The following is a 57,671-nucleotide window of genomic DNA, read 5'->3' as shown; positions in this document are numbered from 1 at the left end:
GAGACCGATTGACTCACCGACATTGATCAGCTGATCTTCATCCGCTTTGCTGTAATTAATTCCTGTGAATTGATAATCGACGATCACCCGTCTGCCTTGCTGTTTGATCTTTTTGATGGTGATGCCGACATGATGATGTTTCGTTTTATAACTGACGGGCAGTTTTGTTTTCAGAGGCACGATTTCTCCCGGCTCTGATTCTGTTTTTATATCGCCCGTTATGAAAAGTGTTTTCGCTTTCGGGTCTATCGGTTTGCTGAATTGAGTTTGGCCGCGTATTCTTTTCCCGCCGCCGGGAAGATTCTTTCTGCCGCCAAGTTCAATATTCGACGCCGTCATTTCATAATGGTTTCCAGCATCATCCGTTGCCTCGTAAATCGAGATGGCATCATTTTTGGCTGCATCATAGAAGTCGATAGAATACAGGAGAGCCGATCCCGTCGTTCCGTTTTCCGCCCTGATATCGAAAAAGCGGTATAATCCGTGATTTACATTCACGGCTTTCGTTCCTTCCAGAGAAACGGACTTTTGTTTTTTAATAGGTAGTGTAAAGCGCCAGTTTCCGGGGATATCCTTGATTTGTGTAATGACAAGCGGAAGCTTATCACCGTCTTTCAGCTTTGAGCCGTCCGTGAACAGGCGAAGCTGTCCCGCGTACTGCCCGTCTTTCATTTTTTTCATATCACTGTTGTCATAATCCTCTGCTAACATATTCCATGGATCTTTATAATCAACTTGAAAAGAGATGCTCTCCTCATCTGATTTCAAATTGTCAACGGTAAAATTGTAAACGAGCTGTCCGCTGTCGTAATACACACTTTTCACTGTCACCGTGATTCCGCGTGATTCCGCTTTCTCATTCAGTTTTGTCACCAAATTGCTTTTAAACAGCGCAGAACCTGCCTTATCCTGAAACAGACTGTAAATTTGTCCGGCAACAGGAATGTTTCCCATAGCCGTATTAACGGAGGGCATGAATAAGCCTGAGGACAGATACAGAATAAACAAAGCAGCAGCAACCGCGAGTCCGTTTATCAGTTTTCTTCCCCATCTCCGTCTGACGGCGCCTTCTTTTCCGGCACGGACAGCGGCGCTGTGTATCACATTTTTCAATTCAGCTTTCGGCACGTCAATGTCCTGATACAATTGCTTCATTTGATGCTTTTCCATATATGTTTATCCTCCTTTTCCAGCTCCTGCTTCAATGCTTTTCTCGCCCTGTGCAGATGCGTTTTTACAGTGCCTTCCGCCATACCGGTCTGTTCAGCGATCATAGCAATCGAGAAATCTTGAAAATAATAAAGCTGAATGGTCAGCTGTATATGTTCGTCAAGCGTTTCCAGGGCATTCCGAAGATCTATGTATTCTTCAATGTTCTTATTCTCCGCGCGCGTATCATGCTGCGGCTCAAACGGGATGACGTCTCCGTGCTTTTTCCTCATCGCAAAAATTGTATGAAGCAAAATCCGGATCAGCCACGTTTTAAAATATTTCGGCTCCTTCAGTTGCGCGATATGAAGAAAAGCCTTGTAAGCCGTTTCCTGAACAGCGTCCAGTGTATCTTCCTTGTGATGCAAATAGAGATAAGCTGTTTTATATAAAGTCTCCTGATGAGCTGTGATCAGTTTTTCAAAGGCTGCGGCATCACCTTTTTTCGCCTTTTTGATCAATCGTTCTTCCTTCACCTTATCCACCTCCTATGCTGTTAGATATGAATCAAGGCAAAACGGTTTCAAAAAGATGAAAAAAAAACGCCTCAAAGTCTAATTTCGGATAACAACGATCCGTTTTCAAACTTGAAGGTGTTTTTTATTTGTCTCATCTTATGGGGTCAGTCCCTTAGATTAATACCTTCTTTGTTCGCCGTTCATTCTGTATTCCTCTCCCCAAAAATATAAACACTCTTGTTTCCCATTCTGATGGGGCGCTGCTGAAAAGAAAAAAGCCTTTAAACCTTTGAGGTTCAAAGACTTTGCCATTAATTCTTCATTGTGTTAAAACATTTAACTCCTATGAGATTCTGTTACATCAACTTTTGAATGTCCGCTCTTATCAAGATGTTTTTTTGCCAAAAATAAAACCGGAATTCCCGAGGCTGTCGTTATAAAAATGATCAAAAACATATAGAAGGACCCGTTTACACCAAAAAAGGAAAGAAGAATCCCTCCCAGCCAAGGACCGATTACATTTCCTAAACGGTTAAAGCCTGCTGCTCCAAAGTATGTCCCTTTGAAGCCTGGTTTTGCAATTTCATCCACCAGCATATCAACCATCGAAAAAATCAAAACTTCCCCTATTGTGAAAAACACGACGATAGAGCCCCATATGAATGGGTTGGACGATAGCGAAAAAAATAATAAACTGAAACTAATTAAAGCATTTCCCAGAATGATTGAATGAATCGGCGGGAACTTTTTCATGATATTCACAATAGGGTATTGAACGATTAAGACGACAATTGCATTCAAAGCTAAAAGCCATGAAAATATGGTCACCCCGTCCTCTATTTTGGCGGCAAAATATTGGGGCAATGTTGTAGAAAAGTGCGCATATCCGGATATTGATAATATCACTCCAAGTAATGTGATAAGAAAAACCTTGTCTTTCCTTGTCACATTAAAGGCCGTAGCAATAGTCGTTTTATTTTCTTTTCGATTGTTCTCGTCTAATTTAAATTTTCGGAATGAAAATAAGAGAGATAGACCATAAAGAAAATATGTAAAACCTGCGAACAGAAATGGGAGAGCCGTCTTGGCAGCTCCCAATCTAAGGCCTAAAAGAGGACCGAAAACTACGCCGATATTAATCGCAGTATACCGCAAATTAAACATCTTCAAACGATTTTCTTCTTTGCTTATATCGGATAATAATGCTCTTGACGCCGGTTCAAAGATAGATTGACACAGCCCGTTAAGCGCATTGATGACAAAAAATGCGAGTACACTATCTGCAAACATAAAACTTACAAAAACAAGCGCCCAACAAAATACAGACGTTATCATCACAATTTTCCTGCCAAAAAGATCAGACAAATACCCTCCGTAAAAGCTCATTACAATCCCAGCCAGCGAACTTACTGAAACAATGATGCCGGTTAAAGCAGGAGAAACACCTTTTACTTGTGTTAGGTAAATAGAAAGGAAGGGAATGCTCATCGAGACTGACATTCTGCTAAACAAGGTGCCTAAAATGATATTCCAGCCCACAGGGTGAATTCTTAATCGTATGCCTTTCAAAAAACCACCTGCCTAAACATTAGATGCAGATATAAAGAGGCTCGTTTAAGCTTTCAGCGCTCTGTTATACCTTAACTGCCAGCTGAGTTGTAAAATTATTAATTCTTTTCAAAGCCTCTGTGATAAGATCCTTTGGGATGGCAAAATTCAAACGAATGTTGTTCGGCTCTCCGAATGCTGTGCCGGGAACAGCTGACACGTGCTGTTTTTCCAACAGAAGATGACAAAATGTCTCCGCATCAATTATTTGTTGATCTTCAAACATTGTTCCGAAAAATTGTGAAACATTCGGAAACGCATAAAAGGCTCCATTTGGTTTGGCGCATTGAATGCCCTCAATTTGATTTAAACCATCGACTAATATATCGCGTCTTTTTTTGTATTCTTCGACCATCGACTTGTCAAAACCGTTTAAAGCAGAAATACCGGCATATTGAGAAATAGTTGACGGGCTGCCTGTAGCATGGCTTTGAAAGCTGGCAATGGCTTCGGCTATATCCGATGGGGCTGCGATATAGCCGAGCCTCCATCCAGTCATTGCAAAGACTTTGGAAAATCCATTCGTTATGATGGTCCGATTCAGCAATTCGGGAAAAATGAGCGGCAGACTGATATGCTTGCCCTCATACACAAACTGATCATAAATTTCGTCGGAAATGATAAAAATTTCAGAATAATCTTTCAACACATTTCCTAAAGCTTTCAGTTCATTTTCTGAATAAACGGACCCTGTCGGATTATTGGGAGATGTGATAACAACAGCTTTTGTCTTAGGGGTAATTACTTCTGCAAGCTTCTCGGGTGTGATTTTAAAATTTGTAGTTTCATCACAGCTTACAATAACAGGAACCGCCCCCGACAGTTTGATTTGTTCCGGATAAGATACCCAGTAAGGTGAAGGGAGGATAACTTCGTCGTCTTGATCACAAATTGCTTGAAAAACATTATATAGCGGCTGTTTTCCCCCGGCAGATGCAATTATTTGGTTTGGTTTATATTCTAAACCTCGTTCGTTAAGCAGATATCGCACAATGGATTCTCTTAATTCAATCAGCCCTGCTGCCGGCGTATACCCGGTTTTCCCCTTCACTATTGCCTGAATTCCTGCATATGAGGCTGTTAATGGCGGATGAAGATCCGGTTCTCCGACACTCATATTTATAATGTCTTTTCCTTCTTTTACCATTATCTTCGTTTTGGCATTTAATGACATAGTGGCCGAAGGTTTTATATTCATGACTCTATCGGATAATCTTTTATTCAATTCAAACGCCTCCAATGTCTTTATGGGCCATTCTTAAAATAGCACGATACAAAAACCTCAGTTAGCCGGCTGTCTATGGATCAAACGCTCCAGTTGCTTCATCCCCGGAACGTCTTGAATGTCAAATATCTCATTAACGCTCACGATGTCATTTTCAATCTGCAAAGACGATTTATTATTTATAATGCTTTCGAATGTATCATTTATAGCCTTAACAGAAGCGCGCAACGCCTGATTCGCATAGATGGAAACCTTCACTCCCAATTTCTCAAGCTGTTCCATTGAGAGCGTCGGATATTTAGTCGGAACCACAACCAACGGCGCATCCACGTCCCAATTGTTAACAAACTCAATAATTTCATCAGGCGATTGTTCTTTTGAATGAATTAAAATTGCATCTGCTCCAGCATGAACATAAGCTTTTGCTCTTGTATAGGCTTCTTCTTGACCCAATTTAGCAATTAAAGCTTCGACACGGGCAATCAATACAAAATCGTCATTTTGCTGAGCCATCTTTGCGGCTCTAATTTTCGCGCAAAATTCTTCAGTACTGACAAGAATCTGTTGTCTGTCGTCAAATGAGTTTAATTTTGGATATACTTTATCTTCAATACAAACTCCGGCAATACCAGCAGCTTCGTATTTTTTGATCATGCGGGTGACATTGTGAATGTTCCCGTAGCCGGAATCACAGTCAGCGATGACCGGCAAATTGCATGATTCATTCATAATGACGGCGGCTTCAAGAAATTCAGTCATCGTTAATATACTGGCATCAGGTACAGTTTGCACAGCCGAGATTCCCAAACCGCTTGCCCATACGGCATTAAATCCGTTTTTCTCTGCTAATTTGGCGCTTAAACCGTCATGAGCTCCCGCAACTTTCACCAAACCTTTACTGTCTAAAGCATCTCTAAAAATTGATGATTTTCTGTTTTTCACCATCATTCTCCCCTTCACCTAATGATTATTTTTATTTTGTCAATCGCATCATGTAATGCGTGATTGACTTCTCGCTCATTTTTCCCCTTTACAATCATCCATCCTGCTCTATCGTAGCTGTTTTTGATCGGTCTGATTCTATCACCGACACTGCAATTTACATGAAAATCTACTACATTCCCCATCATTTTGAGATCGCTGATCCCTTTGATTGCGCGTACAACCCCTTGGTTCGTTTCTAAAAAACGAACGGCGCATACTTCGCTTTGAGCATGTTTCCTTTCCGGTTGATATGGGATGCCCGCCAGTTCCGCAAAAATAGGTGTATGCATATCACATTTCATGGCGATTTCTGTAATGGTCACTATGTTGTCTCCGCCATAGCGGGTGTGTACCTCGCCAACCACAAATCCTTTATTTGTGTGATACCCTTCAATATGCAAGGGGCCAAATACGATCCCCATGGCATGAACAACTTCCTTGACCAGATTCTTATACAAATCCTGATGTTTTTCTTTATGTTTATACGGCGATATATGCCCGGATTCTACAAAAGTCCCGGGGTATAGCAACTTTTCGGTCACACCAAATATGTCGACCTTGCCTTGGCAGACAACGGCTTCTATTGAAATTTCCTGCCCTTCTATAAATTCTTCGGCTAATACTGACTTCTCCTCGTCATGTTTTGAACACTCTTTAAAGCACGCCTCAATGTCCTCTTTTTTCTCAACTTTTATGACGCCTATACTGCCTTGCTGAGATCTCGGCTTTAAAATGATAGGATGTTGAGATGTATTCCAAAAATCGTATACGTCTTCCACGCTCCTGCACAATCCAAAATCGGGAGAGTTTAGTCCTGCCTTTTTTAAAAGCCGGCGCGTTGTATATTTATCAAGGCATGCTTGCACCACAGACGGAGGATTTCCTTTTAAATGAAATGCCTGCTGAAGTTTGGATACATTGAATAAGCCGGCTTCTTTGAAAGTAAATATGGCATCTAAAGGCTCTTTGTCATGGATTTCTTTAGCGACTGAGAATAGATTCTCATGATTGGTATAATCTAATGCGATTTTTTGGTCAGCTTCCTTTATTAAATGCTCATATTTTTTTAATGAAGCTTCTGTATCTCCTAATAAGACGTCAAAACCAAGTTGTTTTGCCCTCGTAACGGCCTTCTCAATATGCGTTTCAGGAATCCCGATCAGGAACAGTCTTTTCCTCTCCATTGATGAAACACCTCACTTCAGATAAAGCATTTTCAGCATATTCGATCGCTTTTTCTGTATCTTCAGCTTCTGTGATGACATAAGCAATCCGGGAATCATGAAACTTTTCAGGCGGCAGGCCAACATGATCGCCCGGCTGCTTTTCTAAAACAAATTCAACGACCCCGGGCATTTCTTTGATCGATTCGACACCTTCCCACTTTTCTATCACACCAGCACGGTCTGCAATTAAAAACCTGACGCAGGCAGCTCTTCTTTTCGAAGCTTCAAAGCTTATTGTTTCTCCTAATACAGCCAATAGGTTTGCGCGCGTTATATTTATACCTTTGGCTAGAGGAACCAAATGGGTAGTAATAAAATCGCCGCCCAGACGACCGTTGATCTCGATAATCTTGCACCCTTTCTCTGTGATCATGACCTCGGCATGAAAACCACAATTGTTCAGCTCCAAAGCTTTTATCCCTTCACTGGTGATGTGGAATAATTCACGTTCCACAGCCTCCGGCAGCCTGGCGGGAAATGCATGCTGGTATTCTTCGAAATACTGATCCGTCCATTTTTCAGTAACACCTGCAAAGTGAATGACTCCGTCGGAAATCACTCCCTCAATGCTGACTTCTTGTCCGTTCATAAACTCTTCAACAATATACTCGTTTTGATAAAAAGAAAACATTTTATCGTTTTCCGGCACCGCAGCGTTTAACAGCTGCTGATATGCGCGATTTAAATCTTCAGGCTTTGATATTCGGAATACGCCTTTACTGGCAGAAGCACCCACAGGTTTAACGATCAATGGGTATTCCATATCAATGCTTGCATGATATAATTCGGTCCAATTTGTAAATTTGCAATATTTTGGATGAGGAACTTGTGCGCGGTTCAAAAATTGACGCATCTTCCATTTATTTCGAGCCCGTTCTGCCGCTTCCACCGGACTGCCCTTTAAGTTAAGTTCCCGGGCAGTTACCGCCACCGGAACCACATCTCTATCCCAGAATGTAATGACTCCATCAAAAGGATTTTCTTTGGCAGTTTCCTTCAGAACAGCTATAGTCTCATCAATCTGATAAGTATTTGCGGAAATGTAATGGTCAACGAATGGCCGCGACCATTCAGGCAGTTCAGGGCCGACAACAGAAACCGTCAAGCCCAAATTTTTAGCAGTCTCCAAAGTAGAAATTTTTTTAATATAAGTAGCATTAAAAAATAAAATATGTTTTTCCATCCTTCCGAGCCTCTTTCAACATTTTTTTCTGCAAATTAGAAACCTTCTGCGTTTCTAAAGAACTGAATGCAGAAGATAAAAAACCCCTTGGAAAACTCAAACCATCATATGTTTTATTTGTATATATTCATAATAACATACATTATTTGTTATTAAATGAATATTTTATGAATTCAGTTTTATTAGAAAAAATGAAATTATAGGGAGAATATTAGGAATACAACTGATTAAAAAACTCGAATATATAAAAAACTGCTGCACATCTTCTCCGGTGTTAATGATAAAAGGCCCATTATTCCTAGAACCATGTAAATTAAAAAAGCCTCAAATCTTTATAAATAAAAGATTTGAGGCTTTTCTCATTATTCCCACTCAATCGTTGCAGGCGGCTTGCTCGTAATGTCATACACGACGCGGTTGATGTGTTTCACTTCATTGACGATCCGTGTCGAAATCACTTCAAGCACATCCCAAGGGATACGCGCCCAGTCAGATGTCATGCCGTCAATTGATGTTACGGCACGGATACCGATTGTGTAATCATACGTTCTCGCATCTCCCATGACGCCGACGCTGCGGATGTCAGGAAGAACCGTGAAGTACTGCCAGATGTCGCGCTCAAGGCCGTGGTTCGCCACTTCTTCACGCAGAATCGCGTCTGATTCACGAACGATCTCAAGTTTTTCTTCCGTTACTTCGCCGAGTACGCGGATGCCAAGTCCAGGGCCCGGGAACGGCTGACGCCATACGATATCATCCGGGATGCCGAGCTCTGTGCCGAGCGCGCGCACTTCATCTTTGAAAAGAGTGTTCAGCGGTTCGATCAGTTCAAACTGCATATCTTCAGGAAGTCCGCCGACATTGTGGTGCGATTTGATCGTTTGCGCAGTTGCCGTTCCGCTTTCAATAATGTCTGTGTAAAGCGTTCCTTGCGCAAGGTAGTCGATTCCTTTCAGCCTGTCCGCTTCATCATCAAATACGTAAATGAATTCGTTGCCGATGATTTTGCGTTTTTGCTCAGGATCAGAAACACCTTTCAGCTTGTTTAAGAATCTGTCTTTCGCATCAACTTTAATGACATTCATATTAAAGCCTTCGCTGAACGTTTTCATGACGCCTTCCGCTTCGCCTTTGCGGAGAAGGCCGTGATCTACGAAAATACAAGTCAGCTGGTCGCCGATCGCTTTATGAATCAAAACGGCTACGACAGAAGAATCGACTCCGCCGCTCAAAGCGCAAAGCACTTGTTTGTCTCCGACGGTTTCGCGGATTTTTTGCATTTCGATTTCGATAAAGTTTTCCATTGACCATTCGCCTTTACATTCACAAGGCCCGAAGACAAAGTTTTTCAGAAGGTCATTTCCGTATTCTGAATGACGGACTTCCGGATGGAACTGAACACCGTACCATTTTTTGTCTTTTTTGCTCATCGCCGAGTTCGGGCAGTGATGGCTTGTCGCGTCTACCGTAAACCCTTCCGGCACTTGTACGACTAAGTCGCCGTGGCTCATCCAGACAACTTGTTCTTCCGGAAGATCTTTGAACAAGTCAGGAGTTCCTTGAATCTGAATGTTCGCTTTTCCGTATTCGCGCTGGCTTGCCGCCTCGACTTTCCCTCCGAGGTAATGAGTCATCAGCTGCATGCCGTAGCAGATGCCCAATACAGGAATATCAAGTTCAAAGATTTTTTCATCACAGCGGAAAGATCCTTCATCATATACACTGTTTGGTCCGCCTGAAAGGATAATTCCTTTTGGATTCATTTCTTTGATTTCCTCAGCTGTCAACGTATGGGGATGCAGCTCGCTATATACGCCAAATTCACGGATCCGGCGGGTAATCAGCTGGTTATACTGACTGCCGAAATCAAGAACAAGAATCATTTCATTCACTAACTTCGTCATGGTTGTCACCTAATCTCCTCTAAGTTTTTGACACAGAAAAAACGGAGGACACACGTTCAGCCCTCTGTCGGCAAGACTTGTCCGGAAGCCCGGCTTTTTAACGCTCCCGGGCTCCCATTTAACATTCATTTATTCTAACAACAGGACGATATGCGGTCAAGACTATCTTCTTTTAATTATATTTTCCCACAACTGTCCCGATTCATTCCAAAGCTTTGCGGCATTATCGCTGCGGTATAACGCACGCTCATAGCGCAGCGTCAGCTCGGACATGTCGTTTGTATGGTGCGCCTCGTCAACCCTCGCGGCAAAATCACGGAGCGTTTCTCCGTCTCCCCTGCTGAACCCTTTTCGTTTCAGCTGTCGGAGCAGTGCGGCATATGCGTCGAAAAAGACGCCTTCATCCGTTCGCCGCTTCAATCTGGCTGCTGTAACGTGCGGAATCCAGCGCGCCCGGAGCAGCCAGGCGAGTGCCGCCGCGGCTGAAATCACAATGACGATGGCTGCATACGGCCATAGCTGTGCCGCGGTTTTGTTGCGGATCACAGGCTGCGGTGCCGCGCTGTGATCCCGCTTTTTCGGCTTTTCCTCTTTTTCCGGCTTTGTTTCCTGACGCTGCTTGTCAGACGGTTCATCCGAGTTCCCCGCTGAGCCTCCGCTGTCTTTTGCCGCGGTATGATTTTGCTCTGACGTAAACTCCGTCGGATTGGTGAAGCCTTTCGTCGGCTCAAACGTCACCCAGCCCTGATCCGGAAAATACACTTCTACCCACGAATGGGCGTTGTTGTTCGTGACTTCATAAATGTGGCCGTTATGGTCGCCTGCCCCTTTATACTCGCCGGATGTATAACCCTTCACCCAACGGGCGGGAATACCCGCAGATCGGAGCAGCACGGCCATTGCCGATGAAAAGTTATCACAATATCCTCTTTTCGTTTCAAACAGAAATTGATCGACATAATCCTGATTGTGCTCCGGAACCGCGACATCCTGTGTATGATACGAAAATGCGGAAGATCCGAGATAATCCTCGATCGCCTTCGCTTTATCGAACATATTATGATGATCCCGCGTCAGTCTGTCCGCAAGCTGTCTCACTCTTTTCGGAAGGCTGTCGGGGACCTGTAAATACCGGTCATTGAATTGATTCTGCTCACGGTATCGTTTTACTTTCACTTTTCTGAGATCATTCAGCTTAAAGACGGGCGCCTGAAAAGTCACCGTGTACCGTCCCATATTGCGGATGTTGCCCACTTGTTCACTGACCGGCGTAATTTGCTCGGTGTTTCCGTTCATTTCAAGCTGAATCGAGTGCTTCGGTTTAATATTGGAGACGCCGATCGGATACATGACGTGATTATAGAGATAATTCTCATCAATGGACACCTGTGCCGTATATCGTCTCGTCTGCACACTCCGGTCAAACCATATATCTTCCACGTTGCCGCCGTTCAGTTTATAGGACATGCCCTGATCGGTCTCCACCCAGCCTTTCCCCGTGTATGTATCCTTCGTTTCCACCCGGAAGTACGCCCGTTCTTTTCCCTTCCATGTAAAAACCGGCGTATCATCCTCCTGAAAAGGGCCGCCCAATGTTTCATCATGATTGCCGTAGCCGATTTTGCTTTCGGCGGCGGGCACTTCTTTGTGGTTTGTTATTTTTTTAAGAAACGGCACGGGGTCCGGCCAGTTCGGGTCTGATTTCGGAGCCGCCAGACCGAACACGACGGAAGCGCAGATAAACAGCATCAGCGGCAGAAACCATTTGAGTATCAATCTTTTTTTAAACGCTATGTGTTCCGTAAGCCGGATGCGCTCCATATACAAAAGCCCCATCATCAGAAAGCCGATAAAGACGATCCGGATGACGGCGTATGCGGCATCATAAGGAGTAAACGTATCAAGCACGGTGATATACGCCACCGTCATGATAAAAAAGAATAATATTTTCCGCTGATAGATCACCCAGTAATGCAGCAAATACACGAGCAGCCATAAAAGCACAAAAAACAGCAATGTGCGGAATGACGGATTCATATCATTCCATCTTCCGGTCCCGATGTGGCGGGCATTTTGCATCACGTCCCGCAAAAAAGAAACGAGCCATTCCGGCTGAAAAATAGAACCTTTATAAAACAGGATGTGAATACTGATCAACGTAAACAGAATGCAGGACGGCACGGTGACGTACCACCTCATCCGGAAGAATGACAGCAGAAATGCCAAACCGATAAAAACGATGAAAAAACCGGTATGTTTTGTATCCGTAAAATTGTGCAGCGGCCTGAGCCATTCCCATAACAATAAAAAAGCGAGAAAATAAAACAGCAGCAGACTCAGCCTGCTTCCCTGGTTCTCGTCATGCGGCATGGCGCGCCACCTCTCTTTCTAAACAACATGGGACACCCGTTTGTCCCTGATCATTTGCACCTTAATATTTTTTTGCGCGAAGATGAGAGCGAGTTTCCGTTCTTTCTCCGAAAGCGCGGCATTCGTTTCTTTCGCCAAAAACACCGTCATGTCAGCACGGCCGGGCTCAGCCTGTTTGAGAAGGTCTTCTGTAAGACTGCCCGTCACGACGGCAATGGAAGCTTTGCGGACGCGCGGATCCGCCAGCTCTTTTTCTAAACGCCCGCCTGCATCGGCTTCTTCCGATTCTGAAGCTGATGCCAGGTAACGCAGCATCTTTCTGAAATGCCGGTCTCCCTCCCGGACGGGAAATACAGTCCGGTCGCTCCCCAATGAAATAAACCCTGCGGGAGAGCCCTTCATAAGCGCCGTGTAAAGCAGGGATGCCGAAGCTGACACCGCGGCTTCAAACGAAGGGGACGGCCTGCAGTCCAAAAGGAGAATCATATTCATACTCTGCAGCGGGTCAAATTCCTTCGTCATCAGTTCATTTCGCCGCGCCGATGTTTTCCAGTCAAGTGCGGAAAACCGGTCGCCCGGCTGATAATTTCTGACGCTCGCAGCCATTGCGGAGCGGTGTACCTGAAACGGAGCGCCGGCACCCGCACCCTCTTCTCCTGATGCGGCCTGCGGCTTATAGTGAACAGACCCGTACGCCGGGAAAACCAGAACCGTATCCGTTACGGAAAACGACGCCGTCTTGTCCAAAAGCCCGAGAACATCTCCCGTCCGCACTCTTATCGTATGTAAATGATGCTCTCCGCGCGGCACCTGCGGCAGCTCATATTGTAACGTCAGCTTCCTTTGAAACCACGGAAACACGAGCTGTTTCGCACTGCGCCTCTCGCCAAGCGTTTCCGGCATCACATCTTCAATGACCATATATGTCAGCGGAAACGGCAGGCGCCTCGTCAGCCTGATGGTGACAGACAGCCTGTCGCCTGAGGTTAACTGGGCAGAGGACACGTCACGCGTCACCTGAAACGCCCGCAGCGGGTACACAGCGACCAGCCCGGCGTAAACGGTAAACGGCAAAAACGCATAAAATAAAAACCAGCTCACAAATCCGCCCTGAAACATGGCATAAGAGAAGACAGCCGCCGTCAGTACGGCCAACATAAGCAGCTTCCAGCCATATAGAAGCCAATGCATCTTCTTTCTCATTAGCGGACCGACATCCTTTGGACGGGCACTTTTTCCGTTTGCATGATGTCTTCTATAATCGCTTCCGGCGTCACATCGTTAAATTTCGCCTCTGCGGTCAGGATCATTCTGTGCGGCAGCGTATACGGAGCCAAATACTGGACGTCATCAGGAATGACGTAATCGCGGTCATAAAGCAGCGCGTACGCCTGCGCGGCTTTCATTAATGAGATTGAACCGCGCGGACTTACGCCCAGATGTACGGACGGATGCCGGCGGGTATGCTGAGTAATGCCGACGATATATGCTTTAATTCCATCATCCACCCGCACCTGCTCCAGTTTTTGCTGAAGGCTGATAAACTGTTCTTTAGAAATGACGGGCTCGATTGTTTCAAGCGGATTGCGCCCTTCCTGCAAAGACAGAACTTGAAGCTCTTCCTCGGCAGTCGGATAGCCCATGCGCAGCTTAAATAAAAACCGGTCAAGCTGGGCTTCGGGAAGCGGATACGTTCCTTCATATTCAACCGGGTTTTGTGTGGCCATGACGAAAAACGGCTCAGCCAGCCGCATTGTCTTTCCGTCAATCGTGACATTCCCTTCCTCCATTGCCTCAAGCAGGGAAGACTGCGTTTTCGGAGAGGTTCTGTTAATTTCATCAGCCAGCACGATATTCCCCATGATCGGTCCAGGGCGGTATTCAAATTCCATCGTTTTCGTATTATAAATAGAGACACCCGTCACGTCTGACGGCAGAAGATCCGGCGTGAACTGAATCCTCTTAAAGTCAGCTCCGATCAGCTTGGCCAAAGCGCGGACCATCATCGTTTTTCCGACTCCCGGCACGTCTTCCAGCAGCACATGCCCTTTTGCGAGAATGGCGGCCAGACTGAGTATGGCGATATCCCGTTTTCCTATGATGATGTTTTCAATATGCTCAACGGCTTTCTCCAGCAGCGGATGCAGCTCTTCTTTATAAGCCATTCTTCTCCTCCTAGTCATCTCTCAAATTTCAATTATCGTAACCTAACTTTACCACAAAATATAAACAGTATAAAAAAACGTTTCCAGCGAATTGTTTCCAGTCTAAAAAAGGAAAAAGCTCCCTTTAGAAAGGAAGCTTTATTTCAGCTGGAGAGGCTCCATATGAACGTGTGAATGGTCAATGGCATGTTCCTCTTTCATCTTGCGTTCTACCTCATTTGCGATCTCATGACTCTCTTTAATGTTCAGATCAGACGGCACTTCAATGACGACATCAATATGAACGGAGCTGCCCAGATATCTCGCTTTAATATCTTTTAAACGGCTGACGCCCGCAATCTGTTCAATCGTCTTTTTATAATCAGAAATATGTTTGACATCAAAACCGTCAGTCAGCGAATGAGAGGATTCCTTAAAAATATCCCACGCGGTTTTGCAGATGATCACCCCGATGATAAACGCGGTAACCGTATCCACCCAAGCCAAATGGAACTGTGAAGCAAAAATTCCGATAAACGTGCCGATACTGACGAGCGCATCTGATTTATTATCAGCGGCCGCAGCTGAAAGGGCCTGGCTGTTTACCTTTTTGGCAAGCCCTTTCGTATAGCGGTAGACCATCAGCATCACGACGGCGCTCCCCGCGGCCGTCCAGGCGGCTATCATATCCGGTGTTTCCTCTTTAACGGAAAAAATAGATTGCGCGGCGCTGAACAGCACTTGCATTCCGACAAGCATCATAATAATGGAAGCGATGAGTGACGCGACGGTCTCCGCCCGAAAATGGCCGTAAGGATGATCTTCGTCAGGAGGTTTCTGAGAGATGCGCAAACCGATGAAAACAGCCGCAGATGCCACGATATCAGTCGTATTATTTAAACCGTCGGCCTGAAGCGCTTCTGAGTGAAACAAATAACCGATCACAAGCTTCACAGCCGACAATGCCGCATATGCGCCAATACTGACAATCGCTCCGGTTTCGCCTTTTTTCAATTCATGATATCTCTCCACTGAAAATCCTCCTTCCCGTTCAATTTTTCCTTCATTATCATACAAAGCGAAGACACAGTGGGTCTATAGAAACATGATTCACTTTCCACAGAAAAATAGTAAGCATAGAACATTTATGCGCTCAGGAAACTTATTTTTATTCACGAAACCCCTCTCATCCCAATCGTACCAAGGATTCTCGCCACCCTATGTTCATGGAATTATTTTCAAACCCATTAAAACACAAAAATAACAGAAAATTATTTCTTTTCCTTCCGGCACCTTCTGCTGTACGGACGAGAAAAAATGTCATATTTTCTTACATCACTTTCAACTGTCTGTGGCATTTATGATAGAATAATACTTGTCGGAATATTCAGCATAAACAAGCCAAAAGGAGGCAAAGAATGAATCAGCCTAACTCTTTATCAAAGGGATTAAAAACCCGGCATATGACTATGATTTCAATTGCCGGCGTGATCGGCGCCGGATTATTTGTCGGAAGCGGATCCGTCATTCATTCCACCGGACCCGGAGCGATTGTCTCCTACGCTTTAGCAGGATTATTAGTGATTTTTATTATGAGAATGCTGGGGGAAATGTCCTCCGTCAACCCGACAAGCGGTTCGTTTTCACAGTACGCGCATGACGCCATCGGTCCTTGGGCCGGTTTTACGATCGGATGGCTGTATTGGTTTTTCTGGGTCATCGTCATTGCCATTGAAGCCATTGCAGGCGCCGGAATCATACAGTACTGGTTCCCGGGCATTCCGTTATGGCTGACGAGTCTGCTTCTGACCGTGCTGTTAACACTGACGAATATTTATTCAGTTAAATCGTTCGGCGAATTTGAATACTGGCTTTCCTTAGTGAAGGTAGCGACGATCGTTGTCTTCTTAATCGCGGGATTTGCGTTCATTTTCGGAATCGTTCCCGGCAGCAAACCGGTCGGGCTGGAAAATCTGGCGGGCAGCGGCGGATTTTTCCCTAAAGGTCCAAGTTCCGTTCTGCTCGGCATCGTCGTTGTCATTTTTTCTTTCATGGGATCTGAAATCGTCGCAATCGCAGCGGGAGAAACGTCAAATCCGGTCGAATCCGTCACAAAGGCGACCCGCTCAGTCGTTTGGCGGATCATTATTTTTTACGTCGGCTCCATTGCGGTTGTGGTCACACTGCTGCCGTGGGATTCAGCCAATATTTTGGAAAGCCCCTTCGTTGCCGTTTTGAGCCATATCGGGGTTCCCGCAGCCGCTCAAATCATGAATTTCATCGTCCTGACAGCCGTTCTGTCCTGCCTGAACTCCGGGCTTTATACGACGTCACGGATGCTGTATTCACTGGCAGAGCGAAATGAAGCGCCGCGGCGTTTTATGAAATTGAGTAAAAGAGGCGTACCGGTTCAAGCCATTATCGCCGGCACCTTTTTCTCCTATATTGCCGTTGTTATGAACTACTTTTTTCCCGACTCCGTATTCTTATTTCTGGTCAATTCATCAGGGGCGATCGCACTGCTCGTTTATCTCGTCATCGCCGTCTCACATCTGAGAATGAGAAAGAAAATCGAACGGACAAACCCTGAATCTCTTAAAATCAAAATGTGGTTCTATCCGTACTTAACCTACCTGACGATCATCGCCATTTGCGCCATCTTGTTATCTATGCTGTTTATCAGCTCAATGCGGTCTGAATTTCTGCTGACAGGATTTATTACTCTGCTGGTGCTTGCCTCATATGTATTCCGCAAAAAACAAAAACCAAAAGAGAGCGCTTCCGAAAGCCGGGTTGCGCAATAACCGCAAACACCCTCCTCAAAAAAGGGCGGGTGTTTTTTTAACCAACCTGTTCAAGGCAGCATTAACTGTAGTACAGGATTTCAATAAATGATAAGGACAGGATGAAAAATGGCGCTAGAAAAATTTGCAGATGAACTGCCGATTATCGAAACACTCCAGCCGCAGAAGAAATCAGACGGCAGCACGTATTATGAAGTCACCATGAAGGAATGCTTTCACAAGCTGCACCGCGATCTCCCGCCGACCCGGCTGTGGGGGTATAACGGTTTGTTTCCGGGCCCGACGATCGACGTAAACCAAGATGAGAACGTCTATATTAAATGGATGAATGACCTTCCGGATAAGCATTTTCTGCCAGTGGATCATACCATTCACCATTCAGAAAGCGGCCATCAGGAACCCGATGTCAAAACCGTCGTCCATTTACACGGAGGAGCAACGCCGCCGGACAGCGACGGCTACCCGGAAGCCTGGTTCACAAAGGATTTTAAGGAAACGGGTCCTTATTTTGAGAAAGAGGTATACCATTATCCAAACAAACAGCGCGGGGCTCTGTTATGGTATCACGATCACGCCATGGCGATTACGAGGCTCAATGTGTACGCCGGGCTTGCCGGGATGTATATCATCCGCGAGCGAAAAGAAAAGCAGCTGAAGCTTCCCTCCGGAGAGTACGACGTACCGCTTATGATTTTGGACCGCACGTTAAATGATGACGGTTCCTTGTCTTATCCGAGCGGACCTGCTACCCCTTCCGAAACGCTGCCCGACCCTTCCATCGTCCCGTTTTTTTGCGGAAATACCATTCTCGTCAATGGTAAAGCGTGGCCGTATATGGAAGTTGAACCGCGGACATATCGTTTCCGCATCCTTAATGCCTCCAATACGAGAACATTTTCTCTCTCGCTCAATAACGGCGGGAAGTTTATCCAAATCGGTTCTGACGGCGGACTGCTTCCCCGCTCTGTCAAAACACAAACGATCAGCTTAGCCCCGGCAGAGCGGTATGATGTGCTCATCGATTTCTCCGCCTTTGACGGAGAACATATCATTTTAACGAACGGCACCGGCTGCGGGGGCGACGCCGATCCGGATACAGACGCCAATGTGATGCAATTCCGCGTCACAAAACCGCTGAAGGGAGAAGACACAAGCCGTAAGCCTAAATATCTTTCAACAATGCCTAATGTGACATCAAAGAGAATACACAATATCAGGACGCTTAAACTCACAAATACGCAAGACAAATACGGCCGGCCCGTTTTGACGCTGAATAACAAGCGATGGCATGATCCTGTGACAGAAGCGCCGAAGCTCGGCACAACGGAAATCTGGTCGATTATCAATCCGATGGGGGGCACCCATCCGATACACCTGCACCTTGTCTCCTTCCAAATCCTTGACCGGCGCCCTTTTGACTTAGAGCGTTATAACAAATTCGGCGACATTGTGTATACAGGCCCCGCCGTCCCGCCTCCTCCAAGTGAGAAAGGCTGGAAAGATACCGTGCAGGCGCACTCGGGAGAGGTCATCAGAATCGCGGCGACTTTCGCTCCTTACAGCGGACGCTACGTATGGCACTGTCATATTTTAGAGCACGAAGATTACGACATGATGAGACCGATGGACGTCACGGATAAGCAGTAAACAAACATCCCCCTTTTCTGAGAGGGGCTTTTTTATTTATCCAAAAAGAAAAAATAAGAAGACACTTATTTGCATATACTGTAATAACAGGAAGACGGTGCACCCTCATTGGAAATCTGGATAGAAAAAGGAATTAGGAGATTAGGGAAAAGTATGAGACAATGAAGGAGTGCACGAAAATTCATAAGGGAAGAAGTGACTTTATGTCTTACTACAACAAACGTAATCAGGAACCGCTGCCTAAAGAAGATGTCAGTACGTGGGAATGCACAAAAGAGGACTGTATCGGCTGGAGCAGAAAGAATTTTGCCGGCAGTGATACCCCGACTTGCCCCCTTTGCGGCAGTAAAATGATCGACGGCGTCCGTTCGTTGGTAAATCTCCAAAACAATAATCAAACGGCATCAAGTTAGACCTCCCTTTTACGAGTCTCAACATAGAGAAGGCCTCCATGTCTCATGAGAGGCCTTTGCGTTATCATGTCCTTTTATGATGCAAAGGAGCAATGAACATGAAAAACGATCGGCAGCAGAAAGATCTGAAGGAATTGGCAAAACGGCGGAAAATGAACCTTGCCGCACAGTCATTCATCGAAACGCTTCATTTTGCCGTTCCGATTCTCCGTTTTTTCAAATGGCTCGCCTCAGCCGCAGCCAGCTTTGTTCATTAAAAAACACCCAGCGGGCGCTGAGTGTTTTTTTCATGATTGGATGACGGAAAAACTGTTGATAATGCCGTTGTCATTTTCCCAGACTTTTTCGCATTTTTTCGTATCCAAATGATAAGCATAAATGGTCCGGACCTTCGCATTCCGCCCCGTTTCATCCTTCAGACGCTTAGCGCCTTTTGCTTCCGCCATGAAATAAATGATGCTGCCGTCTTTAGAAAACTGAGGCTGGGCATCAATCAGCGGAGCGAAGTCCTTCCCGTTTGAGATAATCGTTTCATCTTTTTTCGTTTTGACATTCATCAGACGGATGGACGCTTTTTGTTCCGTCCCTTTTTGGGTATAAGATGTAAAGACAAGGTTCTTTCCGTCCGGTGACACCGCCACGTCGCTGATAAACTGTTCAAGGTTTGTCAGATCCTGAAGGTGTTCGCCCGCTCCTGCCGCAAACCGGATATTCGTCGGTTCAGGGTCAATCCCCTTCTCATTTGCCTCATCCGTTTTTTGATAATCCTCTTTTACGGAATAATGCAGAAGCGCAAAATCGTTTTGGCTGCGGTTATAAAAGAAGCTGCTTACACTGTCGTCTTTCTCATCGGCGGCGGGATACAGATTTTCATAACGTTTCGTTTTCAAATCAAAAGATGCGAGACGGAAAATATCTTCATCCGCTTTTCCGAGACGGAAATAAATGTGCGTCAGATCCTTTGATAAAAACAGACTGTCAGCGCTTGCCGTTCCTTTATAAAGCACCGTCTTCTTTTTCGTCTTCAGATCAAGCTTATACAGACGCATCTCATTTTGGTCATTATTCCCGACAAAATAGAGCACCTGATGGGCATCATCCAGCGCAAACGCCGGATATGCCGAAAGCTTTTCCTCGTACAGCACGCGGCCGTCCTCGTAATATTTCGTCATCAGATCTTTGTCTGTAATGGAAACAAGCAGCTTGTCATGACCGCCGGAGACAACGGCTTTCCCGCCGCCGTCGCTTTTTCCTTTAATCAGTAAAACGGCCGCGATGACCGCCGCCGCCAAAACGGCGGCCAGCAACATCCAGATCCATCGTTTCTTCTTCATTATCAATCTCTCCGTCAATCAGAAAAAGCAAGAATCAGTGTCCTTGCTTTTTAAGATGGTCTATTTTAATAGCTGTAGTGTCCGGATACTCTTCCTTTGCTTAATGGATATCCAAGCGCTTTGAACGCTTTCGGGCTGACATCCAATACGGCATTCGGCATACGGCCTACATCATTTTTGTATACGGTGATAACCTTTTTCGGTTTTGCTTTGGCATAAGCTCTGATTTTCGTTCCGTTTCTCGGAACGTCAAATCCTAATTTTGTCGCGCAATCCCAGTGTCCCAGTTTTTTACCGGAAGATCCTTTTTTACCGACTCCATTATACCATGTAATATTTCCGTTCACTTTTTTAGCACTTGCATCAGAAGAGTAACTGATCGCTCCCAGCGTGCTTCCTGCTAAAATCAATAAGGCTAAGAATAACTTCTTCAAGCTTTCGTCCTCCTGATTCTTTATTCTAGGCAAAATTATACACCAGAAAGACGATTATAATATTTCAATCACTTTACATGTTCATTACAACGTGATGAGACATGCACATAACGACGGCACAATTTCCTGTTCTATATAATTCCATGGTAAATTATACTACAAAATTTAATTCATTAGCGTTATAATATTCATAGAGTATTTCTGCATTCAATATGGACTTTTTATAAGGCCTATTGATAGTTGCATAATATGATATATTTTGAGAAATCAGGCTTTAGGAAGCAGGCACTTTATTCCTTTTAACCGTGGTTCATATTGATCATGTACCTATACTCGTTTCAATCAGACTAGGAGTGATAATCAATGAAAGCGGCAAGATGGCACAATCAAAAAGACATTCGAATCGAAAACATTGATGAACCTAAAGCAGAACCGGGTAAAGTCAAAATTAAAGTCAAATGGTGCGGGATTTGCGGAAGCGACCTTCATGAATATTTGGGAGGCCCGATCTTTATTCCGGTCGGCAAACCTCATCCGTTAACAAACGAAATGGCGCCCGTCACGATGGGTCACGAATTCTCAGGAGAAGTCGTTGAAGTGGGCGAAGGCGTCAAAAATTACAGCGTCGGCGACCGTGTCGTCGTGGAACCGATTTTTGCCACACACGGACATCAGGGAGCCTATAACCTTGATGAACAAATGGGATTCTTAGGCTTAGCCGGAGGAGGCGGCGGATTTTCTGAATATGTATCCGTTGACGAAGAATTGCTGTTTAAGCTTCCTGAAGAGCTTTCTTACGAACAGGGCGCGCTTGTTGAGCCGTCAGCGGTAGCGCTTTACGCCGTCCGCCAAAGCAAATTAAAAGCGGGCGACAAGGCGGCAGTTTTTGGCTGCGGACCGATCGGGCTGCTTGTGATTGAAGCCCTGAAAGCGGCCGGCGCCACAGATATTTACGCGGTTGAACTTTCACCGGAACGTCAGGAAAAAGCGAAAGAACTCGGCGCTATCATCATTGATCCGTCAAAAACGGACGATGTCGTTGAAGAAATCGCTAAACGCACAAACGGCGGCGTTGATGTTTCTTATGAAGTAACAGGCGTTCCTGTCGTTCTCCGCCAGGCGATCCAGTCAACAAACATTGCCGGTGAAACGGTTATCGTCAGCATCTGGGAAAAAGGAGCGGAAATTCATCCGAACGATATCGTCATCAAAGAACGGACCGTAAAAGGCATTATCGGATACCGTGACATCTTCCCTTCCGTTCTTGCACTGATGAAAGAGGGCTACTTCTCAGCAGATAAGCTCGTCACGAAAAAAATCGTGCTCGACGATCTGATTGAAGAAGGCTTCGGCGCTTTAATCAAAGAGAAAAACCAAGTGAAAATCTTAGTCAAACCGAACTAAACCGTTCAGCTGAATATCAGACACATCCGAAAAAGAGCCGTTCCGGCTCTTTTTTTCATCTCATCGTCTTTCCTTCCTTTTCCTTTTAAAAATGATCCCCTCTGCGCAAACTATTTTTTACCCTGTCCCGTCTATCCTTAGGCAGCAGCCTATGATACGTATTTTTAAAAAAGGAGCCCTTTGAAGCAATGAAGAACGAAACAGCCAAAGCGTCGCTTGTGACGTGCATAACTGAGCGCAAGGAAGACTTTTACCGGCTTGCGTACAGTTACGTAAAGAACAAGGATGACGCGTTAGATATTGTTCAGGAATCAATTCAAAAAGCGCTGACATCGGTCGAATCCGTCAAAAACCCCGATGTGATCAAAAGCTGGTTTTATAAAATTTTAGTGCGCACGGCCATTGATTTTCTCCGCAAACAGAAAAAACTGAAAGTGATGGACGATGAAACGATCGAGTTTTTAAGCCGCGGAAAGGAAGATCGCTACAAAGACACAGACCTTCACGAAGCGCTTGATGACCTGCCGCATCAATATAAAACCATTATCATTCTGCGTTTCTTTGAAGACCTGAAATTAGAAGAAATCGCGGACATCACGGGGGAAAACATCAACACCGTCAAAACACGCCTTTACAGGGGGCTGAAGCTCATGCGCATTCAGCTGACGAAGGAGGATCTTTCTTAATGGAAAAGAGATTAGAACAATTAAGAGAAGAGTATAAAAGTGTGCCCATTCCTAAGGAACTGGACAGCATTGTCGAAAAAGCCCTTCGGCAAAAACCGAAGAAAAAACGAATCGTGATGTGGCCGACATCCGCGGCAGTCGCTGCGGCCGTCTTATTTACCGCCGTTGTCAATATCAATCCGGATGCCGCACAAGCCATGTCTAAAATCCCCGTCATCGGCAAAGTCGTCCAAGCCATCACATTCACGGAGATGAAGGAAGAAAAGAACCAATCAAGCATTGATGTGAAAACGCCCGCTCTGTCCGGCCTTTCCGATCATAAACTCGAAGACAGCATCAACCGGCATTACATGAAAGAAAGCAAAAAGCTGTATCAGGAATTTATGAAGGCGACCTCAAAAAGCAAAAAAGGCCACCTCAGTATTTACAGCGATTATGAAACCGTTACTGACACAGCGGATCTGATCTCAATCCGACGTGATATCGAAAAAACGCAAGCTTCCTCTTATACACAAAGCCGTTACATCACGATTGATAAAAAGAATGAGGCCGTACTTACGTTAAAGAGCTTATTTAAAGATGACCGTTATATTAAAGTCATCAGCCAAAATATTAAAGAACAAATGAAAAAACAGATGAAAGAAGATCCGAATAAAATATACTGGGTCGAAGATGATGATATGACGGAGCCTTTTAAAGCCATCCGCGCCGACCAGAATTTTTATATTACAGATAAGCACAAACTTGTCATCTCATTTGACGAATATGAAGCAGCACCCGGATATATGGGCGTTACAGAGTTTACAATACCAACCTCCGTCATCTCCAAGCTGCTTGTCGGAGACCGCTACATCAGATAAAGAAAGAAAAAAATCCATGATATCCGCAGATCATGGATTTTTTCTTTCGTCCCGCAACAGCCAAGATGCATAAGGGACCCTTTTCATATAACAGACGCCGGATGGGGGCTGAAAAGTTTAAGAAAATCACAGCATTTCGTTCATTTTTTCTGAAACAAAATCCCCTTCCGAATGCGTCTAATTAACGGAACAAATGGAAGACTGTACAGAAATCTGCCATAGCCATCCGCAAAACAGCGAGAATTTCCGCACACATTATTGGAGGAATACCATGTCAGACAAGTCACTGCATCACCGCTATATTCCCGGACTGGATGGACTTCGCGCCTTTGCCGTCCTCGCAGTTATCGCATATCATCTGAATTTTAACTGGGCCGACGGCGGTTTCATCGGTGTTGATATCTTTTTTGTTTTATCGGGGTATTTAATTACATCTATTATATTGCCTGCCCAAGGCAATGCCATCACCCTTGATTTGCGTGATTTTTGGGTGCGCCGGATCAGGCGGCTTCTGCCGGCGGCTTATCTCATGATTATTACGACGGTCATTTGGGTCGTATTGTTTAACAGCGAGCTCCTGCATACCGTACGCGGAGATGCGGTCTCCTCACTTTTTTACATAAGCAATTGGTGGTTTATCTTTCATAAACTTTCTTATTTCGACAGCTTCGGCTCCCCTTCGCCATTAAAAAACCTTTGGTCGCTGGCGATTGAAGAACAGTTTTATATCATATGGCCCTTCCTGCTGCTTGCGGGGATGTACATATGTAAAACACGGGCCCGGCTTGCGGCCGCGGTCATGTTCCTCGCGTTATGTTCAGCAGTCGTGATGAGTATGATGTATGTGCCCGGCGGAGATCCGAGCCGCGTTTATTACGGGACGGATACCCGCTCATTTGAATTGCTGATCGGCTGCGCTTTAGCTTTAGTGTGGCCGATGAAACGATTATCTTCCAAACGGCTGCCTAGCAGCATGAAACACCTGCTTCACGGGACGGAGCTTGCCGCTTTTGCCGCGCTGCTGCTTTGCGTCTTTTACACGGATGAATATGAACCCTTCCTGTACAAGGGCGGCATGCTTTTGATCAGCATCACCGCAGCGGTTCTTGTCGCATGTTTATGCCATCCGAGCAGCTTTTTGGGACATGTTCTTTCATGGAAGCCGCTTCGCTGGATCGGAACGAGATCATACGGAATCTATCTTTGGCATTACCCGGTTATCGTACTGAGCACACCCGTACAGGAAATCGGAAATCCGGTTTATTGGCACTGCGCCGTCAGAATCGGCGCCACTTTCATTCTTGCCGAGCTATCTTACCATTTCATTGAACAGCCGATCCGCACTGCGGGCTTCCGGCCATTTTTACGCCGCGTGTTTCTGAACCGCTTTCTGGAATGGAAGACGTCCTCTGTCATCAGCAGAATGTCGCTCGGCCTTATTCTTGCCGCCATTCTCGTATTTGCGGGCGGGCTGTCAGGGATAGCCGAAGAGAAAAAACAGCCGCAATGGACGTACGCGCAAAATGATCAGCAAGAAACCGCCGCCTCTTCGCACAAAACGGCCGATCACGATCAGCCTGCAAAAGAAGAAGACAGCAAGAAAAAACACGGCGGCGAAAAAACGGACACCGCGTCAGACAAAAACAAGAAAGAACCAACAGACAAATCAAATACAAAGAAAAACGAAGAGAAAAAGGAACGGTCATCTCAAAAAACGGCTGATTCAAAACAAACACAGCCTCAGCAAGACGTGCTGGCCATCGGTGACTCGGTGATGCTGGACATTGCGTCATACCTGCGGCAGTCCCTCCCTCATGTCACCATCGACGGAAAGGTAGGAAGACAAGTCTCTCAAGCACTCCGGCTCACTTCGGAATATGCGTCATTTAATCAGCCGAACAAAGCGGTCATCATCGAGTTAGGGACGAACGGCTATTTCACAAACAGCCAAATTGAATCACTGATCAGCTCCTTTTCAAAAGCCGATATCTATCTTGTCAACACACGTGTGCCGCGGCAGTGGGAAAGCAAAGTAAACGAATCATTGCGCCGGCAGGCCGAGTCACGGAAAAATGTGACGCTTGTCGATTGGCACGCAAAAGCATTGCAGCACCCTGAATACTTCACACCGGACGGCGTCCATCTCATACCTGAGGGTTCTAAAGCGCTGACATCCCTCATCGTTCAAACGATGAAATCATGACAAAAAAAAGAGGCCCCAAAAAGGCCTCTTTTTCGTATATCGTCAGGCAAGCTTCTGTCCGCAATTCGGGCAAAAATTCGCGCCTTCCGTTTTCGTTCCGCAGTTCGGACAGAATTTCGGCTTATCCGCTCCTTCCGAGCCGTTCGCCGGTGCCGTCCCCTGATTCTGCTGACTTTGATCTTGCTGCGGCTGGTTCTGCTGATTTTGGTTCATTTGGTTCATCATTTGATTTGCCACATTCATTCCCATCATCATGCCCGCCATGTCTGAGGCGGCGCCGCTTCCGTTCATTTTGCCGGATGACATTCCGTCCGTCATGGAAATCTGCTGATAGCGGTTCACATCGCCCACCATGCCGTAAGAAGCGTTTTTCGTAATCATATCCTGAACTTCCTGCGGATAGTTAAAGCTCATAATATTGAAGCCCGTAATCGACATGCCGTCTCCGATCAGCTGCATATCAAGATCTTCTTGAATCCCTTTTCCGATTTCAAAGGAATTCGACTGCAGATTGAACATGTCTTTTCCTTCTCTGGTGATCCATTTCATCAAAAGCTGATCGAGAATAGACGTAATCCGGATTTTAATGTCCTCCACTAAATAGCTGTCTTTGACACCCGCAATCTTATCAATCAATCCGATGTAGTCAATGACCTTGAAGTTAAATGTGCCGTTTGCGCGGATCGGCATACCGCCCGGCATACCTGCCGCCGGAATGTTGATGGCGTTTTTTGTGCCCCATTTCACGGTGAACTCCTTCGTATTCACAAACAGCACTTCCGCCCGCATGCCGCTGTTAAAGCCAAACTTAAACCCTTTTAGTGTAGATAGAAACGGAATGATTTCTGATTCGATATCATAATCGCCGTCATCACGGAAAATCCCTTCAATCTTCCCATTGTATAAAAAGATGGCATCCTGTCCCGGCCGGATGATCAGACGGCTGCCTTTTTTAATTTCACGGTTATTCCATTTATAGAAAACCATGTCGTCTCTGAATTCTTCCCATTCCACCACATTTGCTAACTGATTTCTGAAAAAACCCATGTATGCTCAAATCCTTTACATATAATTTAAAAACTTCCCTTGCTTCCGCTGTAACTCGTGCCGCCCCTCGTGACTCCGCCGTCATTGTCATTATCTTTATCAGGCTTTTTTTCTCTTGTAACGTCGGTTCGGATATATGTGTCGTGCTGGCTCAGCACTTCAGACGTATCGTGATCCATATACGTGCTGCCGGTGACGGTGACCTTGCCGCCGGAATTGTACACCATCACGGTGACGGCGATTCCGGCCGCGGCTGCGGCAATAATGAGCTGAAACCACCATGTGAGCAGCAGATTGTCAGACTTGTCGTCCGGGCTTTTCCCCATATCTTTATAAGCCATCTTGATGTAGGTCTGAAACGCCTTTTCATAATGGCCTGCGGAAATATCTGACGAGATCGTATTCCTGATCGTATTCAGCCGGCTGTTATTCAAATACGTCTCCGCCTTTTTATATCCGGAGATAAATACTTCCCGATTTTTCATATCAATGGTCAATATCGCCGTACTTCCGCTAAAATGACTGTCATAAAAATCACCGGCGTACTGCTCGATGTCCTTACCGCCCGTTCCGTTTGCGGTAAGAATGATAAAATCGGTATGGCGCTTTGCCCCCAGCTTCCCGGCCAATTCCTCAAGTTTCTTCGTTTCATCCTTCGTTAATAAATGAGCATTGTCGTAAACATATTGCTTCTGTTCCGCGGCAGACGCCGATGTATGTAAAGAAAAAGACAGCATCAGAAAAAGGACGAAGCAGAAGAGACACGCTTTTTTTATCGATACTTTCATCAAAAACCGCCTCCTATCATAAGTGAGACGAGTCTTAATGCTACAAACGCACCGGCGGTTATGCCGCCGAACCACGCGGCCACTTTTCCGGCACTGATCGGCGGTTTGCCGACAACCTTGCCCGTCTGCCCGTTCATCGCAAAAATGTGTTCAGCCCGCTCATAGTCGTAGCTGACCATCCAGACCGGAAGCAGTACGTAAAAGCTGCTGATTTTATCGGTCTGAATCTGCTCATCCGTAATGTCAGCCGTCGTATATCCGGAGAAGGTGGATCTGATATAAGAATCAATATAATGGCTGATTTTATCCTTCGCCCGCGGAAAGAGATCGTCATCGGTATAATTGTACTTTTCCGCTATATATCCCGCTAAATAGGCCGTATTAAACTCCTTCAGCTCACTGTATGAGTAAGGTTCCAATTTGTCCATTAATTCATCATTCATTTTTTCTGAAGCGTCGACCGGAATTTTGAGATAATCAAGATTGATATCGCGGTACGCGTTGTAATACTCGGTCTCCGTCACCCGGTATTCTCCATCATCATAGTGATGCACTCTCGTACAAACGGCATTGACCTGAACCTTGCTGTTTAAATCAAACATCCAAAACGGCACGTACATGCCGGTTATGCTCTTCACCCGGTCGGCAGACATAAATCCTTTCGGTGTCAGACGGCCGTTTCGGCACCACTTTTTAAAAGCGCTCATGGCCTCTTCTTTACTGATCGTAAAAGGGATCACCATCGAAGGCGCGAGATTTCCCGATAATCGGTCGGCGAGAACGGCGGCTCCTCCGCAAAACCCGCACGTCGTGGCCGTCGTTTCCGCCTCAGTCATTAATACCGCGCCGCAATTCTCACAGCGGTACTCGTTCGCCTCATTTTCGGAAAATCTCGTCGTTATATACTCTTTTGGCAGGCTCTCAATCTGATCCTGCCGCCCGCAGCTGTGACATGTCAGCATGCCGGATGAACTGTCAAAGACCATATCATCGCCGCAGTTCGGGCATTTATAAGAAATGATCATTCTGTTTCTCTCACTTTCTCTTTATATCGGACAAAGCTGCAGCCCGCTGTCTATTGATCTTTACTGAAAAGCATTTTCTGCTTGAGCGCCGCCAATTCATCATCGACACTGCTTTGATTGCTGTCATATTTAGCCGCCAGCTCGTCAATATCGTCTTTCGGAGACGCGTTCAGCTCAGCCATCGCATTGGCGTGATCAAGCGCTTGGTTGACCTTGTCTTCCATTCTGCCGAAAGCTGTCAGCGATTGGCCCGCATTTGACACAGAGGACCCCAATTTGTTCATTCTCTCCTGCGTTTTTGCCACAGACCACTTCGCTTTGATGGCATTTCGGCGCGACTCAAGCTCTCCGATATCAGCGACAAGCTTGTCATGCATTTTGCGCATTTGAGACGCGTTGGATGAAGCGAGCTGATAAGCCGTCTGCAGCTCGGTCAGTCTTGATTCAACAGCCGCTTTCCTTTCCAAAAATGCCCGCGCATCAGCTTCATTGCCGGCCTGCAACGCTTTCATCGCATAATTTTCCATCTTTTCGGCATCAGCCTGGCATTCTGTTAACGCTCTTTTCGCCCGCTGTTCCTCAGCCATGACAGAAGCCGTCTCCGCTTTCACTTTTCCTAAATCACTGTTCAGATTCCGCAAATATTGATCAACCATTTTTTCAGGGTTTTCAGCTTTATCCAGCAACGCATTGATATTGCTTGACATGATGTCTTTAAATCTTCCTAAAATACTCATTTTTCATTTTCCTCCCAAAATTAAATAGTAACAAGTTCACAGTTATATATACTGTTTTTTTCAAAAAAAGTTTCATTTTCTCTTGAATTTATGTATTTTTATATGAAAATAGTCTCATTCAGCCCATTTGTGCCGGCGGAAATTCTTTATGACCAGATACAGTGAGAACAAAAAATAAACAAACAGCCCGATCATCAACCCGCTCACTAACGGATAATGCTTCGCCGCATACACAAAGAAATCCAGCTGCGAAATCTGTTCCGGACTTGTAATCGTATCCGTCCCATTCAAAAGCTTTGAGAATTTAGCCGTATAATTCCAATCAAACGAATCAGAAACAAGCTCACTCCCCTGATACCAATTGACAGCGGCGAGACAAAGAAAACAAAAAACAGAAAACGCGCATTGCACAATAAAAAAAACATGTTTCATGAAAAACATTCCTCCGCGGTTCAATATCATAGGCCGTCACACTATACATGACGGCAGCAGCAGAAACTTGGTTTTACTCAGAACTGATAAAAACGTGATTGTATGTACTTCACAGCGGTTCAATTTACTGGATGCCTTTCTAAAGTATACCGTATATCGTAATGGGTTTCAGACCTAAATAAAGAGGATGCTTCCCGAAGTTCGATGACTTTCAAGAAACATCCTCCATACTTTACAGTGATACTTCAACCTCTTTTAAGCTCGGCAAAGCATCGATCGCACCGATTTTGGTGCATACGAGCGCCCCCACCTTATTGGCAAATGAGACAATATCACGCAGCTTCGCAAAATCATCGGCTGCCGTCTGAATCTCATCGGTGCGCGCCAGCTGATACAGCGCCGCACCGACAAACGCATCTCCCGCTCCCGTTGAGTCTATTGATGTCACCGGAATGCTCGGAATGATGTCAAGATGCTTCCCATTTGAAAGAAGGGTCCCGCTTTTCCCGAGTGTCACCGCCACAATGCCGGCTCCGATCTCATGAAGAACCGCAACACCTTCTTTATGATCCTTCGCACCGCTGATGATCTCAAGCTCTTCGTCACTGACTTTCACAAAATCACTTACGGCAACGGCTTTTTTTGCGGTGTTTATAAACTCTGAAACTCTTCCTTTCCATAAATCCTCACGGTAGTTAGGATCGAAGGAAATAAACTGTCCATTGTCTTTCGCAATCGACATCAGCCGTAAATAGGCTGAGCAAAACGGATCAGATAACAATGCTGTCGCTGATCCGAAATGAAGGATTTTCGCATCGTTTACCTTTTCCAGATCAATATCATCCAGCGTAAACAAAGCGTCCGCTCCTCTGTTAAACACAAAGTCGCGCTCCCCATTTTGTTTTAATGAAACAAACGCAAGCGTTGTAGGCGCTTTCTCATCCATCACCAGCATAGAGGTATCGACGTGTACAGCGTCCAATGTCTGCTTCAGAAAATACCCGAACGGATCTTTGCCTGTTTTTCCGCTGAAAGCGGCGTCTCCGCCCAGCTTAGCAATGGCTGCCGACACATTCGCCGGTGCCCCGCCGGCACTTTTTAAGAAATTACGCCCTTCCGTCAAATCAACATCCACATCGGTACAAAAGAAATCAATTAACAATTCTCCAATACAAATAACAGATTGGCTTCCCACATTATCACACTCATTTATCAATTCTCGATTATAGTTTCAGTATAGTGCTTTCTGTCATAAATACAACCGTTTACATAGAATATTTTAAATTTTACGTATACTCATCTTGCAGCTCTTTGCTCCAGATCAGACATCATCTGCTGATATTTTTTTTCAGTTAAAGGATAAAAAGAAATAAGAATAATAGACAGCAGAATGAACAATCCCGGGATGAGCGCATTCATATTTTTAATCGCATTCAATGACGAGGCCGTCTGATCGGTATTCGCGGCATATCCGGCGATTCCGAGATAAACGGCCGAAAATGACCCGGCTAGCGCAACTCCGAGCTTATTGATGAAACTCATGCTCGAAATCACCACGCCATCAGCCCGGACTCCGGTTTTCCATTCTGCATAATCGACACAATCGGCAACCATTCCCCAAGCAAGCGTATTTAAAGGCGTCGTAAAAAATCCCGAAACGAAAAGCCAAAAGAAAATAAGCGGCAGCGAAGAATACGATGTAAACTGAAGGCCCGCATAAGAAATCAGCGATAGCGCCGCCGTGATGATCATAACCTGCTTCCGGCCCCGCTTCTCAGAAAAGAAAGGAATAAACAGATTGCTGATCAGCGCTGCGCCGAAAAACAACACGGTTCCTAAAAACACAAATTCCTTATGGCTGACGTTATACGTAAAATAGTACACCATCGTGCTGAGCTTAATGTTAAACCCAATCGCAAACGCCAAAAATGCAGAAACCAAAATGAGCAAAGGCTTGTTTCGGAACAAAACAGACAACGTCTTTTTCATTCCTTGTTTTTTTCTTTTTTCAGGCTGAATCCGTTCCCGCACAGTAAAGAAACTGAACAGATTCAACGCGATGCTCACCGCCGCATAGATAAGCGCCGTCATCTGGAATCCAAACGCCTGATCTTTCCCGCCGATCAGATCTGCAAGCGGTGTCGCACAGGAAATCGATAACAGAATTCCGATATAAACCAAAATCATCCGGGTCGTCGTCAGAACCGTCCGTTCCTCCACGGAATTCGTCATCCGCCCCGTTAAGCTGTTGACCGGAATCGTCTGCATGCTGAAGGACATCCCAAGCAGAATATAAGTGATGTACGCATAAACCATGTTCCCCGTCTCGCCGAAATGAGGCGTCGTGAAACATAAGAATGTGAATAGCGCAAAAGGAAACGCCACCCACAAAAGATACGGCCTTGCCTTTCCCCATCTTGTATTCGTCTTGTCTAAAATCACGCCCATAATCGGGTCAAAAATAGCATCCAGCACCCTTACGATAAGAAACAAAGCTGCGATGACCGCAGGCTTAATGCCGCCGACGTCTGTATAGTAGAATAATAAGTATGCGTTTACAAACTGAAAGATAATATTGTACGACATATCGCCGAATCCGTAGCCGATCCGTTCCATCCAGGACAGGCCGCGATATTTCGTCTTTACTGCCGCTGCTTTTTCTGTTTCAATCATCATTTCCCACCCCAAGAATCCGTTTTCATTTTTGATAAGCAAGAGGGAGAATGCAAAGATCCTCCCCGTTCACTCAGCGATTTGGATACACCATCACTTTTAAGCATTCATTTTTGTATTGAAAGGCCCGTTCCATCGCCTCTTGCGTCTTCTCCAGCGGATATTGGTCCGTTATAAGGTGCTTCGTGTCCACTATGCCGGAAGCGAGAAATTCAATTCCCTTCGGATACGTATTCGCATAACGGAAGATTCCGTAAATATCAATCTCGTTATCCGCAATAAACGGCACATTGAGCGGAATCTCGTTCTGAGAAGGCAAACCGACAATAGCCAGTTTTCCGCCCCGGCGCACGGAAGCCAGTGCGGATTGCAATGCCGCCGGATTCCCCGCTGTTTCCCAAGCAGCATCAACGCCTCTGCCATTCGTGATCGTTTTGATTTCTTCACCGGCATCCTGTTCCCGGACATTGATGACATGCGTCGCTCCCATTTTTTTCGCAGCTTCTAACCGCAGCGGCTCCAAGTCGGTCACAATAATTGTGCCTGCCCCGTATGCTTTCGCTGCCGCAACGGCCATCAGCCCCACAGGGCCCATTCCCATGATCGCAACCGTTGAACCGGGCTGAAGCTTCGTTCTCGAGGCCGCATGAATGCCGACAGAAAACGGTTCAATCAAAGCCGCATCTTCATCGGATAGTGAATCCGGAATCGAGAAAACAAAGTCCTGGCGCATTTTGATATATTGGACAAACGCGCCGTCAACCGGCGGTGTCGCCAAAAACTGTACATCCGGGCAAAGGTTATAACGCCCCTCCTTACACGCCTCACAGCGTCCGCATGTGACACCGGGTTCGACAGCGACCCGGTCTCCTATTTTAAATTGATCGACAGACGATCCGATGGCGGCAATTTCTCCCGCGCATTCATGACCGAGGATAAATGGTTTTTCCACTACATAATTGCCTATTCTGCCATTTGTATAGTAATGCAGATCAGATCCGCAAATTCCGACAGCCATCACCTTAATCAACACTTCATCATGATTGATGTCAGGCACGGGCAATGTTTCGATTTTGATTTCTCTTGTGTTGTGCATAACCGCCGCTTTCATGTTTTGAGGCACTGTGTGAGTCATTTGGCAAAATCCTTTCTCTGCTTTGAAATGTAAGTGCATACATTTTTGTTTTCTCTATTACTGCCCCTATTTTATCTGCTTTTCAAGACGTTCAACAGCCTTTCCTGCTGTATAAAAGGACAGCCGCACTGTACTTTTTATTTTTTCATATACAAAAAACACTGAATTGATAAAATAGTACTAATAGGAGGTGCAGGCTTATGGCTGAACTTGAAAACCGGACACAATTTGCAGAACTGCTGGCACCTGCCGTCAAATCGCTGAAACATCATCCTGATTTCAAAATTAAAAGGACAAAGAACGTAAAATCCGGACAGTCTTATATAGATCAAATCACACTCCGAATAGGCGTTTCCTCTAACACGATCAAAAGCTGGATCGGACAGATGGGCGCAAACTACATTCCCGGACGAATTGACGACGGAAAGCTGTTCGGCATGATCTGGATCATTATAGAAAAGACTGACATGGATCCTGAATGGCTGACCGGCCTTCTGGAAACCACCACCATTCCCGTCATCAAACCCGCATTGCCCGTTTGGACGGCGTCTTGTCTAAAAAAAGCAAAAATACTCCGGAAAGACGGATCATTCGGAGCGCCGAGTGATGAAGATGTTGAAAAAGCAGTAAAGCGGCTGTTTCATGACAGACCAAGCCATGAAACGAATGCGCTTACAAGAAAGTCCGTTACGCATAACTTACCGTCACGCCGGACCGGGAACTTTATCGGACGCGGCTTTGATATGGAAGCAATCCGGCAATGGATGCTGTCTCCGTCACCGGTCTGTTTAATCACGGGCTGGGCCGGCATGGGGAAAACAACGATCGCTCTTGAAGCTGCCTACCTTTGTGCCGGCGGTTCACCAGATTGGCCGGCATTCAACAGCATCATCTGGATCAGTGCGGATTGGAAAGGATTGAGCTTCAGCGATTTTTTAAACACGATCGCCTATCAGCTCGGACGCACAGAACAAATCGACAAATCAATCAACGAAAAACGGTTCGTCGTCCGCAATGCATTAGCCGCTCATTCAAACGAAAAACCAGTATTGCTGATCGTTGACAGCATTGATACAGCGGAACGTGACATTCACGAATTTATCATCGGCCTTCCGCAAGGCGTAAAAGTCCTTCTTACGGCACGGGAAAACGTAAAACAGACATACCGGGACGGCCTCGGGGAACTGGCGGCCATCCAGCTGAGCGGCCTTGAACAAACGGATGCCCTTGAATTTTTCCATCAAGAAGTGCACCGCTGTCTGCAAACATGCAACCTCCCGCATAAACGGGAAAAGCTGGAGCAGCTGTTGCAGCTATCGCCTGACCTTAAGAATGAATTCATCTCGGCAGCCGCCGGCAATCCGAAGGCGATGGCACTCAGCATTGCATACATGTCAGACGACGACATCCCCGCTCCCCAGCTCATACAAGAGCTTAAACAAGCAGGCTACTCATTATTGGAATTGTTTGAGGTTCTCTTTGGCCGCACATGGGACAGATGTCATGATGACACACGAAAACTATGGCAGACGCTTTGCTTTTTCGCTAAGCCCCCTGATGAAAAAAGCTTGGCTCAAGCGGCCGGATTAGACGTCCGGCGGTTTCATTACGCGATTGAGCAAATGCGGTCATATGCTTTAATACAGCCGGAACGAAGCGAAGGAAGTATTCAATACGCTGCCCATCAAACCGTTGTCGCTTACGGAGAACAGCACTTATCCGAAAATCACGAATTTGCAAAAGAAGCCCGCAGCCGCTGGGCGCATTATTATATTGATTATGCGGAAACCCATATAAAGCGGGAACAGCCCAATTCTATCTATTGGAGCTACCTGCTGGGACGGAATTTAGAGCAAATGAAAAAGGAATGGCCGAACATCCTAAAAGTCATCGAATGGTCGAGCGAAACCGGACAACATGACATCCTGATCAAACTCATCATCCGCATCAGCCATTTTCTAAGCAGAATCAACCTGCCCCTGCGAATCGAATACGGATTAAAAGCCGCCGGTGCCGCCCATCAATCAGGCGAACACTCGCGGGAAGCTTACTTTCGGATCGACACGGCAGGCTGGGCGCTGATGGAAGTCAACGATTCAGACGGAGCTCTCAGGCAAATAGAAGCCGGCCTGAAGATACTCGAACAATCAGACGCGCCGGATCACGACGACTTGAAAGTATGGGGAACCGCCCTGCAATCGAGGCTGCTGTTAAAAATCGGAGAACCGGAAAAAGCGGCAGCAATGCTGGACGGCATCAAAGATCAGCCCGTCTCCCCCATTATCCGGCACAGGGTTCTTCTGGTTCGCGGTGACCTGAGTTTCGCCCGCTCTCACTACGAAGAAGCCATCACATTATACGAAGCGGCAAACACAACCAGCGCCGCATACGGCGGCGAAAAAACAATAGAAGCCTATTTCAACCTGGGCATGGCTTACGTAAAGTGTGATCAACTCGAAAAAGCGGAAAAAGCCTTTGAACAAATGCTCTATGACAAACACAACGCCAATCAAGTTGAGTTGATCTACTATTATTACGGAATGGCACAGCTGTTGTATCGTAAAGGAGAGAAAACGAAAGCGATGGAATCGAATCAAAAGGCGATTCGTTTGATTGATTCGTGGGAGCCTGGGATTGGGATTCGGGGTGAGGTTGAGAGATTGAAAAAGGTGATTAAAGAAAACGACTAGTACGCATAGTAGTTCTGTCATCAACCACATGATGTTTCTTTATAATAAACAGAATAGGCCAACTCAAGATTCGCAGTAGTTGGCCTATATAGACTTTATCTCAGCTCGTCATCCAAAGGTACAATGACTTCATCTAACGTCTTTCTCCACTGACGCTTCAACTCTGGTCCGTATTTCAAAGGTTTTGCATCTGGATGTACGGCTTTATACTGATCAAATTGCTTGCTATTGATGATTCCCCCGATATTCGGAATAGGATCTGCCCCTATCACATATTGAACTGCAGATAAATGCAGCTCATCCTCTTCCACAAACCAAGTATTCGCAAATTCCCTAACTGCTTGGCTGCGTTTTTTCGTGAAGAAGCGTCTTTTCACTACAAGAATATCTTCCTCTTCATCTACGTTTTTCGTATCAATGGCATTTAACATCTCACGGTATACATCTTTAACAATGTCTGATTTCTCCAGTTTTTGAAGTGCGCTTTCGATCTCATCACGGATATTCTGGTTATTGGCCGAGTATGTTTCTAATAGTCGATCAATATACGTTGAATCAATATCATAGATCTTCACTGCGTTTTCTCCATAGAATTCAATGTCCGAAAAGTCCAGCTCCGGTCCATCTTGGCGCTCTTCATCTATAAGTGAACCTTTAATCGTGTGATAGATACCAATATATTCTTCTAGTGTTTTCACCTGTTCTTGAAGTGCTGCTGATTTCTCCATATCATCGTTGTAGTCATCATATGTAACTAACGCTTCGTAAGAATTGTTTAGCTCTTGAAATGCTTTTACGAACTCAATTCGGGTTTCAAGAGATGTGTGCTCATCAATATCGATTGGATTGGGAATTAACGTAGTTAGGACTTTGTGGGCCTTCTTAAAACGTTTCTTCGATTCATCATACGTTGGATAAACAAGACTAGATTCCTCCTGTGCATGAGAATATAACTTCGTCGCATTCTTTACGTTTTGTTCCATTGTAAAAGGTTTACGGAATGTCACAATTAATCCTTTTGTCTTTCCTGGATACGTACGATTGGTTCTGGAAAAGGCTTGAATCAAATTGGCATAACTTAAATTTCGATCGACAAATAACGTTTGAATCGTTGGTGCATCGAAACCTGTCAATAACCGATCGACTACAATGACAAGATCAATTTGTTTCCCAAATTCTTTGAATTCCCCTTTTTTACGAGCCAAGCGATTATTAATATCGCCGTTATATCGTTCAATATCTTCTAGCGACCATGCCGTGTGATAGTAATCGTTATAATCCTTGATGATCTCCTTCATTTCATCGTGAGTTTGTTTGGAATCTTCCTCGTTTTCTTGCATTGAATACGTAATCGCAATCCGAGGAAAGTCAGGATCTTCAATTGTACGCCCTGTTCGGATCGGGTGTCCCGCAAACTCTTTTGTCAGCCAATTTGTATCTTTCGTCATTTCTTTAATGGCCTGATAGTAACGTTTCGCCATATCAATGGAACTTGTTGTTAAAATAGCTGATTTTTGCGGTCGGCCGTTTTGAAAATCAAATTTGATATAGGCATTATCCGGCCTGAAAATCTTATGAATGACTTTTTGAATATGTTCATCATTCTCGAACGAAGATGGTTCAAGGTATGCTTCTTTTTCGATTCCATCCATTCGATCAATCATATCGTTGATTTCATCATCACTACAATTGGCGTATTTTTCTTGATGACGCAGCTGTTCGAAAATATGATTATTTAATGAAGTGGGGTCAATTGTATCTTCATGCTCTACTTGAAACCCTAAAACAGCACCATCGTCTAACGCATTCTTAATGGTGTACGTGTGCAATACGTCTCCATATTGGTCACGGGTGGTGCGAGCTAATCGGCCTTTAGCTTGTTTTTTATTTTCATTAAATATCGGTGTCCCTGTAAATCCAAACCAAGTCGAATTTGGAAAGAACCCCTTAATGACTTCCATGCCTTCTGCACTTAACGCACGATGGCATTCATCCACGACAAAGACAATATGTTGTCCCAGCAGTTTCTTAAAGCGCTGAGTACCTTTTTGCTCCTCTTGCCTTTGGGCATAGCGCAAGGCAGCTTCTAGTTTTTGACGAGTGGTAATAATCACTGTATTGGAATTGGCATCAGACAGTAGAGTATCACTTAACTCCTTCGCACTTCCAGTTCCGACAATCAAGCTATTCGATATTGCATCACCAGAAGAAATACCAGTATTAAATTCGGAAGCAAATTTGGTGAATTCTGTCGTCGTTTGATTATCTAAGTCTTTTCGGTCAATCAGCATAATGGTACGGTCTACACCTGGTTTGCGAGCCAATAACTTCGTAGACACAAAACTTGTCAACGTTTTTCCTGAACCGGTCGCATGCCAAACAAAGCCGGATTGATGCCTCATGGCGGACGTAAACAAGGCTTCTATGGCATGAATTTGATACGGTTTTAACACCACTAGAGCTTTGTTGTCTTGGTCTTCACTCACAATTGTATAATTGGCAATCAAGCGGTGTGCATCTGGAATGTTTAACACTTGTTTCACAAACTCATAGAGATTTTCTACTTTTCGATTATCCGTTGTCCGCCAGCTAAAGATCAATTTCTTATGCATATCTTTTGGAAGCGCATTGGCAAAATAGCGAGTCGTTTGTTCGTTGGAAATGACAAATAACTGCAGGGTGGAAAAGATATTGTTTCGAAACATTCCTTCTTCTGCGTATTTCTTGATTTGATGATAGGCTTGGAATACGCCGTCTTTTGCACTGTCCTGTTTTAACTCAATTTGAACAATGGGCAATCCATTAATGAGAAGTGTCACGTCAAATCGCCGATTTCGACCATCACCGTTTGCTTTTTGTTTCGCTATCTGGTGAACGACTTCGTATGTAGAGATGCCGCCTCCAATATCTTGATTGGAATACAGCACCAACGACATGGAACCCAATGAAACATCTTCACGTTCAATCGTAATTCGAGCAATTCCATTTTCCCCTTTGAGCCATTTAGCAGCATCAAAGGGGGTCTGTGTTTTCGATAATAACTCTGTCTTTATTGTGTCAAATTCCTTATCAGTCATTGGATGTTCCCCAATTTCTGATAAGTTATTTTGCGTAATCTTTTGACGCAAGTTCTCCCACAGGTCTTCTTCAGATTTCAAATCAGGACGATAATTCCACTGATTATACCCTTCACCTAACACTTCAATCAGGCGGCGCTCTACCTCTGCTTCATCTTTATGCTGGATCGTTGCCATGATTCTCCCCCTCTTTATTCGTTACACAAACATCTTTTGTAGAAATGCTTTTTTCGTTTTTTTCAAGGCTTCTAATTCACGCTGATGAAGGGTGATGAGATTGTCGAGTTGCTGGAAAAAGGCACCGATTTTCTTTTGTTCCTCAAGATTAGGGGTGATTTGTGTATGGAATTTTTCAAGTTCTCGCATACCTAAATTTGGCTGAGTACCGCTAGATGCTTTATCTTTTACTTGGTTTTGCATCTTTCTTGTTTGCAATAAGAAATACAAAAAGTACGGATCAGACACTTCACCAACGCGCATGGCAGCTAATGGAGACCAAATATTAAAACGCTCTTTAGTTTCAACGATTGCCGTCTTACCCACAGTTGAACCTGACTTAACCAAGAAGACATCATGATATTGAGGTCTGTACTTTTTAGAGTACAACTCATCAATCTCTTCAGAAATATATCCACGTTTTCTGTCAAAATCAATCTGATTATCAACGATTGCATCAACTGAGATAAATGGGATTCCACTCTCTTCAAGTTTGGGAGTTTCATGAGGTCCATCAGTAACAGGCTCTGCCAACATTTCACGAAGTTTACGCTGTTCCCAATCGCCAGTAAAACCTGAGAAACGAACCTCCGGCATAGACTCCCCTTCTTTTGGAAACATTTTTTGCAAGAATCCCTGTTTTGCTTGTTTGAGGGTGCTTAGTTCTTGCTGATGAAGCGTGATCGTGTCGTCTAGTTGCTTGAAGAAGGTGCCGATTTGGGTTTGTTCTTGATAAGAAGGTGATAAAAATTGATAATCTCTAATCTTACTCAAGCCTAAAAATTTCTGAGTATTTCCTGCGTTCTCATTTCGTATATATTTTTTGAATATTGGTGATCTCAATAGTTGAATTAGATACTCATTTCTAATTTCACCCCCATGTTTAATAAGGGCCACATTTTTAATTGCAAAACCTGTTCTATCAACTATAACAGGATTACCTATTGTACCAATCATCCCAAAAATAACGTCCCCAATGTCAACTTTGGATCTTTTATTGATAGCTTGAAAATCTTCTTCAGAAATAAGTGAAACATCAGTCATATCCAAACCATTTTCTTTTAAATTTTTCGAAGTAACTAATGGGAATCCTTTATTGTAGTACTTTGGTGAATCATGTGTTCCATCACGTACATCTTTAATATCCGATAACTTATGTTTTTCCCACTTTCCACTAAACCCCTCAAACCTCACTTCTGGCACTCGTTTATTCTCCACGATGAAACACCTCTAACGCACCCTTGATCCACTCTGCATTTTCTTCATCATATTGCAATGAAGAAACCATGTCATACAAGCTAGCTTCTAGTTCCGCTTTTTCTTTTCGAATATCTTTGATTTTCGAGCCAATTGCAGCCATATCCACAGGTTCTTCTTCTTCAAACGTATCGACATATCGAGGGATGTTCAAATTGAAATCATTCTCTTTGATTTCCTCGAATGTTGCAACGTGGGCATATTTCTCAACGTCTTCTCGCTTCTTATACGTTTCGACAATCCTATCAATATGTTCTTTAGAAAGTTTATTTTGGTTCTTTCCTTTTATAAACTCTTTACTTGCATCAATAAATAACACATCACGAGTGCTGCGATTTTTCTTCAAGATGATGACTGTTGTTGGGATCGATGTGCCAAAGAATAAGTTTGCTGGCATACCAATCACGGCATCAATGCTGCCATCTTCTAATAATTTCTTGCGAATCACACCTTCTGCCGCACCACGGAACAGAACCCCATGGGGTAAGACGATGGCCATCGTTCCCGAATCTTTCAAATGGTAGAACCCATGTAAAAGAAAAGCAAAGTCGGCTTTTGATTTTGGCGCTAACTTTCCGTAACGATTGAAACGTGAATCATCTAAGAATGTAGCATCTGCAGACCATTTTGCAGAGTAAGGCGGATTCATAAGAACAGAATCAAAGGTATATGGCTCATCTGTCGGCCAATCTTTGTTCAATGTATCCCCATTGCGTAAACGCATATCTTCTTTATTCACACCATGCAAAATTAAGTTCATCTTCGCTAGATTAAAAGTTGTTGTGTTTAGTTCTTGCCCATGATATTTCACACTATCTGGATAATGAATATAGTTTCGAATATTCAACATTAGAGAACCAGATCCCATCGTGGGGTCAAATACGCTAAACAATTTTTTGTCTTCTTGACCGATTGCGGCAATACGCGCCATCATGTCAGATACTTGATGAGGTGTGTAAAATTCTCCCGCTTTCTTACCAGCTTCTGAGGCAAATTGGCCAATTAAGTACTCATAGGCATCCCCAATGACATCCCCATCATGACCGATTACATTGACATCATTTAGTTTCTTCAATACTTCAGTAATCGTAATGTTTCGCTGTTGGTCATCTGATCCCAGTTTTTTTGATGTCAAATCTACATCGTCAAACAACCCGTTGAATTGGTCATATTTCGTAGACAAATCGATAAATGCCTTATTCAAATCATTCAGCTGAAACGTATTTTGTTTCGCTTGATTGGCTAATACATTGAATAAATGCTTCGGCGCAATATCATAACCTAATGTATCGACTAACGTCTCGATCAAATCATTTTTGATCTCTTCATCCGCTAATAAATCCCGGTACAACTGCGTTTGTTTTTCTTGAGTGTAGTATTCTTCTAGCGATTCATCTGCGATTTCAACGACTTTTTCTAATAACTTATCAGATAAGTATTTATAAAAGATCAATCCTAATAAGTAGTTTTTATACTCTGATGCATCCATTTTGCTTCGCAAGTTGTCTGCGGCACTAAATAATTTTGAGTGTAATTCAGCCATAGTTGTGTTCCTCACTTTTTCTATTGTTGGTCTAATCTCTTTAATGCTTCTAAATAAAGTTGCTCTTCAAGTACCGCTTGTTTCTTCGCCAAAGCTTGACGCTTTCGCAAACAGAAATAAGCATTTCCAATCGTCTTTTGTTTCTCAATACTTGGTAACTTAATTTCCAATTCTTTTAATATCGCTGGAGTCAATTTCGGTACATTACTTCCTTGCATGGAAATCGCCATTTGCTTTTTCATTGTGTGCGACTCATTTAATGCATAACATAAATATCGACTATCCAAATCATTGTGTTCAATCATGAGTTTCGCAAAGTTTTGGTTTATCACCTTTCCGTGATGTAAGTTACTCACGATCCCAGCCTTGGAACTGACAAAGCTGAAAACAACATCCCCGGCACTGCTCAAATAGCTTTCTCTATGATTTGATTGTTCAGCACCAAGACTAACTTGTGAGTCTAGAAACGAGCCATCTAAATCATTTATTAAATCCTCATATGTATAAGCAACTAATGTCGGATCATTTTTCTCGTGTCCTCTAGAAAGATTTCTCCCTATTTTAACCGTCACAATCTCTTCAAGTCGCATATCCCGCCCTCTTCAAAAAGTAATTCTTTAAAATTACTGATTTTCATTGCCATTGAATCTTATCACTTCAAAAATACTCCGTCAACATCTTTTATGTACTTTTTAAGAATTACACCACCAAATGTAAGCAAACAGGGTATAGAAATTTTCTCGACTCTGAGATCCTAATAAAAGATGGATCCTTTTCATTAATAGCGCTTCTTCAATTTTCGCTTTTTCTTAGATTCATCAAAGCCGTCAGCTTTACATCCAACTGGAACCGTCTAACGACATTGCCAGTCTCCCAAAAAGTGATTCATATAGGTAAAATAACACAGATCAAATTGATCATTTCACACTTTTGTATCACATTTCGTCTGTTTCTTCATTTTCCCATGGTAAAATCTTGTTGATCTATTTAAATGAAAGGATATGAATATGAAAGTATTTGAAGCCAAAACACTGCTTTCAGAAGCAGATAAACGTGCAAAAGAATACAAAGAATTAAGAAGCCAGATGGTCAATCTTAAAAAAGCCTTCAAAGCCGTAGCTGATTTAGAGGACAGTGAGTTTTCCGGAAAGGGCGCTGACAACATCAAAGCATTTTATCATGATCACGCTGGTGTGGCTGACAATTGGATTGATCTAATTGATATGAAGATTGCTTTTTTAACAAGCATTTCAGGCGCTTTAGAGGACGCCAGCTTGTCTGGCGCATACATAGAAGAATCCTTCCTGGAACACGAACTGGCTAATGCCTACACCAAGTCAAAATCCATTATGTCTGAACAGAAGAAAGCAATGAAAGATATCCTACTTGATATCAATGATATTCTTCCGCTTGATTTGTTCTCGACAGAAGACTTCAAAGACGAACTTGCAGATGCAGAGGACAAACGTAAAAAAACAGTCGATAAATTAGGAAGCGTGGACGAAGCACTTGTTACTGAATATGCCCAGTCAGAGCCAATCGAGCAATTCATCAAGAAAGACTTCCAAAAGCTTGAGGAATCTACAGGCAAGGGCAAGAATGCTACACCCATTCACTACAATGCCAATGCTTATCGAGAAAGTGACATACATAAGAAGAAAGGAGATATCGAGAAACAGACTAAAGCTTATCTGAAGATCAAGAAAGATGAAGCAAAAGAACGAGAAATCAAAGAATTAAAGAAGAAACTGGCTGACGGAGTGACGGACCCGGATGATTACTTAGAAATTGCCAAGAAGGTCGGGTATGAGAGTCTTACCCCTGAACAGCTTCAGTATGTGGTACAGCTTGAACAAGCAAAACAGCTGAAGGCTGTCGGTGAAAGTGTAATCAACGCAGGTAAAACGGCATTGGATATCATCGATGGGGTTAATGATGGGCTTAACGATGCGATTGATGATACGATATATGGCATCAAGGACTTGGTTGTGGGCGCATGGGAATTTTCACAACTCCCTATTGAACTAAAACTTACAAAAACGATTACAACAGTCTTAAGTGTCCCCTCCTACCCTAAAATAATTTGGAAAAACATCGTCGATTCATGGAATGATAAAATGATAAATGGCGATGCATACACAAGAGCACATTATATCAGTTATGCGGTCGGTAATATCGTTGGTCCAAAAGGTGCAGGTGCCGCAGTGCAAACCACTGCCAAGCTTTCTAAAGTAGGTAAAGTGGTTGAGAGCGGAACAGCTGCTGCTCATGTAAATAAAGGAATTACAAAAGGCAACAATTTTTTTAATCCCTTTTTTAAAAACAGATATGAACCTGCACTTGTAGGAATTGCACAAGATATTGAGAATACTCACAATGTTAAAAACACACCATTGTTAAAAAGTATAATTGAAGAAGAAAAAAATAATGCTTTTTCCAAAATAAATGTTACTTTTAGGCAAGGATATGATACCCATTTAGTTGAGGTAGAAGATATAGTCAGAAAGAAAAATAAAGGTATTGTCGGCGGTCACAATCTACAGAGTTTTGAGAAGGCATTTATTGATAAAGGTTGGGATTTAAAGAGTTGTATAATTTCAAAAAGGGAACACCCCACAATTGATGGTATCTATGAAATTGAATATGGATTACCTGCATTAGATAGAGAGGGAAATATCAAACCTGGAGAACTAAAAAAAGTTCGTACTCCAAAGACAGTTTATGATCCCGAGAAGATCTCAAACGAACAAATGTTGCAGTGGGGAGAAGAAGCAATGAGAAATGGAGAAGTAGTCGGGAGAAAAGTAACTGGATACGCTAAAAACGGTCTCAAGTTTGAAGGTTATATTGATGAAGCAACTGGAGAAATAACAAATTTTTTCCCAACTTTAAATGATTAAATAATTCGGAGTGAAAATGAAATGGATAATAAAAGTAAAGATTTAATTAACTACTTTTTTCAGGTGATGGGTGATGAACGTTTTTTACGAATTTTAGAGAAATTCTCCAACGGGGAAGGTTATGGTATAGAGAATGTCTGGTGTGTATTTGCTGATGACTACGAAGAGTGGGAAGATGATTACTTTGGAGATGAAGGTATTGCTTTTTATTTCGACTACCCAGCAGTCAAAGAAGATGAAGAAGTAATTTTAGATTACGAAAATTTCTATAAATATTTAAATAAAATTGTTGATCAATATCTAGAACGACACCCAGAAAATAAACCAGACGTAGAAGAGTACATGCAAAAAATTATAGACAAATATAATATTAAGCTATAGAAAAAGCGGCTGTTAATATTTCATTGATGAACATGCTATGTTTTTTGTTTTGAATTTGAAGCTTTAATCGATTACATAATTTAATCGAAAGCCCGCAAGACAGAAAAAAAGAAGCTTCTCACAAGTTCGGTGAACTCATGAGAAGCCTCGAAAAGTTAAATGGCATCAAGAGGGCATTAAAAATGACGTCCGTTGCCGACAAACCCTTGTAAATCAAGGGTTTTTTGTCGGTTTACATCATGCCGCCCATACCGCCCATGCCGCCCATGTCAGGCATTCCTGCGCCGCCGGCGTTTTCTTCCGGTTTGTCAGCGACAACAGCTTCAGTTGTTAAGAGCATTGCTGCTACAGAAGCTGCGTTTTGCAGAGCAGAACGTGTCACTTTTGTAGGGTCAACGATACCCTTTTCGATCATGTTTACCCATTCGCCGGTTGCAGCGTTGAAGCCTACGCCGATTTTTTCGTTTTTCAGGCGCTCAACGATGACAGATCCTTCAAGACCTGCATTGTGCGCGATTTGACGGATCGGTTCTTCAAGCGCGCGAAGCACGATGTTGATACCTGTTTGCGCATCGCCTTCAGCTTCAACTGCAGCGACTTTGTTGTATACGTTGACAAGCGCTGTACCACCGCCGGATACGATACCTTCTTCAACAGCTGCGCGAGTTGAGTTGAGGGCGTCTTCGATGCGAAGTTTACGCTCTTTCAGCTCAGTTTCAGTCGCAGCGCCGACTTTGATGACAGCTACGCCGCCGGCAAGTTTCGCAAGACGCTCTTGTAATTTTTCTCTGTCGAATTCAGAAGTTGTTTCTTCCACTTGAGCGCGGATTTGGTTGACACGTGCAGCGATTTTTTCAGTGTCGCCTGCGCCTTCTACGATTGTTGTGTTTTCTTTCGTTACCACAACTTTAGAAGCGCGTCCCAATTGTCCGATTTCAGTAGATTTCAGGTCAAGGCCTAAGTCTTCTGTGATTACTTCTCCGCCTGTAAGAACAGAGATGTCTTCAAGCATTGCTTTACGGCGGTCACCGAAGCCAGGAGCTTTAACGGCAACAGCGTTGAATGTGCCGCGAAGTTTGTTGACAACGAGTGTAGCAAGAGCTTCCCCTTCAACATCTTCAGCGATCAGAAGCAATGGTTTGCCTTGCTGTACAACTTGCTCAAGCACAGGAAGGATTTCTTGAATGTTTGTGATTTTTTTGTCTGTGATTAAGATGTAAGGATTGTCAAGAACCGCTTCCATCTTATCAGAGTCAGTCACCATGTAAGGAGACGCATATCCGCGGTCGAATTGCATACCTTCCACAACTTCAAGCTCAGTTGTGAAACCTTTAGACTCTTCGATTGTGATGACGCCGTCGTTTCCTACGCGCTCCATTGCTTCAGCGATAAGGCTTCCGACTTCCTCATCAGCAGCAGAGATCGCAGCAACCTGAGCGATAGACTCTTTGCCTTCGATCGGCTTAGAAATTTCTTTTAAGTTTTCGATTGCTACAGTCACGGCTTGTTCCATACCTTTACGCACGCCGACAGGGTTAGCCCCCGCAGTTACGTTTTTAAGGCCTTCGCGGATCATAGCCTGCGCAAGTACAGTCGCAGTCGTCGTACCGTCACCGGCAACGTCGTTTGTTTTGCTGGCTACTTCAGCTACAAGCTTCGCACCCATGTTTTCAAACGCATCTTCAAGTTCAATTTCTTTTGCGATTGTCACACCGTCATTTGTAATTAACGGAGAACCGAATTTTTTCTCCAGAACCACGTTGCGTCCTTTTGGCCCTAAAGTTACTTTTACAGCGTCAGCAAGCGCATCGACACCGCGAAGCATAGCGCGGCGTGCTTCTTCACTAAACTTAATATCTTTTGCCATGTTAACGAAACCTCCTCGAATTTTTAAAAATATTTATTTGCTTAGCCGATAACAGCTAAAATGTCGCTTTCACGTAAGATTAAGTATTCAGTACCTTCGTATTTCACTTCAGTACCGGCGTATTTTGAGAAGATAATGCGGTCGCCCTCTTTTACTTCTAAAGCAACGCGCTCTCCGCTTTCCAACACGCGACCTGAACCGGCTGCCACGATTTTGCCTTCTTGCGGCTTTTCTTTTGCAGAATCCGGTAATACGATTCCGCTGGCAGTTTTTTCTTCAGATTCTACGAGTTCAATGACAACGCGATCACCTAATGGCTTTAACAATGTAATAACCTCCTCAATAGTATGAATATGTAATTTTAGCACTCAGCTCTAAAGAGTGCTAACACAGTTATTATAATAAAGAATCTCACTTCCAATTTCAAGTCATAAGAATAAAAAATTTTCACGCTTACATGATTCTCTCTCGCACTGATTTTCTCCTTTTTTCACGTCAAGTTCACTTGTGTTACAATAAGAACAAATAAGTTGATTTTATAGGATAAAGGAGTACATATCATTTGAGAAAACAGTATTGGTATATCATTTTGACATATGTTATCATGCAGCTTTCCGCATTGATCGGCATTCCTTTAATGTACAAATTCGGCTATGCGGGCGGGCACCCTACGAATGCGAATCTCACCATGGCTCAGGGGATTTATTCCGTCGTAAGCTTTTTTATCTGCCTGATTATCGTTCTCTTGATTTTGAGAACCGCGCCGAAGCAGACATTAAGAAACGGGAAGAAAGCATCCGCCGGCATGTCCGTTCTCTGGGCGGTCGCGGGAATATGGCTCGCTTTATTTTCTCAGGGAATCGCCGGGATGATTGAGCAGTATGTCTTTCATGTGGGCAGCGGTTCCGAAAACACGAAAGCCATTCTCAACATTATTAAAGCCATGCCGCTCATGATTATCGTTTCTTCTATCGTCGGGCCGATTCTTGAAGAAATCATTTTCCGGAAGATCATCTTCGGTGTATTATATGAAAAAACGAATTTCTTTATCGCCGGACTGATCAGTTCCGTCATTTTCGGCATTGTGCATCAAGACCTCACGCACCTGCTGCTGTATACGGCCATGGGCTTTACCTTTGCGTTCTTGTATGTGCAGACGAAACGGATTATTGTGCCGATATTCGCCCATGTCATGATGAATACCATTGTCGTGGTCATGCAGCTCGGCCCCGCCCAAAAATATATTGAACAGCATAGTGAGCAAATGCAATTAATTATTGGAGGATTGTTTGTATGAGGAACCCAATGACTTGGGGCTTGATTTATTTCGCAGTCGGCTGTATCTTTACGTATTTGGCCGCAAGCTCTCCGGGAAGCATGTGGTCTTTTTATTCCATACTGCTGATGGTTTTCGCCGCTTATAATATCAGCATCTCGTTTAAAATGTTCGCTTTCTCATTTAAAGTGAAAAAAAATCAAAAATAAAAGAAAAGCCATTTCTCATCATGGAGAAATGGCTTTTTTTATGCTGATACGTCCTGATCAGATTCACTGCCGGTCTGCCTTTTCCGGTACGCCGCTTTTGAGATCAGAATGCTGATCTCGTATAAAATGCAAAGCGGAATGGTAATCATCAAGTGAGACAGCAGTTCAGGCGGCGCAATCATCGCGGCGATCACAAGCAGCACAAAATACGCATACTTCCTGATCTTCGATAAAAACCTCGGCGTGATAACACCGAGTCTCGTTAAAAACATGATCAGCACCGGCATCTGAAACAGCAGTCCGAACGGAATCGTCAGCTGCAGCAGAAAATGAAAGTACTCGGTAATCCCGATCACCTGGTTGACATCCAGGTCATTCGAAACCCGCTTCATAAAATCAACGACCAGCGGAAATAAAATATAATAAGAAAACGACACACCGCCGACAAACAGCACGATCGAAATCGGAATATAGCTGAGTGTTACTTTGCGCTCCTTCTCATACAGACCCGGGCTGACAAACGCCCAAATCTGATAGAGAATAATCGGCGAAGTCAAAATGATGCCGATGATAAACGCGAACTGCAAAAAGATAAACAGCGGATCCGTCAGGTTAAAAGCATTAAGGGTGAGCTCTTTTACTTCATCGGCTTTTTGAAGATACACAATGATAGGTTTTGCCAGAAAAAAGCCGGCAATAAAGAAAACCGTAAAGGATAACGCCACAATCAGCAATCGTTTCCGAAGTTCGGCAATATGCTCCACAAGCGTCATTTGATTCACTCTCATACGCGTCATCCTATCTTACTGTTCTTCTTTCTTTTTTTCCTCTTCTTCACCGGCTAATCCCTTAGTAGCGTTCTTAAATTCACGAAGCGTGTCTCCCGCCGCTTTTCCTAATTCGGGAAGCTTCTTCGGACCGAAAATAATCACCGCCACCACACCGATAACCGCAAGGCTTCCAGGACCGATCATGTGCAGCTCCTCCTTTCGCTATTCAATTTCTTCCAAAACAGAATAATGCTTTAAGAAATAAACCAATGATTGAAGCTCTACAGCTAAATCTATATGATGAATTCGAATGTGATCCGGCACATTCAAACGGGCCGGCGTAAAGTTAAGGATTCCCTTGATTCCGAGCGACACGAGCCGGTCGGTGATTGACTGGGCGGCAACCGCCGGAACGGTAAGAATCGCCACGGGTTCATCCTTAATGTGAAGCTCTAAATCATTAAGATCAAAGACAGGCACACCGCCTACCTCAGTTCCTATTTTACTCTGATTCACATCAAAAGCCATAGATATTTTTGTGTTATTATTTTTTGTGAAATTATAGTGAAGAAACGCCGTCCCTAAATTCCCGACACCGATCAAAATGACGTTCGTCGTTTCATCCTGATCCAGTGTTTTTCTGAAAAATGACAGCAGGTAATCCACATTATAGCCGTATCCCTTTTTGCCGAGCGCCCCGAAATAGGAAAAATCCCGGCGGATCGTGGCCGAATCGACTTTTACCGCGTCGCTCAGTTCAGCTGATGAAACACGCTGCTTTCCTGACGCGTGTAAATTCTTTAAAAAGCGATAATAAAGCGGCAGCCGTTTTGCCGTCGCCTGTGGAATTTTTGATTGATCCTTGTTCATGATTGGTCCTCCACTTTATACTCAGATGCATCTCTTTTAAAATCACCGTTTTTGCCTCCTGTTTTTTCCATGAGGCAGGTCGGGCCGATGACCATTCCTTTATCCAGCGCCTTGCACATATCATAAACGGTCAAAGCGCAGACTGAAGCGGAAGTTAGCGCTTCCATTTCCACACCTGTACTCCCTTTCGTTTTTACGCTTGCCTGTATATGAAGAACGGCTTCTGAATCCTTTTCCTCCCAGCCGAATGAAATGTCGACGCTGCTTAAAGAAAGCGGGTGGCACATCGGGATAATCGCTGACGTCTGCTTTGCGGCCATAATTCCTGCCACCTGTGCGACAGCCAGCACGTCTCCTTTTCCGATCTCGCGGTTTTTGATTCTGCTGTACACGTCATGCTTCATGTGTACGCTGGATATCGCAGCGGCAGTACGGACTGTTGAAGATTTATCGCTTATATCCACCATGCGGGCACGGCCTTCTTCATTAAAATGAGAAAATCCATTCATATTTAAACTCTCCTTACTTCTGATCATACACTATTTTCTCCCTGATGTCTTATCCTATAATGTTCCAATTCTGATGTATTGTTTGCTGACAGCAGGTTGATAAGCTACACTTAACTTATTATAACAGAGGTGAAATAATATGATGATCTTACAAATTAATCAGCTATCCAAATCTTTTGGCGCTGATCCTATTTTAAACAATATAAAGCTTGAAGTCAGATCTCGGGATCGCATCGCCATAGTAGGCAGAAACGGAGCCGGCAAATCAACTCTCCTTAAAATTATCGCAGGTCACCTTTCATATGAAAAGGGTGAATTAATCAAACCGAAAGAATTAACGATGGGGTATCTTGCCCAGCACACAGGCTTGGAATCCAAGCTTACCATAAAAGAAGAACTGCTGAGCGTTTTTGATTTCCTGAAAGCAATGGAAAAAGAAATGCGCTCTATTGAAGAAAAGATGGCCACGGCCGCCCCGGCGGAGCTTGAGACGCTGATGAAAACCTATGACAGGCTTCAGCAGGATTTCAAGGATAAAGGCGGCTATCAATATGAAGCGGACGTCCGCTCTATCCTTCACGGCCTCGGCTTCGGAAAATTTGACGATTCCGTGAAAGTGCAAAGCCTGAGCGGCGGTCAGAAAACAAGACTTGCGCTCGGAAAGCTGCTGCTGACCCAGCCTGATCTGCTTATTCTGGATGAACCGACGAACCATCTCGACATCGATACGCTTACATGGCTTGAGCATTATTTACAGGGATATTCAGGCGCCATTCTGATCGTTTCCCACGACAGATACTTTCTTGATAAAGTCGTCAGCCAAGTGTACGAGGTCTCACGGACAGAAAGCAAAAAATACCTCGGCAACTACAGCGCCTATTTAGAACAAAAAGCTGAGCAGTATGAGAAAGACCTGAAGCTGTATGAAAAACAGCAGGACGAAATCGCCAAGCTTCAAGATTTTGTCGACCGCAATCTGGCCAGAGCTTCTACAACGAAAAGAGCCCAAAGCAGACGAAAACAGCTTGAACGGATGGACGTCATGGCAAAGCCGCTCGGTGATGAAAAATCAGCCGCCTTCCGTTTTGACATTACAAAACAGAGCGGAAACGACGTCCTGCGCGTACAGGATGTTTCCATCAGCTATGACGGCCAGCCTCCGCTCTTGAAAAACCTGACCTTCGGCATGACAAGAGGCGAAAGCGCCGCCCTCGTCGGACCGAACGGAATCGGCAAATCAACCTTGCTGAAAACCATTATGAATACAATCAGTCCGGAATCCGGGTCGATCACGTACGGTTCCAACGTCACAATCGGCTATTATGATCAGGAGCAGGCTGAACTGACCTCGTCCAAACGCGTGCTGGACGAGCTGTGGGATGAATATCCGGACATGCCGGAAAAAGAGATCAGGACATGCCTCGGCAACTTTCTGTTCAGCGGAGACGATGTCCTGAAACCGGTCCGTTCGTTAAGCGGCGGGGAGAAAGCAAGAGTCGCGCTTGCCAAGCTGATGCTTCAAAAAGCAAACTTTCTCATCCTTGATGAACCGACAAACCACCTTGACCTGGACAGTAAAGAGGTGCTGGAAAACGCCCTGATCGACTACCCGGGAACACTATTATTTGTATCGCATGACCGTTACTTTATTAACAGAATCGCCACAAGAGTGCTGGAGCTGTCACCTGATCATGCAGAAGAATATTTGGGAGACTATGACTATTACACCGAGAAAAAAGCACAGCAGCTGGAACTGGAAGAAATGAAACGGCAGGAAAAGGAGCAGGCTCAGCCTGCCGGCAAGGTCAAACAGGATACGAAAAGAACATACGAGGAAGAAAAAGAATGGAAGAAGAAAGAACGGCAGCGCCTGAGACGCATTGAAGAAATCGAAGCAGCCGTCTCATCCGCCGAAGAGAAAATCAGCGCCAATGAGGAGCTGCTGTGCGATCCTGACGTGTATCAGGATCATGAAAAGGTACAGACCATTCACGCGGAGAATGAAGCTCTGAATCAAGAGCTCGAAAACTTATTAGCAGAATGGGAGGAACTCTCCTCAGAAGAATAGAAAACGTCAAGCACCTCTTTAAGGGGTGCTTTTTTATCCACAGCTATCCTCCTTGTCAGCCATGTAAGTAAGCGTTTTATACACACTATCCACAAAATTTTCTGACTTTATCCACTTTACTAACAACTTACAGCCCCTTATCCAGCCTGGATTTCTGGATATACTCACAATCTTGTGGATATGTTAGAATTATCTGTTAATAAGTAAAAAAGAAGCCTCACGTTTTACAACGTGAGACGATCAAAGGATGTTAATTCCAAACCGGGCTGTCCGTTCATATCATATGAACCCCGGATCCCCTTTTCAAAAGCAACGGTTCCGGCAGCCGCAATCATCGCTGCATTGTCCGTGCATAAAGAAAGCGGCGGGATGACAAGCTCGGGATCTCCCGAATGACTGAATTCCTGCTGCAGTGCGGCTCTCAGCCCTTTGTTAGCGGCTACGCCCCCTGCCAGCAGCACTTGTTTAACCCCGTATTCTTTCGCGGCCTTTGAGGTTTTTGCCGTCAGTACATCAATGACACTCTGCTGAAAGCTTGCGGCAAGATCCTCCGGAGGAATCACCTCATTTTTTTGCGAGGCGTTATGAAGCGTGTTAATCACGGCTGACTTTAGGCCGCTGAAGCTGAAATTGTAAGACCCTTCTTCCAGCCATGCACGCGGAAGCGGAATGGAATCCGTTCCCACAGCAGCCAGCTTATCAATCTGCGGCCCTCCCGGATAAGGAAGCCCCATCGTTCTTGCCACTTTGTCGTAAGCTTCGCCTGCGGCATCATCCAGCGTTTCACCGATAACCTCGAATGAACCGTGCTCTTTCATATAAACCAATTCCGTATGTCCGCCTGACACAACCAAAGCAAGCGCCGGGAACTGAAGCTCTCCTATCAGCCTGTTTGCATAAATATGACCCGCGATGTGATGGACACCGACTAGCGGTATTTGATGGGCAAAGCTTAACGCCTTTGCCGCATTGACTCCGATTAACAGAGCTCCGACAAGTCCGGGTCCTTCCGTTACGGCAATCGCATCAAGATCATCAAAGCCCATCTCCGCTTTTGAAAGAGCTTCCTCAATCACAAGGGTAATCTGCTCCACATGATGTCTGGACGCTATTTCAGGCACGACCCCGCCGAAACGTTTATGGCTTTCTATTTGAGAAGCGACAACGTTTGAAATAATTTCATTCCCGTTTTTTACGACTGAGGCCGCTGTTTCATCACAGCTTGTTTCGATTCCTAATACATAAATATCTTGTTTTTCACTCATGTAATGTCACCCACATTAATAACGCATCTTCCCCGTTATCTGTATAGTATTGTTTTCTGATTCCACCGGCCTGAAGACCGAATTTTTTATATAAGGATTGGGCGGGATGATTTGAGACCCTGACTTCGAGAGAGAGCCTTCTTGCCTTTTTTTCTCTGCACAATTCTATCGCAGAGCGAAACAGCGCTTCTCCCAATAATTGGCCCCGATATTCCGGCTTAATGGCTATGTTCGTAATCTGCGCGTCATCTATAATAATCCAGATTCCGCAATACCCCGCCAGACAGCCGTCCTTTTCAATGACAAGGTAGTGGGCATACGGATTTTCCAAAAGCTCATGATAAAATGAATCCTTCGTCCACGGAGAAGTAAAGGATGCTGTTTCAATTTCATAAATTTGATCAATATCTTCCGGCCGCATGCTTCGAATCGCCGTTTTCGTTTTCATCCCTATCACCCTATTTTTGAGATTCCATCCATTTCGCTTCAGCCTCTGCCAGACGCAAATAATCCGGAACAAGGCTGTGGACATCCGCTTCTTCTTTTTCCAAGCCTAAAAACGCCAGCTCTGACGGCCGCGGATTATGCTGTGCAGCCGTTCCTATCACTGCTTGTGATGTCAGCTCATGCAGAATGGTTTCTTCATGAATGGCTGTATCGTGCCCTAAAAATAAAACCGGAGACGCTTTTTCTTTCAGCATTCCGAGCCAATCAGTCAAAAGGACATTCTGATCAGGAAGAACGGATTGTAATCGGCCGTCCTGATATTCATAAAGTCCCGTATATACCTGTCCGCGCCGGGCATCAAATAACGGGCAGATCAGTCCTTGAAAGTGCCGTCCGTTAGCCGCCAGCACCTCCAGACTCGAGACAGCGGAAACCGGAAGCTTCAGCGACCATGCTAATGTTTTTGCCAGCGTCACACCGATTCTGACACCTGTATACGATCCCGGTCCTTTCGCCACCGCTATTTTTGTAAGATCCTGCGGTGTTAGGCCGCAATCCTTCAGCAATGAATTGACAGCAGGCATGGCCCGCACGGAATGATTCTTTTTTAAATATGTAATATACTCCGCCATCACCGTTTTGTCACGAACGAGCGCGGCACCCAGCGTGTAATTTGACGTATCAATTGCCAGTATTGTCATGTTTATTTATCTCCTCACAAAGCGTTTCATACCGTGTTCCGCAAGCCGTAAAGGTAATGTCCCTTGCCTCATCACCGGCTCTCTTGATGACGATCTGCAGCCGTTCAGCAGGCAGCTGATCCTGAATTAAATGAGCCCATTCAATTAAACAGACGCCTTGTCCCTCAAAATATTCTTCAAGCCCTAAGTCTTCGCTTTCATCCTCCATACGATACACATCCATATGATATAGAGGAAGCGAACCGTCATGGTATTCTTTTATAATTGTAAAAGTCGGGCTGTTTACCACTCTCGTGATTCCCAGTCCTTCGGCAAAACCCTTTGTAAAAGTCGTTTTTCCCGCGCCTAAGTCACCTTCCAGTGTCAAAATGTCTCCCGGCTTTGCCAAAGAAGCGGCAAGCTTGGCTACGGCTTTCGTTTCTTCGGGGTTTTTCGTTCTCCATTGTAATGTCTTCAAAGTGAGTCACCCGTCTTATTTAAAATGATTGTATCCTTTTTTCTCAAGGACGATTTGTCTGTGATCATTGGCTGTCAAAAGAACACATGCTTCCTTCCGTTCAGACACCGCTCCTATCTTCGCAATCGGAATGCCTGATTGAGTGCAGTAATCAAGCAAAGAAATCCACTCTTGCTGAGAAACCGTTCCAACCAATTCAAAATCTTCACCGCCGAATAACACCCATTTCTTCCACTCAGAATCTGCCTCAGGCAAATCCGGATGCACCGGCAGAAGTTGTTCTTCAATTTCTATCGTAACTGAACTTGCCGCAGCTATTTCATGCAGCTCACTGGCCAATCCGTCACTGATATCATTCAAAGCCGCGCGCTGAAGCTGAGAGCAGAAGCGGCCGACCTGAACTCTCGGAATGGGCCGTTTATGTTTTCGGATAAAATAATCACTCGTATGAAAAGCAGAAGGGAGTGTTTCTCCCAATAAAAGAGACAGTCCTGCTGCGGACGAGCCGATATCCCCCGTAACAAACACAACATCCCCGGGTCTTGCCGAGCTTCGCAGACAAGCGCGATCCTTCTCAACTTCTCCGATGACAGTAACGGTAATTACGGCTTGACCGGAAGCGGAGACGGTATCTCCCCCGATCAAATCCATTTGATATAGTTTCGCCAGTTCCGCCATTCCTTCATACATTGCCTGGACGTCAGCTTTCTGCCAGCAAGAAGGAACCGCTAGAGACACCAAATAAAACTTCGGAATGCCTCCCATCGCCGCCACGTCACTAATGTTAACAGCAAGCGCCTTATAACCGATATCATGAGGAGAGGAATACTCTAATTTAAAATGGACATTCTCCACCATTGTATCAAGGCAGACAATTTGCTGCATATGGGGTGACGCTGTATAAACCGCACCATCATCACCGATCCCTACATCGACGGAAGGATGATAATGCGAATGCGGCGTAATACTGTGAATCAAATCAAACTCATCCATATATCTCCCGTCTCCCTTTCTGACGCTCTTGTGAAATACAGCTCTTTCTAGTGTATCGGATTATGTTTCAATATCCAAGACTTTAACGATATAAAAGAAAGCTTGGTTAGATACCAAGCTGCCAGCATTTAAAAGAAAACACAAAAAAAACGAAAACATGATCGTTTCGTTTACAATAAAAATGGCGGTCCGGACGGGACTCGAACCCGCGACCTCCTGCGTGACAGGCAGGCATTCTAACC

At 44.5% G+C, this 57,671-nt stretch carries 52 protein-coding genes (1 of these 52 cut by a window edge); 14 read left to right on the top strand and 38 right to left on the bottom strand.

Annotation, left to right across the window (positions count from 1 at the left end; genetic code table 11):
- The 12 genes from K3G25_RS15820 to K3G25_RS15765 all read right to left on the bottom strand — a co-directional run.
- A protein-coding gene (locus K3G25_RS15820) for a DUF4179 domain-containing protein (RefSeq protein ID WP_029973751.1) crosses the window boundary here: on the bottom strand, positions 1–1,170 show its 5' portion. The gene continues 273 nt to the left of window position 1, outside the view; 1,170 of the gene's 1,443 nt are visible here — the first part of the coding sequence; it begins with the start codon at positions 1,168–1,170; its stop codon lies beyond the left edge, outside the window.
- Positions 1,152–1,685 carry a sigma-70 family RNA polymerase sigma factor gene (locus K3G25_RS15815; RefSeq protein WP_007408889.1) on the bottom strand — a complete coding sequence of 178 codons (534 nt, stop codon included), beginning with the start codon at positions 1,683–1,685 and terminating at the stop codon, positions 1,152–1,154. Before K3G25_RS15815 ends, K3G25_RS15820 begins: the two co-directional genes overlap by 19 nt.
- 318 nt (positions 1,686–2,003) lie before the next feature.
- Positions 2,004–3,236, bottom strand: coding sequence for an MDR family MFS transporter (locus tag K3G25_RS15810; RefSeq protein ID WP_029973753.1), 1,233 nt, complete (start codon positions 3,234–3,236; stop codon positions 2,004–2,006).
- A gap of 64 nt (positions 3,237–3,300) precedes the next feature.
- Entirely contained in the window at positions 3,301–4,500 is a 1,200-nt protein-coding gene (locus tag K3G25_RS15805) for a pyridoxal phosphate-dependent aminotransferase (RefSeq protein ID WP_014417092.1), read from the bottom strand.
- Positions 4,501–4,557: 57 nt separating this feature from the next.
- The gene (locus K3G25_RS15800; protein WP_103527102.1) at positions 4,558–5,448 is read right to left on the bottom strand and encodes an isocitrate lyase/phosphoenolpyruvate mutase family protein; all 891 of its coding nucleotides are present in this window, start codon (positions 5,446–5,448) and stop codon (positions 4,558–4,560) included.
- 8 nt (positions 5,449–5,456) lie between these two features.
- A complete protein-coding gene (locus K3G25_RS15795; protein WP_014417090.1) occupies positions 5,457–6,668 on the bottom strand; it encodes an ATP-grasp domain-containing protein in 1,212 nt (403 codons plus the stop codon).
- Positions 6,631–7,893 (bottom strand): ATP-grasp domain-containing protein, encoded by a 1,263-nt coding sequence (locus tag K3G25_RS15790; RefSeq protein WP_017419013.1) that lies wholly within the window; start codon positions 7,891–7,893, stop codon positions 6,631–6,633. The genes K3G25_RS15795 and K3G25_RS15790 overlap by 38 nt, the downstream gene beginning before the upstream one ends.
- 362 nt (positions 7,894–8,255) lie before the next feature.
- A complete protein-coding gene (gene guaA, locus K3G25_RS15785; RefSeq protein WP_014417088.1) occupies positions 8,256–9,797 on the bottom strand; it encodes a glutamine-hydrolyzing GMP synthase in 1,542 nt (513 codons plus the stop codon).
- A gap of 162 nt (positions 9,798–9,959) precedes the next feature.
- Positions 9,960–12,167: a DUF4129 domain-containing transglutaminase family protein gene (locus tag K3G25_RS15780; protein ID WP_109566754.1), complete on the bottom strand. Its 2,208-nt coding sequence runs from the start codon at positions 12,165–12,167 to the stop codon at positions 9,960–9,962.
- Between the two features lie 18 nt (positions 12,168–12,185).
- A complete protein-coding gene (locus K3G25_RS15775; RefSeq protein WP_109566753.1) occupies positions 12,186–13,370 on the bottom strand; it encodes a DUF58 domain-containing protein in 1,185 nt (394 codons plus the stop codon).
- The gene (locus K3G25_RS15770; protein ID WP_014417085.1) at positions 13,370–14,332 is read right to left on the bottom strand and encodes an AAA family ATPase; all 963 of its coding nucleotides are present in this window, start codon (positions 14,330–14,332) and stop codon (positions 13,370–13,372) included. The genes K3G25_RS15775 and K3G25_RS15770 overlap by 1 nt, the downstream gene beginning before the upstream one ends.
- A 138-nt stretch (positions 14,333–14,470) precedes the next feature.
- A complete protein-coding gene (locus K3G25_RS15765; RefSeq protein WP_022552696.1) occupies positions 14,471–15,343 on the bottom strand; it encodes a cation diffusion facilitator family transporter in 873 nt (290 codons plus the stop codon).
- 386 nt (positions 15,344–15,729) lie between these two features.
- Here K3G25_RS15765 and gabP point away from each other — a divergent pair, with 386 nt between their 5' ends.
- From gabP to K3G25_RS15745, 4 genes are all read left to right on the top strand, one after another.
- Positions 15,730–17,115 carry a GABA permease gene (gabP, locus tag K3G25_RS15760; RefSeq protein ID WP_232489395.1) on the top strand — a complete coding sequence of 462 codons (1,386 nt, stop codon included), beginning with the start codon at positions 15,730–15,732 and terminating at the stop codon, positions 17,113–17,115.
- A 108-nt stretch (positions 17,116–17,223) separates the two neighbouring features.
- Positions 17,224–18,762 (top strand): outer spore coat copper-dependent laccase CotA, encoded by a 1,539-nt coding sequence (gene cotA / locus K3G25_RS15755; protein WP_232489394.1) that lies wholly within the window; start codon positions 17,224–17,226, stop codon positions 18,760–18,762.
- A 203-nt stretch (positions 18,763–18,965) separates the two neighbouring features.
- A complete protein-coding gene (locus K3G25_RS15750) occupies positions 18,966–19,175 on the top strand; it encodes a cold-shock protein (RefSeq protein ID WP_007408879.1) in 210 nt (69 codons plus the stop codon).
- 98 nt (positions 19,176–19,273) lie between these two features.
- On the top strand, positions 19,274–19,432 hold the full coding sequence (locus K3G25_RS15745) for a hypothetical protein (protein WP_021495202.1): 159 nt from the start codon (positions 19,274–19,276) through the stop codon (positions 19,430–19,432).
- Positions 19,433–19,462: 30 nt separating this feature from the next.
- Here K3G25_RS15745 and K3G25_RS15740 read toward each other — a convergent pair whose 3' ends face one another.
- A complete protein-coding gene (locus K3G25_RS15740; protein ID WP_012116984.1) occupies positions 19,463–20,509 on the bottom strand; it encodes a TolB family protein in 1,047 nt (348 codons plus the stop codon).
- A 65-nt stretch (positions 20,510–20,574) separates the two neighbouring features.
- A complete protein-coding gene (locus tag K3G25_RS15735; RefSeq protein WP_014417081.1) occupies positions 20,575–20,943 on the bottom strand; it encodes a cell wall metabolism protein WalM in 369 nt (122 codons plus the stop codon).
- A 363-nt stretch (positions 20,944–21,306) separates the two neighbouring features.
- Here K3G25_RS15735 and K3G25_RS15730 point away from each other — a divergent pair, with 363 nt between their 5' ends.
- From K3G25_RS15730 to K3G25_RS15715, 4 genes are all read left to right on the top strand, one after another.
- On the top strand, positions 21,307–22,347 hold the full coding sequence (locus tag K3G25_RS15730; protein WP_007408876.1) for a 2,3-butanediol dehydrogenase: 1,041 nt from the start codon (positions 21,307–21,309) through the stop codon (positions 22,345–22,347).
- A gap of 188 nt (positions 22,348–22,535) precedes the next feature.
- Positions 22,536–23,033: an RNA polymerase sigma factor SigV gene (locus tag K3G25_RS15725; protein ID WP_182072382.1), complete on the top strand. Its 498-nt coding sequence runs from the start codon at positions 22,536–22,538 to the stop codon at positions 23,031–23,033.
- Complete coding sequence (gene rsiV / locus K3G25_RS15720) at positions 23,033–23,893, top strand: anti-sigma-V factor RsiV (RefSeq protein ID WP_014417080.1); 861 nt, start codon at positions 23,033–23,035, stop codon at positions 23,891–23,893. The genes K3G25_RS15725 and rsiV overlap by 1 nt, the downstream gene beginning before the upstream one ends.
- Positions 23,894–24,164: 271 nt before the next feature.
- Positions 24,165–26,096, top strand: coding sequence for an acyltransferase family protein (locus K3G25_RS15715; protein ID WP_022552693.1), 1,932 nt, complete (start codon positions 24,165–24,167; stop codon positions 26,094–26,096).
- 42 nt (positions 26,097–26,138) lie between these two features.
- Here K3G25_RS15715 and K3G25_RS15710 read toward each other — a convergent pair whose 3' ends face one another.
- The 8 genes from K3G25_RS15710 to gutB all read right to left on the bottom strand — a co-directional run bounded on the left by K3G25_RS15710 (position 26,139) and on the right by gutB (position 33,933).
- The gene (locus K3G25_RS15710; RefSeq protein WP_014417078.1) at positions 26,139–27,143 is read right to left on the bottom strand and encodes an SPFH domain-containing protein; all 1,005 of its coding nucleotides are present in this window, start codon (positions 27,141–27,143) and stop codon (positions 26,139–26,141) included.
- A gap of 26 nt (positions 27,144–27,169) precedes the next feature.
- Positions 27,170–27,931 (bottom strand): TPM domain-containing protein, encoded by a 762-nt coding sequence (locus K3G25_RS15705; protein ID WP_014417077.1) that lies wholly within the window; start codon positions 27,929–27,931, stop codon positions 27,170–27,172.
- Complete coding sequence (locus K3G25_RS15700; RefSeq protein ID WP_017419002.1) at positions 27,931–28,956, bottom strand: TFIIB-type zinc ribbon-containing protein; 1,026 nt, start codon at positions 28,954–28,956, stop codon at positions 27,931–27,933. The genes K3G25_RS15705 and K3G25_RS15700 overlap by 1 nt, the downstream gene beginning before the upstream one ends.
- A gap of 50 nt (positions 28,957–29,006) precedes the next feature.
- The gene (locus tag K3G25_RS15695; protein ID WP_053285261.1) at positions 29,007–29,693 is read right to left on the bottom strand and encodes a PspA/IM30 family protein; all 687 of its coding nucleotides are present in this window, start codon (positions 29,691–29,693) and stop codon (positions 29,007–29,009) included.
- A 114-nt stretch (positions 29,694–29,807) separates the two neighbouring features.
- Complete coding sequence (locus K3G25_RS15690) at positions 29,808–30,125, bottom strand: YjdJ family protein (protein ID WP_053285262.1); 318 nt, start codon at positions 30,123–30,125, stop codon at positions 29,808–29,810.
- A 232-nt stretch (positions 30,126–30,357) separates the two neighbouring features.
- The gene (locus tag K3G25_RS15685) at positions 30,358–31,320 is read right to left on the bottom strand and encodes a carbohydrate kinase family protein (RefSeq protein ID WP_182072380.1); all 963 of its coding nucleotides are present in this window, start codon (positions 31,318–31,320) and stop codon (positions 30,358–30,360) included.
- A gap of 101 nt (positions 31,321–31,421) precedes the next feature.
- Positions 31,422–32,798 (bottom strand): MFS transporter, encoded by a 1,377-nt coding sequence (locus K3G25_RS15680; RefSeq protein ID WP_020861281.1) that lies wholly within the window; start codon positions 32,796–32,798, stop codon positions 31,422–31,424.
- Positions 32,799–32,871: 73 nt separating this feature from the next.
- Positions 32,872–33,933, bottom strand: a complete 1,062-nt coding sequence (gutB, locus tag K3G25_RS15675) for a sorbitol dehydrogenase (protein WP_182072378.1) — start codon at positions 33,931–33,933, stop codon at positions 32,872–32,874.
- Positions 33,934–34,133: 200 nt separating this feature from the next.
- On the opposite strand from gutB, the gene K3G25_RS15670 reads away from it, so the two are divergent.
- Positions 34,134–36,623, top strand: coding sequence for a tetratricopeptide repeat protein (locus K3G25_RS15670; RefSeq protein WP_232489393.1), 2,490 nt, complete (start codon positions 34,134–34,136; stop codon positions 36,621–36,623).
- 95 nt (positions 36,624–36,718) lie between these two features.
- On the opposite strand, the gene K3G25_RS15665 is transcribed toward K3G25_RS15670, so the two are convergent.
- From K3G25_RS15665 to K3G25_RS15650, 4 genes are read right to left on the bottom strand one after another with little or no spacing between them, the layout of a single operon-like run.
- Positions 36,719–39,877 (bottom strand): type I restriction endonuclease subunit R, encoded by a 3,159-nt coding sequence (locus K3G25_RS15665; RefSeq protein ID WP_232489392.1) that lies wholly within the window; start codon positions 39,875–39,877, stop codon positions 36,719–36,721.
- A 21-nt stretch (positions 39,878–39,898) separates the two neighbouring features.
- Positions 39,899–41,134 (bottom strand): restriction endonuclease subunit S, encoded by a 1,236-nt coding sequence (locus K3G25_RS15660; protein WP_232489391.1) that lies wholly within the window; start codon positions 41,132–41,134, stop codon positions 39,899–39,901.
- Entirely contained in the window at positions 41,124–42,716 is a 1,593-nt protein-coding gene (locus K3G25_RS15655) for a type I restriction-modification system subunit M (protein ID WP_167409191.1), read from the bottom strand. The genes K3G25_RS15660 and K3G25_RS15655 overlap by 11 nt, the downstream gene beginning before the upstream one ends.
- A gap of 20 nt (positions 42,717–42,736) precedes the next feature.
- Complete coding sequence (locus K3G25_RS15650) at positions 42,737–43,306, bottom strand: restriction endonuclease subunit S (protein ID WP_167409192.1); 570 nt, start codon at positions 43,304–43,306, stop codon at positions 42,737–42,739.
- 417 nt (positions 43,307–43,723) lie between these two features.
- On the opposite strand from K3G25_RS15650, the gene K3G25_RS15645 reads away from it, so the two are divergent.
- Entirely contained in the window at positions 43,724–45,616 is a 1,893-nt protein-coding gene (locus K3G25_RS15645; RefSeq protein ID WP_167409193.1) for a T7SS effector LXG polymorphic toxin, read from the top strand.
- Positions 45,617–45,637: 21 nt separating this feature from the next.
- Entirely contained in the window at positions 45,638–45,997 is a 360-nt protein-coding gene (gene cdiI / locus K3G25_RS15640; RefSeq protein ID WP_020955422.1) for a ribonuclease toxin immunity protein CdiI, read from the top strand.
- Positions 45,998–46,229: 232 nt separating this feature from the next.
- Here the strand turns inward: cdiI and groL are convergent, their stop codons facing one another.
- A complete protein-coding gene (gene groL / locus K3G25_RS15635; RefSeq protein WP_003155941.1) occupies positions 46,230–47,864 on the bottom strand; it encodes a chaperonin GroEL in 1,635 nt (544 codons plus the stop codon).
- Between the two features lie 41 nt (positions 47,865–47,905).
- Positions 47,906–48,190 (bottom strand): co-chaperone GroES, encoded by a 285-nt coding sequence (groES, locus tag K3G25_RS15630; RefSeq protein WP_003155970.1) that lies wholly within the window; start codon positions 48,188–48,190, stop codon positions 47,906–47,908.
- 236 nt (positions 48,191–48,426) lie between these two features.
- Here groES and K3G25_RS15625 point away from each other — a divergent pair, with 236 nt between their 5' ends.
- The gene (locus K3G25_RS15625) at positions 48,427–49,161 is read left to right on the top strand and encodes a CPBP family intramembrane glutamic endopeptidase (protein ID WP_003155972.1); all 735 of its coding nucleotides are present in this window, start codon (positions 48,427–48,429) and stop codon (positions 49,159–49,161) included.
- The gene (locus tag K3G25_RS15620) at positions 49,158–49,349 is read left to right on the top strand and encodes a YdiK family protein (protein ID WP_003155975.1); all 192 of its coding nucleotides are present in this window, start codon (positions 49,158–49,160) and stop codon (positions 49,347–49,349) included. The genes K3G25_RS15625 and K3G25_RS15620 overlap by 4 nt, the downstream gene beginning before the upstream one ends.
- A gap of 38 nt (positions 49,350–49,387) precedes the next feature.
- Here the strand turns inward: K3G25_RS15620 and tatC are convergent, their stop codons facing one another.
- From tatC to moaC, 4 genes are read right to left on the bottom strand one after another with little or no spacing between them, the layout of a single operon-like run.
- Positions 49,388–50,146 (bottom strand): twin-arginine translocase subunit TatC, encoded by a 759-nt coding sequence (gene tatC / locus K3G25_RS15615; RefSeq protein WP_007609791.1) that lies wholly within the window; start codon positions 50,144–50,146, stop codon positions 49,388–49,390.
- A gap of 6 nt (positions 50,147–50,152) precedes the next feature.
- Positions 50,153–50,323 carry a twin-arginine translocase TatA/TatE family subunit gene (locus K3G25_RS15610; RefSeq protein ID WP_003155981.1) on the bottom strand — a complete coding sequence of 57 codons (171 nt, stop codon included), beginning with the start codon at positions 50,321–50,323 and terminating at the stop codon, positions 50,153–50,155.
- An 18-nt stretch (positions 50,324–50,341) separates the two neighbouring features.
- Positions 50,342–50,989: a redox-sensing transcriptional repressor Rex gene (locus tag K3G25_RS15605; protein WP_003155984.1), complete on the bottom strand. Its 648-nt coding sequence runs from the start codon at positions 50,987–50,989 to the stop codon at positions 50,342–50,344.
- The gene (moaC, locus tag K3G25_RS15600; protein ID WP_003155986.1) at positions 50,986–51,498 is read right to left on the bottom strand and encodes a cyclic pyranopterin monophosphate synthase MoaC; all 513 of its coding nucleotides are present in this window, start codon (positions 51,496–51,498) and stop codon (positions 50,986–50,988) included. Before moaC ends, K3G25_RS15605 begins: the two co-directional genes overlap by 4 nt.
- A gap of 139 nt (positions 51,499–51,637) precedes the next feature.
- On the opposite strand from moaC, the gene K3G25_RS15595 reads away from it, so the two are divergent.
- Positions 51,638–53,566, top strand: coding sequence for an ABC-F family ATP-binding cassette domain-containing protein (locus K3G25_RS15595; protein WP_232489390.1), 1,929 nt, complete (start codon positions 51,638–51,640; stop codon positions 53,564–53,566).
- A gap of 224 nt (positions 53,567–53,790) precedes the next feature.
- On the opposite strand, the gene tsaD is transcribed toward K3G25_RS15595, so the two are convergent.
- The 6 genes from tsaD to K3G25_RS15565 form a co-directional block, all read right to left on the bottom strand.
- Positions 53,791–54,831 (bottom strand): tRNA (adenosine(37)-N6)-threonylcarbamoyltransferase complex transferase subunit TsaD, encoded by a 1,041-nt coding sequence (tsaD, locus tag K3G25_RS15590; protein ID WP_020955419.1) that lies wholly within the window; start codon positions 54,829–54,831, stop codon positions 53,791–53,793.
- Positions 54,824–55,279 carry a ribosomal protein S18-alanine N-acetyltransferase gene (gene rimI / locus K3G25_RS15585; protein WP_232489389.1) on the bottom strand — a complete coding sequence of 152 codons (456 nt, stop codon included), beginning with the start codon at positions 55,277–55,279 and terminating at the stop codon, positions 54,824–54,826. The genes tsaD and rimI overlap by 8 nt, the downstream gene beginning before the upstream one ends.
- 10 nt (positions 55,280–55,289) lie before the next feature.
- Complete coding sequence (gene tsaB / locus K3G25_RS15580; protein ID WP_007408854.1) at positions 55,290–55,979, bottom strand: tRNA (adenosine(37)-N6)-threonylcarbamoyltransferase complex dimerization subunit type 1 TsaB; 690 nt, start codon at positions 55,977–55,979, stop codon at positions 55,290–55,292.
- Entirely contained in the window at positions 55,960–56,436 is a 477-nt protein-coding gene (tsaE, locus tag K3G25_RS15575; RefSeq protein ID WP_014417064.1) for a tRNA (adenosine(37)-N6)-threonylcarbamoyltransferase complex ATPase subunit type 1 TsaE, read from the bottom strand. Before tsaE ends, tsaB begins: the two co-directional genes overlap by 20 nt.
- Positions 56,437–56,451: 15 nt before the next feature.
- Positions 56,452–57,429 (bottom strand): thiamine-phosphate kinase, encoded by a 978-nt coding sequence (thiL, locus tag K3G25_RS15570; protein ID WP_061861911.1) that lies wholly within the window; start codon positions 57,427–57,429, stop codon positions 56,452–56,454.
- A 60-nt stretch (positions 57,430–57,489) separates the two neighbouring features.
- Positions 57,490–57,671 (bottom strand): hypothetical protein (locus tag K3G25_RS15565; protein WP_053285266.1); only part of this gene is annotated, 182 nt, incomplete at its 5' end.

Origin of the sequence: Bacillus sp. FCW2 (assembly GCF_021228595.1) — a bacterium.
Lineage (GTDB): Bacteria > Bacillota > Bacilli > Bacillales > Bacillaceae > Bacillus > Bacillus velezensis.
Note: the sequence above shows the minus strand (reverse complement) of the source record. Positions and strands in the feature narration are given on the sequence as shown.

What these genes read in the sequence shown, in the direction of transcription:
- moaC (WP_003155986.1), bottom strand. Translation starts at nt 51,498, where the DNA reads ATGAATGGATTTTCTCATTTTAATGAAGAAGGCCGTGCCCGCATGGTG.
- thiL (WP_061861911.1), bottom strand. Translation starts at nt 57,429, where the DNA reads ATGGATGAGTTTGATTTGATTCACAGTATTACGCCGCATTCGCATTAT.
- tsaB (WP_007408854.1), bottom strand. Translation starts at nt 55,979, where the DNA reads ATGACAATACTGGCAATTGATACGTCAAATTACACGCTGGGTGCCGCG.
- K3G25_RS15645 (WP_167409193.1), top strand. Translation starts at nt 43,724, where the DNA reads ATGAAAGTATTTGAAGCCAAAACACTGCTTTCAGAAGCAGATAAACGT.
- K3G25_RS15700 (WP_017419002.1), bottom strand. Translation starts at nt 28,956, where the DNA reads ATGATCATTTCTTATAAATGCCCGAACTGCGGCGATGATATGGTCTTT.
- K3G25_RS15690 (WP_053285262.1), bottom strand. Translation starts at nt 30,125, where the DNA reads ATGAAACATGTTTTTTTTATTGTGCAATGCGCGTTTTCTGTTTTTTGT.
- K3G25_RS15680 (WP_020861281.1), bottom strand. Translation starts at nt 32,798, where the DNA reads ATGATTGAAACAGAAAAAGCAGCGGCAGTAAAGACGAAATATCGCGGC.
- K3G25_RS15800 (WP_103527102.1), bottom strand. Translation starts at nt 5,448, where the DNA reads ATGATGGTGAAAAACAGAAAATCATCAATTTTTAGAGATGCTTTAGAC.
- K3G25_RS15610 (WP_003155981.1), bottom strand. Translation starts at nt 50,323, where the DNA reads ATGATCGGTCCTGGAAGCCTTGCGGTTATCGGTGTGGTGGCGGTGATT.
- guaA (WP_014417088.1), bottom strand. Translation starts at nt 9,797, where the DNA reads ATGACGAAGTTAGTGAATGAAATGATTCTTGTTCTTGATTTCGGCAGT.
- tsaD (WP_020955419.1), bottom strand. Translation starts at nt 54,831, where the DNA reads ATGAGTGAAAAACAAGATATTTATGTATTAGGAATCGAAACAAGCTGT.
- K3G25_RS15595 (WP_232489390.1), top strand. Translation starts at nt 51,638, where the DNA reads ATGATGATCTTACAAATTAATCAGCTATCCAAATCTTTTGGCGCTGAT.
- K3G25_RS15795 (WP_014417090.1), bottom strand. Translation starts at nt 6,668, where the DNA reads ATGGAGAGGAAAAGACTGTTCCTGATCGGGATTCCTGAAACGCATATT.
- K3G25_RS15715 (WP_022552693.1), top strand. Translation starts at nt 24,165, where the DNA reads ATGTCAGACAAGTCACTGCATCACCGCTATATTCCCGGACTGGATGGA.
- K3G25_RS15665 (WP_232489392.1), bottom strand. Translation starts at nt 39,877, where the DNA reads ATGGCAACGATCCAGCATAAAGATGAAGCAGAGGTAGAGCGCCGCCTG.
- K3G25_RS15780 (WP_109566754.1), bottom strand. Translation starts at nt 12,167, where the DNA reads ATGCCGCATGACGAGAACCAGGGAAGCAGGCTGAGTCTGCTGCTGTTT.
- K3G25_RS15710 (WP_014417078.1), bottom strand. Translation starts at nt 27,143, where the DNA reads ATGGGTTTTTTCAGAAATCAGTTAGCAAATGTGGTGGAATGGGAAGAA.
- K3G25_RS15750 (WP_007408879.1), top strand. Translation starts at nt 18,966, where the DNA reads ATGTCTTACTACAACAAACGTAATCAGGAACCGCTGCCTAAAGAAGAT.
- K3G25_RS15655 (WP_167409191.1), bottom strand. Translation starts at nt 42,716, where the DNA reads ATGGCTGAATTACACTCAAAATTATTTAGTGCCGCAGACAACTTGCGA.
- K3G25_RS15790 (WP_017419013.1), bottom strand. Translation starts at nt 7,893, where the DNA reads ATGGAAAAACATATTTTATTTTTTAATGCTACTTATATTAAAAAAATT.
- K3G25_RS15705 (WP_014417077.1), bottom strand. Translation starts at nt 27,931, where the DNA reads ATGAAAGTATCGATAAAAAAAGCGTGTCTCTTCTGCTTCGTCCTTTTT.
- gutB (WP_182072378.1), bottom strand. Translation starts at nt 33,933, where the DNA reads ATGACTCACACAGTGCCTCAAAACATGAAAGCGGCGGTTATGCACAAC.
- K3G25_RS15740 (WP_012116984.1), bottom strand. Translation starts at nt 20,509, where the DNA reads ATGAAGAAGAAACGATGGATCTGGATGTTGCTGGCCGCCGTTTTGGCG.
- K3G25_RS15605 (WP_003155984.1), bottom strand. Translation starts at nt 50,989, where the DNA reads ATGAACAAGGATCAATCAAAAATTCCACAGGCGACGGCAAAACGGCTG.
- groL (WP_003155941.1), bottom strand. Translation starts at nt 47,864, where the DNA reads ATGGCAAAAGATATTAAGTTTAGTGAAGAAGCACGCCGCGCTATGCTT.
- K3G25_RS15775 (WP_109566753.1), bottom strand. Translation starts at nt 13,370, where the DNA reads ATGAGAAAGAAGATGCATTGGCTTCTATATGGCTGGAAGCTGCTTATG.
- K3G25_RS15725 (WP_182072382.1), top strand. Translation starts at nt 22,536, where the DNA reads ATGAAGAACGAAACAGCCAAAGCGTCGCTTGTGACGTGCATAACTGAG.
- cdiI (WP_020955422.1), top strand. Translation starts at nt 45,638, where the DNA reads ATGGATAATAAAAGTAAAGATTTAATTAACTACTTTTTTCAGGTGATG.
- gabP (WP_232489395.1), top strand. Translation starts at nt 15,730, where the DNA reads ATGAATCAGCCTAACTCTTTATCAAAGGGATTAAAAACCCGGCATATG.
- K3G25_RS15650 (WP_167409192.1), bottom strand. Translation starts at nt 43,306, where the DNA reads ATGCGACTTGAAGAGATTGTGACGGTTAAAATAGGGAGAAATCTTTCT.
- K3G25_RS15730 (WP_007408876.1), top strand. Translation starts at nt 21,307, where the DNA reads ATGAAAGCGGCAAGATGGCACAATCAAAAAGACATTCGAATCGAAAAC.
- cotA (WP_232489394.1), top strand. Translation starts at nt 17,224, where the DNA reads ATGGCGCTAGAAAAATTTGCAGATGAACTGCCGATTATCGAAACACTC.
- K3G25_RS15620 (WP_003155975.1), top strand. Translation starts at nt 49,158, where the DNA reads ATGAGGAACCCAATGACTTGGGGCTTGATTTATTTCGCAGTCGGCTGT.
- K3G25_RS15670 (WP_232489393.1), top strand. Translation starts at nt 34,134, where the DNA reads ATGGCTGAACTTGAAAACCGGACACAATTTGCAGAACTGCTGGCACCT.
- K3G25_RS15745 (WP_021495202.1), top strand. Translation starts at nt 19,274, where the DNA reads ATGAAAAACGATCGGCAGCAGAAAGATCTGAAGGAATTGGCAAAACGG.
- K3G25_RS15695 (WP_053285261.1), bottom strand. Translation starts at nt 29,693, where the DNA reads ATGAGTATTTTAGGAAGATTTAAAGACATCATGTCAAGCAATATCAAT.
- K3G25_RS15770 (WP_014417085.1), bottom strand. Translation starts at nt 14,332, where the DNA reads ATGGCTTATAAAGAAGAGCTGCATCCGCTGCTGGAGAAAGCCGTTGAG.
- rsiV (WP_014417080.1), top strand. Translation starts at nt 23,033, where the DNA reads ATGGAAAAGAGATTAGAACAATTAAGAGAAGAGTATAAAAGTGTGCCC.
- rimI (WP_232489389.1), bottom strand. Translation starts at nt 55,279, where the DNA reads ATGAAAACGAAAACGGCGATTCGAAGCATGCGGCCGGAAGATATTGAT.
- tatC (WP_007609791.1), bottom strand. Translation starts at nt 50,146, where the DNA reads ATGACGCGTATGAGAGTGAATCAAATGACGCTTGTGGAGCATATTGCC.